The organism is Qipengyuania flava, from assembly GCF_019448255.1.
GTDB classification, from domain to species: Bacteria; Pseudomonadota; Alphaproteobacteria; order Sphingomonadales; family Sphingomonadaceae; genus Qipengyuania; species Qipengyuania flava_A.
Genome location: NZ_CP080410.1, coordinates 1845847 through 1902568, shown reverse-complemented (window position 1 = coordinate 1902568; position 56722 = coordinate 1845847). Strand labels below are relative to the sequence as shown.

General features: G+C 64.3%; 50 protein-coding genes (2 of these 50 running past the window's edge). 27 read left to right on the top strand and 23 right to left on the bottom strand.

Annotated elements, in window-relative coordinates; all coding sequences use genetic code 11:
- Together KUV82_RS09355 and KUV82_RS09350 are read left to right on the top strand one after the other, a co-directional pair.
- Window positions 1-111 carry the 3' portion of a DUF808 domain-containing protein gene (locus KUV82_RS09355; RefSeq protein WP_219954027.1) on the top strand. 840 nt of this gene lie to the left of the window's left edge, so only the last 111 of its 951 coding nucleotides appear in the window; its start codon lies off the left edge, out of view; the stop codon is at window positions 109-111.
- A complete protein-coding gene (locus KUV82_RS09350) occupies window positions 104-742 on the top strand; it encodes a glutathione S-transferase family protein (RefSeq protein WP_219954026.1) in 639 nt (212 codons plus the stop codon). Before KUV82_RS09355 ends, KUV82_RS09350 begins: the two co-directional genes overlap by 8 nt.
- On the opposite strand, the gene KUV82_RS09345 is transcribed toward KUV82_RS09350, so the two are convergent.
- Window positions 739-2166 (bottom strand): glutamate ligase domain-containing protein, encoded by a 1428-nt coding sequence (locus KUV82_RS09345; protein WP_219954025.1) that lies wholly within the window; start codon window positions 2164-2166, stop codon window positions 739-741. The genes KUV82_RS09350 and KUV82_RS09345 overlap by 4 nt on opposite strands.
- Window positions 2167-2220: 54 nt before the next feature.
- On the opposite strand from KUV82_RS09345, the gene KUV82_RS09340 reads away from it, so the two are divergent.
- The 7 genes from KUV82_RS09340 (at window position 2221) to KUV82_RS09310 (ending at window position 8201) form a co-directional block, all read left to right on the top strand.
- Entirely contained in the window at window positions 2221-3045 is an 825-nt protein-coding gene (locus KUV82_RS09340) for an LD-carboxypeptidase (RefSeq protein WP_219954024.1), read from the top strand.
- A gap of 23 nt (window positions 3046-3068) precedes the next feature.
- Window positions 3069-4007 carry an ACP S-malonyltransferase gene (gene fabD / locus KUV82_RS09335; RefSeq protein ID WP_219954023.1) on the top strand — a complete coding sequence of 313 codons (939 nt, stop codon included), beginning with the start codon at window positions 3069-3071 and terminating at the stop codon, window positions 4005-4007.
- Window positions 4007-4759 carry a 3-oxoacyl-[acyl-carrier-protein] reductase gene (gene fabG / locus KUV82_RS09330; RefSeq protein ID WP_219954022.1) on the top strand — a complete coding sequence of 251 codons (753 nt, stop codon included), beginning with the start codon at window positions 4007-4009 and terminating at the stop codon, window positions 4757-4759. Before fabD ends, fabG begins: the two co-directional genes overlap by 1 nt.
- Window positions 4760-4917: 158 nt before the next feature.
- Complete coding sequence (gene dnaN / locus KUV82_RS09325; protein ID WP_219954021.1) at window positions 4918-6042, top strand: DNA polymerase III subunit beta; 1125 nt, start codon at window positions 4918-4920, stop codon at window positions 6040-6042.
- A gap of 4 nt (window positions 6043-6046) precedes the next feature.
- On the top strand, window positions 6047-6679 hold the full coding sequence (locus tag KUV82_RS09320) for a glutathione S-transferase family protein (protein ID WP_219954020.1): 633 nt from the start codon (window positions 6047-6049) through the stop codon (window positions 6677-6679).
- A 1-nt stretch (window position 6680) separates the two neighbouring features.
- Window positions 6681-7046, top strand: coding sequence for a hypothetical protein (locus KUV82_RS09315; protein ID WP_219954019.1), 366 nt, complete (start codon window positions 6681-6683; stop codon window positions 7044-7046).
- A 75-nt stretch (window positions 7047-7121) separates the two neighbouring features.
- Entirely contained in the window at window positions 7122-8201 is a 1080-nt protein-coding gene (locus KUV82_RS09310; protein ID WP_219954018.1) for a DUF2855 family protein, read from the top strand.
- 21 nt (window positions 8202-8222) lie between these two features.
- On the opposite strand, the gene KUV82_RS09305 is transcribed toward KUV82_RS09310, so the two are convergent.
- The 7 genes from KUV82_RS09305 to KUV82_RS09275 form a co-directional block, all read right to left on the bottom strand.
- Window positions 8223-9233, bottom strand: a complete 1011-nt coding sequence (locus KUV82_RS09305; RefSeq protein ID WP_219954017.1) for a zinc-dependent alcohol dehydrogenase family protein — start codon at window positions 9231-9233, stop codon at window positions 8223-8225.
- A complete protein-coding gene (locus KUV82_RS09300) occupies window positions 9230-10063 on the bottom strand; it encodes an SDR family NAD(P)-dependent oxidoreductase (RefSeq protein WP_219954016.1) in 834 nt (277 codons plus the stop codon). Before KUV82_RS09300 ends, KUV82_RS09305 begins: the two co-directional genes overlap by 4 nt.
- Entirely contained in the window at window positions 10060-11811 is a 1752-nt protein-coding gene (locus tag KUV82_RS09295) for an N-acyl-D-amino-acid deacylase family protein (protein WP_219954015.1), read from the bottom strand. The genes KUV82_RS09300 and KUV82_RS09295 overlap by 4 nt, the downstream gene beginning before the upstream one ends.
- Window positions 11812-11874: 63 nt before the next feature.
- Window positions 11875-13362, bottom strand: a complete 1488-nt coding sequence (locus KUV82_RS09290; protein WP_219954014.1) for an MFS transporter — start codon at window positions 13360-13362, stop codon at window positions 11875-11877.
- 32 nt (window positions 13363-13394) lie between these two features.
- A complete protein-coding gene (locus tag KUV82_RS09285; RefSeq protein ID WP_219956278.1) occupies window positions 13395-14219 on the bottom strand; it encodes an alpha/beta fold hydrolase in 825 nt (274 codons plus the stop codon).
- A gap of 65 nt (window positions 14220-14284) precedes the next feature.
- Window positions 14285-15973, bottom strand: coding sequence for a PHA/PHB synthase family protein (locus tag KUV82_RS09280; protein ID WP_219954013.1), 1689 nt, complete (start codon window positions 15971-15973; stop codon window positions 14285-14287).
- 94 nt (window positions 15974-16067) lie between these two features.
- Complete coding sequence (locus KUV82_RS09275) at window positions 16068-17378, bottom strand: FAD-dependent oxidoreductase (RefSeq protein WP_219954012.1); 1311 nt, start codon at window positions 17376-17378, stop codon at window positions 16068-16070.
- Between the two features lie 185 nt (window positions 17379-17563).
- On the opposite strand from KUV82_RS09275, the gene KUV82_RS09270 reads away from it, so the two are divergent.
- The 4 genes from KUV82_RS09270 (at window position 17564) to KUV82_RS09255 (ending at window position 26020) form a co-directional block, all read left to right on the top strand.
- Window positions 17564-19783 carry an EAL domain-containing protein gene (locus KUV82_RS09270; protein WP_219954011.1) on the top strand — a complete coding sequence of 740 codons (2220 nt, stop codon included), beginning with the start codon at window positions 17564-17566 and terminating at the stop codon, window positions 19781-19783.
- Between the two features lie 96 nt (window positions 19784-19879).
- On the top strand, window positions 19880-22090 hold the full coding sequence (locus tag KUV82_RS09265; protein WP_258319706.1) for a putative bifunctional diguanylate cyclase/phosphodiesterase: 2211 nt from the start codon (window positions 19880-19882) through the stop codon (window positions 22088-22090).
- 56 nt (window positions 22091-22146) lie between these two features.
- Window positions 22147-23982 carry a translation elongation factor 4 gene (gene lepA, locus KUV82_RS09260; RefSeq protein ID WP_219954009.1) on the top strand — a complete coding sequence of 612 codons (1836 nt, stop codon included), beginning with the start codon at window positions 22147-22149 and terminating at the stop codon, window positions 23980-23982.
- 277 nt (window positions 23983-24259) lie between these two features.
- Window positions 24260-26020: an HsdM family class I SAM-dependent methyltransferase gene (locus KUV82_RS09255; RefSeq protein ID WP_219954008.1), complete on the top strand. Its 1761-nt coding sequence runs from the start codon at window positions 24260-24262 to the stop codon at window positions 26018-26020.
- On the opposite strand, the gene KUV82_RS09250 is transcribed toward KUV82_RS09255, so the two are convergent.
- A complete protein-coding gene (locus KUV82_RS09250) occupies window positions 26017-26772 on the bottom strand; it encodes a hypothetical protein (protein WP_219954007.1) in 756 nt (251 codons plus the stop codon). The two genes, KUV82_RS09255 and KUV82_RS09250, sit on opposite strands and share 4 nt — an antisense overlap.
- Window positions 26773-26873: 101 nt before the next feature.
- Window positions 26874-27812: a hypothetical protein gene (locus KUV82_RS09245; RefSeq protein ID WP_258319705.1), complete on the bottom strand. Its 939-nt coding sequence runs from the start codon at window positions 27810-27812 to the stop codon at window positions 26874-26876.
- 208 nt (window positions 27813-28020) lie between these two features.
- Between KUV82_RS09245 and KUV82_RS09240 the strand changes: the two genes are divergently transcribed.
- Window positions 28021-30237, top strand: coding sequence for a CHASE2 domain-containing protein (locus KUV82_RS09240; protein WP_219954006.1), 2217 nt, complete (start codon window positions 28021-28023; stop codon window positions 30235-30237).
- Window positions 30238-30246: 9 nt separating this feature from the next.
- On the opposite strand, the gene KUV82_RS09235 is transcribed toward KUV82_RS09240, so the two are convergent.
- From KUV82_RS09235 to KUV82_RS09225, 3 genes are all read right to left on the bottom strand, one after another.
- Window positions 30247-31158 carry a FecR family protein gene (locus KUV82_RS09235; RefSeq protein ID WP_219954005.1) on the bottom strand — a complete coding sequence of 304 codons (912 nt, stop codon included), beginning with the start codon at window positions 31156-31158 and terminating at the stop codon, window positions 30247-30249.
- Window positions 31155-31535, bottom strand: a complete 381-nt coding sequence (locus tag KUV82_RS09230; protein WP_219954004.1) for a hypothetical protein — start codon at window positions 31533-31535, stop codon at window positions 31155-31157. Before KUV82_RS09230 ends, KUV82_RS09235 begins: the two co-directional genes overlap by 4 nt.
- A gap of 99 nt (window positions 31536-31634) precedes the next feature.
- Window positions 31635-32480 carry a hypothetical protein gene (locus KUV82_RS09225; protein WP_219954003.1) on the bottom strand — a complete coding sequence of 282 codons (846 nt, stop codon included), beginning with the start codon at window positions 32478-32480 and terminating at the stop codon, window positions 31635-31637.
- 62 nt (window positions 32481-32542) lie between these two features.
- Here KUV82_RS09225 and KUV82_RS09220 point away from each other — a divergent pair, with 62 nt between their 5' ends.
- Window positions 32543-33976 carry an O-antigen polymerase gene (locus KUV82_RS09220; protein WP_219954002.1) on the top strand — a complete coding sequence of 478 codons (1434 nt, stop codon included), beginning with the start codon at window positions 32543-32545 and terminating at the stop codon, window positions 33974-33976.
- On the opposite strand, the gene KUV82_RS09215 is transcribed toward KUV82_RS09220, so the two are convergent.
- Both KUV82_RS09215 and KUV82_RS09210 read right to left on the bottom strand, forming a co-directional pair.
- On the bottom strand, window positions 33977-35242 hold the full coding sequence (locus tag KUV82_RS09215; protein WP_219954001.1) for a glutamate-5-semialdehyde dehydrogenase: 1266 nt from the start codon (window positions 35240-35242) through the stop codon (window positions 33977-33979). It lies immediately after the preceding gene.
- A gap of 43 nt (window positions 35243-35285) precedes the next feature.
- Complete coding sequence (locus KUV82_RS09210; protein ID WP_258319704.1) at window positions 35286-36035, bottom strand: pyrroline-5-carboxylate reductase family protein; 750 nt, start codon at window positions 36033-36035, stop codon at window positions 35286-35288.
- Between the two features lie 248 nt (window positions 36036-36283).
- Between KUV82_RS09210 and proB the strand changes: the two genes are divergently transcribed.
- A complete protein-coding gene (proB, locus tag KUV82_RS09205; protein WP_219953999.1) occupies window positions 36284-37432 on the top strand; it encodes a glutamate 5-kinase in 1149 nt (382 codons plus the stop codon).
- 21 nt (window positions 37433-37453) lie between these two features.
- Here proB and KUV82_RS09200 read toward each other — a convergent pair whose 3' ends face one another.
- Window positions 37454-37633, bottom strand: coding sequence for a Flp family type IVb pilin (locus tag KUV82_RS09200; RefSeq protein WP_219953998.1), 180 nt, complete (start codon window positions 37631-37633; stop codon window positions 37454-37456).
- A 177-nt stretch (window positions 37634-37810) separates the two neighbouring features.
- On the opposite strand from KUV82_RS09200, the gene KUV82_RS09195 reads away from it, so the two are divergent.
- Together KUV82_RS09195 and KUV82_RS09190 are read left to right on the top strand one after the other, a co-directional pair.
- The gene (locus KUV82_RS09195; protein ID WP_219953997.1) at window positions 37811-38614 is read left to right on the top strand and encodes an outer membrane protein assembly factor BamD; all 804 of its coding nucleotides are present in this window, start codon (window positions 37811-37813) and stop codon (window positions 38612-38614) included.
- A gap of 162 nt (window positions 38615-38776) precedes the next feature.
- Window positions 38777-41017, top strand: coding sequence for a TonB-dependent receptor (locus tag KUV82_RS09190; protein ID WP_219953996.1), 2241 nt, complete (start codon window positions 38777-38779; stop codon window positions 41015-41017).
- Window positions 41018-41077: 60 nt separating this feature from the next.
- On the opposite strand, the gene KUV82_RS09185 is transcribed toward KUV82_RS09190, so the two are convergent.
- Window positions 41078-41380 carry a hypothetical protein gene (locus tag KUV82_RS09185; protein WP_219953995.1) on the bottom strand — a complete coding sequence of 101 codons (303 nt, stop codon included), beginning with the start codon at window positions 41378-41380 and terminating at the stop codon, window positions 41078-41080.
- A gap of 498 nt (window positions 41381-41878) precedes the next feature.
- Between KUV82_RS09185 and KUV82_RS09180 the strand changes: the two genes are divergently transcribed.
- From KUV82_RS09180 to KUV82_RS09170, 3 genes are all read left to right on the top strand, one after another.
- Window positions 41879-42040 carry a hypothetical protein gene (locus KUV82_RS09180; RefSeq protein WP_219953994.1) on the top strand — a complete coding sequence of 54 codons (162 nt, stop codon included), beginning with the start codon at window positions 41879-41881 and terminating at the stop codon, window positions 42038-42040.
- A 90-nt stretch (window positions 42041-42130) separates the two neighbouring features.
- Window positions 42131-43333, top strand: coding sequence for a Na+/H+ antiporter NhaA (gene nhaA, locus KUV82_RS09175; RefSeq protein WP_219953993.1), 1203 nt, complete (start codon window positions 42131-42133; stop codon window positions 43331-43333).
- Window positions 43330-44313, top strand: a complete 984-nt coding sequence (locus KUV82_RS09170; RefSeq protein ID WP_219953992.1) for a calcium/sodium antiporter — start codon at window positions 43330-43332, stop codon at window positions 44311-44313. The genes nhaA and KUV82_RS09170 overlap by 4 nt, the downstream gene beginning before the upstream one ends.
- 4 nt (window positions 44314-44317) lie before the next feature.
- On the opposite strand, the gene KUV82_RS09165 is transcribed toward KUV82_RS09170, so the two are convergent.
- On the bottom strand, window positions 44318-45406 hold the full coding sequence (locus KUV82_RS09165) for a GGDEF domain-containing protein (protein WP_219953991.1): 1089 nt from the start codon (window positions 45404-45406) through the stop codon (window positions 44318-44320).
- Between the two features lie 202 nt (window positions 45407-45608).
- Between KUV82_RS09165 and recN the strand changes: the two genes are divergently transcribed.
- Window positions 45609-47273, top strand: a complete 1665-nt coding sequence (recN, locus tag KUV82_RS09160) for a DNA repair protein RecN (RefSeq protein WP_219953990.1) — start codon at window positions 45609-45611, stop codon at window positions 47271-47273.
- Here recN and KUV82_RS09155 read toward each other — a convergent pair.
- On the bottom strand, window positions 47270-48277 hold the full coding sequence (locus KUV82_RS09155) for an acyl-CoA thioester hydrolase/BAAT C-terminal domain-containing protein (RefSeq protein ID WP_219953989.1): 1008 nt from the start codon (window positions 48275-48277) through the stop codon (window positions 47270-47272). The two genes, recN and KUV82_RS09155, sit on opposite strands and share 4 nt — an antisense overlap.
- A gap of 77 nt (window positions 48278-48354) precedes the next feature.
- Between KUV82_RS09155 and ligA the strand changes: the two genes are divergently transcribed.
- Genes ligA through KUV82_RS09140 form a run of 3 tightly spaced genes read left to right on the top strand, consistent with a single transcriptional unit; the run spans window position 48355 to window position 51471 of the window.
- On the top strand, window positions 48355-50421 hold the full coding sequence (gene ligA, locus KUV82_RS09150) for an NAD-dependent DNA ligase LigA (protein ID WP_219953988.1): 2067 nt from the start codon (window positions 48355-48357) through the stop codon (window positions 50419-50421).
- Between the two features lie 28 nt (window positions 50422-50449).
- Window positions 50450-50983 (top strand): DUF7010 family protein, encoded by a 534-nt coding sequence (locus tag KUV82_RS09145; protein WP_219953987.1) that lies wholly within the window; start codon window positions 50450-50452, stop codon window positions 50981-50983.
- Window positions 50980-51471, top strand: coding sequence for a CinA family protein (locus tag KUV82_RS09140; RefSeq protein WP_219953986.1), 492 nt, complete (start codon window positions 50980-50982; stop codon window positions 51469-51471). The genes KUV82_RS09145 and KUV82_RS09140 overlap by 4 nt, the downstream gene beginning before the upstream one ends.
- On the opposite strand, the gene KUV82_RS09135 is transcribed toward KUV82_RS09140, so the two are convergent.
- Window positions 51472-52143: an SDR family oxidoreductase gene (locus tag KUV82_RS09135; protein WP_219953985.1), complete on the bottom strand. Its 672-nt coding sequence runs from the start codon at window positions 52141-52143 to the stop codon at window positions 51472-51474. It abuts the gene before it with no gap.
- 154 nt (window positions 52144-52297) lie between these two features.
- Here KUV82_RS09135 and KUV82_RS09130 point away from each other — a divergent pair, with 154 nt between their 5' ends.
- Entirely contained in the window at window positions 52298-53770 is a 1473-nt protein-coding gene (locus KUV82_RS09130; RefSeq protein ID WP_219953984.1) for an FAD-binding protein, read from the top strand.
- A 41-nt stretch (window positions 53771-53811) separates the two neighbouring features.
- On the top strand, window positions 53812-54954 hold the full coding sequence (locus KUV82_RS09125; protein WP_219953983.1) for a serine hydrolase: 1143 nt from the start codon (window positions 53812-53814) through the stop codon (window positions 54952-54954).
- On the opposite strand, the gene KUV82_RS14230 is transcribed toward KUV82_RS09125, so the two are convergent.
- The 3 genes in view from KUV82_RS14230 to KUV82_RS09110 are tightly spaced (at most 20 nt apart) and all read right to left on the bottom strand, a layout consistent with a single transcriptional unit that may run on beyond the window.
- Window positions 54888-55466, bottom strand: a complete 579-nt coding sequence (locus KUV82_RS14230) for a DUF2061 domain-containing protein (RefSeq protein WP_258319703.1) — start codon at window positions 55464-55466, stop codon at window positions 54888-54890. The two genes, KUV82_RS09125 and KUV82_RS14230, sit on opposite strands and share 67 nt — an antisense overlap.
- Window positions 55467-55486: 20 nt before the next feature.
- Entirely contained in the window at window positions 55487-56170 is a 684-nt protein-coding gene (locus tag KUV82_RS09115) for a DUF2459 domain-containing protein (RefSeq protein ID WP_258319702.1), read from the bottom strand.
- Window positions 56167-56722, bottom strand: the 3' portion of a protein-coding gene (locus KUV82_RS09110) for a 50S ribosomal protein L11 methyltransferase (RefSeq protein WP_258319701.1). The gene runs 350 nt beyond the window's last position; the window shows 556 of its 906 coding nt (coding positions 351-906); its start codon lies beyond the right edge, outside the window; the stop codon is at window positions 56167-56169. Before KUV82_RS09110 ends, KUV82_RS09115 begins: the two co-directional genes overlap by 4 nt.

The following is a 56722-nucleotide window of genomic DNA, read 5'->3' as shown; positions in this document are numbered from 1 at the left end:
TGGCTGACCTACGCGGCCGTCTCTGCGCTGGTCGGCCTTGCCCTTGGATTTATCCTGGCGATCGTCATCCACAAGGGGCTGAAGATCGGGAACACCCACGGCCATGGCTGATTTGCCGGTCCTCTACACCTGTGCCGGGTCGCGCGGCCTGCGTGCGACCTGGGCGGCCGAGGAGGCGGGCACCGAGATCGACCTGCGACTGCTGCCGTTCCCGCCGCGCTACCAGGCGCCGGAGTACCTGGAGATCAATCCGCTCGGCACCGTGCCGATGCTGGTCGAAGGTGCGGTCAGCATGACCGAAAGCTGCGCAATCGCGCACTATCTGGCGACCAAGGGCAGGGACCCTTCGCTTGTCGTTGCGCCCAATGAGGCGGATTACGCTGCCTATCTCGATTTCACCTACCACGCGGATGCGACGATCACCTTCCCGCAGACGGTCTTCATGCGCTTTGCCCTGTTTGAAAAGGACAAGGGCTGGGCGGAAGCCGGCGAAGCCTATGCCAAGTGGTTCTGGAAGCGCCTGGTGAAGCTGGAACAGCGCCTCGAGGGGCGAGAATTCCTCTGCGCGGATCGCTTTACCGTGGCCGACATCTGCTGCGGCTACGCGTTGATCCTGGCGGGCAAGGTGGGCCTTAATGAGGGCGTGCCGGACACGCTGAAGGCTTACCGCGAGCGTCTGACCCAGCGCGAAGGCTACCGCAAGGCTACCGAGCGCGAGGCGCAGGGCCCCGCAGCGATCTAGGACAGACGGGCCAGCAGGTCCCGCGCAAAGCCGCTCAGCGTGTCATCACGCGCGCCCATGATCACGATCCGGTCGCCGGGCTGGGCAACGTTGACCAGGCGATCGCCCACCGACTTGCGGCTCGGGATGTATTCGGCATGCACGCCGGCGTCCTCGATTAACCGGACAATCCGCTCGCTGCCCTCGCTGCGATCGACGGTGCCGCCGTAGTAGACCGGATCGCACAAGATCACGCGGTCGCCTTCGGTGAGTTCGTCGGCAAAGGTCTGCGCAAGCTCGTCGCCCATCTGGCGAAGCGGGCCGTACCCATGGGGCTGGAAGAAGGCGAGGACACGGCCCGGATGCGCCTTGAGCGTGCGCAGGGTCGCGGCGCATTTCTCCGGGTTGTGTCCGAAATCGTCGATCACCGTAATGGCTGAGACGCTGGTGCCGACAACGTCGAACCGCCTCGCAAGACCTGCGAAGCCCGCCAGCGCTGCGACGGCCTTGTCGACCGGAATGCCCGCGGCCGCCGCGCCCGCAATGGCAGCGAGCGCATTTGAGAGATTGTGTCGGCCCGGAAGGTTGAGCGTCAGCGAATGCTCGCTGCCATCGTGGCGGTCGACGATCATCGCCGCCTGCCGCATCGGGCCTTCCGCAATCGAGCCCGGGACGACACCGATCTGCGCCTTGTCCTGCTCTATCCCGAAGGTGATCACCTCCTTGGCGTTGGGCAGCAGGGCCAGCGCTTCGGCATCGTCGGCGTTGATTACCGAGATGCGGCTGCGCGCGAGGTAGTCGCCGAACAGCTGGCGCAGCTCTTCCATGCTCTTGTGATCGAGGCTGACGTTGAGGAGGATGCCGACCGCCGGGCGGTAGAGCGCGATCGAGCCGTCGCTTTCGTCGACCTCGCTCACATAGAGGCTCTGCCCGCCCACGACCGCACTGGCGTAGGGCCGCTCGGGCGAGACGAAGTTCTTCATCACAGCGCCGTTCATGATGGTCGGCTCGCGGCCGCAGGCGTGGAGGATCCAGCCAAGCATCCCGGTGACCGTCGATTTGCCGCTGGTGCCGGCCACGGCGAGCCCAGCGCCGCTGGTGTTGAACAGGATGGAGTTCAGCTCCGCGCGGCTCAGGCGCAGGCAACCCAGTTCCTTGGCCCGCTGCACTTCGGGCACCGTGTCTTCCACTGCCGCGCTGGCGACGAGGATCTGGTCTGACGAGACCATCCCGCTGCCGTCCTGCGGATGGAGCGTATAGCCCTGCCGTTCGAGCGCGCCGAATTTCTCCGGCGTGCGGCCCTGGTCGTTGCTGCGGTCCGATCCTTCGATCTTGCAGCCGCGCCCCTTCAGGATCTGCGCCAGCGGCAGCATTCCCGATCCGCCGATGCCGCAAAAGAAGAAGGGGCGGGCGAACAATTCGTCTGGAGTGGGCATATCGCTCATGCCGGTGCAGCTATTGAGTTGTGCCGCGCGATACAAGCGCGCTAGCACGCGCATATGGTGAGAATTGCGATCTGTGCCCCCGGAAAACCGCTGAAACGCGAACGGGCGGATGCTGTCGAGGCGCTGGTGGCGGGGCGCAAGGACGTCTCGCTCGCCTTTCATGAACAGTGTTTTGCCGAGGAAGGCCATTTCGCCGGAAGCGACGCGGTGCGGCTCGCCGCGCTGCTCGATTGCGCGAATGACCCTTCGGTCGATGCCGTCTGGTTTGCCATGGGAGGCTACGGATCGAACCGGATCGCAGCGGCCGCAATCGCGCAGATGAACGGGGCCGCGCGGCAAAAGTCCTATCTCGGATATTCGGACACCGGCTTCCTCTTGGGGGCGCTCTACCGCAACGGTATTGGCCGGGTGGCCCACGGCCCGCTCGCCGGCGACATAAGGCGCGAAGGCGGGGCAGGGACGATCGAACGGGCGCTGGGCTGGCTGACCGGGAGCGACGAGGGGCTGGAACCGCATCTCGACGAACGGCCCGCCGCTGCCTTCAACCTCACCACGCTCGCCATGCTGGTGGGGACGGACCTTGCGCCGGACCTTTCAGGCCATGTGGTCATGGTCGAGGAGGTCGCCGAACATCTCTACGCCGTCGACCGGCTGTTCTTTCACGTGACCCAGCACCTTCCGGAGATCGCCGGCTTGCGCCTTGGGCGGATCAGCGAGGTGCCGGAAAACGATCGCCCCTTCGGCAGCGACGAGGTGGCCATCGCGCAGGACTGGTGCCGGCGCAGCGGCATTCCTTACCTCGGGCGCGCCGATATCGGACACGACGCTGCCAACAGGATTGTCCCCTTCGGACTTGAGGCGCGCCGCCCACGCGCCTAGGCGCGCGTCCCAGAGGAGTATTTATGACTGCATTCATCTTTCCCGGTCAGGGCAGCCAAAAGGTCGGCATGGGCGTCGAGCTCGCCGAAGCCAGCGCGCATGCGCGCGAGGTTTTCCAGGAAGTCGACGAGGCGCTGAAGCAGAACCTCTCGGCCCTCATGAAGGATGGCCCGGAAAGCGAGCTCACGATGACCGCCAACGCCCAGCCGGCGATCATGGCCAATTCGGTCGCGACCGCGCGCGTGCTGGAAAAGGAATTCGGGATCGCGCTCGCCGATGCCGCCGATTGCGTCGCGGGCCATTCGCTCGGCGAGTACAGCGCATTGTGTGCCGCAGGGGCCTTCTCGCTCAGCGACACCGCAAGGCTGCTGCGCCTGCGCGGTATTGCCATGCAGGACGCCGTGCCGATTGGCGTCGGTGCCATGGCTGCCCTGCTGGGCGCCGATATCGAGAAAGCCACCGCGCTTGCCGAGGCGGCCGCGGAAGGCGAGGTGTGCGAAGTCGCCAACGACAACGATCCCACGCAGGTGGTCATTTCCGGCCATGCCGCGGCGATCGATCGCGCGATTGGGCTGGCAAAGGAACACGGCATCAAGCGCGGCATCAAGCTGCCCGTGTCGGCACCCTTCCATTGTTCGCTGATGGAGCCGGCGGCGCTCCGCATGAAGGACGCGCTGGCGGAAACGCCGCCGCAGGCCTTCACCGTACCGCTCTTCGCCAATGTCACCGCCGCGCGCGTCACCGATCCGGCAGAAGAGCAGCGCCTGCTCGTCGAACAGGTCACCGGCCGCGTGCGCTGGCGCGAAAGCGTGCTGGCCATGCACGAGGCGGGCGTGGAGCGCTTCGTCGAACTGGGCGGCAAGGTGGTCGGCCCGATGGTCGGCCGGATCGCCAAGGACGCTGCGACGGTTAGCCTCGTGACCATGGAAGACCTCGAGAATTTCGCCAAGGAGAACGCGTGATGTTCAACCTCGAAGGAAAGACCGCTCTCGTCACCGGCGCCAGCGGCGGTATCGGTTCGTCGATCGCCTATGCGCTGGCCAAGCAGGGCGCACGGATCGCGCTGTCGGGCTCGAATGCGGCCAAGCTGCGCGCGTTTCGTGAACAGCTGAACGACGAATTCGGCCACGACCATGTCGAGATCACCTGCGACCTGTCCAACCCGACGCAGGTCGAGGAACTGATCCCGGCGACCGTCGACACGCTCGGCAGCATGAACATCCTCGTCAACAACGCCGGCATCACGCGCGACAACCTCGCCATGCGGATGAAGGACGAGGAATGGGACGATGTGATCCGCATCAATCTGGAAGCCAGCTTCCGCCTGATGCGCGCAAGCGCCCGCCCTATGATGAAGGCCAAGGGCGGCCGGATCATCTCGATCACCAGCGTTGTCGGTCACACCGGCAATCCCGGGCAGATGAACTATGTCGCGGCCAAGGCAGGCCTTACCGGCATGAGCAAGAGCCTCGCGCAGGAGCTCGCAAGCCGCAACATCACCGTAAACTGCGTAGCGCCGGGCTTCATCCGCACCGCGATGACCGACGCGCTGACCGATGACCAGAAGGCCGCCATCAACGGGCGGATCCCGATGGGACGCATGGGTGAGGGCGACGAAATCGGCGCCGCTGTCACTTATCTTGCGAGCGATGAAGCCGCCTATGTCACGGGTCAGACGCTGCATGTGAACGGCGGCATGGCGATGATGGGGTGAGAATTGGGGAAAACCTCCTAGTTTTCCCCAAGAGATAAGTGGGGCCGGCGCTCCAGTCTTGCCCCCGATGCAACCCCCGCTAGGGTAACTATCCGTATTCCGGCGCTGGTGGGGCGATTCCGGCCTGCCAGGCGCCCAAAAGGGACGAAAGTAGGACCATGAAGGCCACCATCGAACGCGCGACGCTGCTGCGTTGTCTCAGCCACGTCCAGTCGGTCGTAGAGCGCCGCAACACCATTCCCATACTCTCGAACGTGCTGATCGAGGCCGAGGGCGACAATTCGCTCAAGGTGATGGCGACCGACCTCGATTTGCAGGTCGTCGAGCATATGGATGCGAGCGTCGACTCGGCCGGGTCGATCACCGTCTCGGCCCACCTGCTGTTCGATATTGCGCGCAAGCTTCCCGAAGGTTCGCAGGTCAGCCTCGAGGCAGCTGAAAACCGCATGGCCATCAAGGCCGGCCGTAGCCGCTTCTCGCTGCCGACGCTGCCGCGTGACGACTTCCCGGTGATCGTCGAAGGCGATCTTCCGACCAGCTTCGAACTGCCCGCCAAGACGCTGGCCGAGCTGATCGACCGCACCCGTTTTGCGATCTCGACCGAAGAAACGCGCTACTACCTCAACGGCATCTTCTTCCACGTCTCGGACGACAGCGAACCGGTGCTGAAGGCCGCGGCGACCGATGGCCATCGCCTCGCACGCTTCACGCTGCCGCGTCCCGATGGTGCCGAAGGCATGCCGGACGTGATCGTCCCGCGCAAAGCCGTGGCCGAGCTTCGCAAGCTGCTCGAGGAAGCGATGGACGGCAATGTCCAGATCGACCTGTCGGCCAGCAAGGTGCGCTTCACCCTCGGCGGTGAGGGCGGCGTGGTGCTCACCAGCAAGCTGATCGACGGTACCTTCCCGGACTATTCGCGCGTGATCCCCACGGGCAATGACAAGCTCCTGAAGCTCGACCCGAAGAGTTTCCACGAGGGCGTCGACCGCGTGGCAACGATTGCTACCGAAAAGACCCGCGCGGTGAAGATGGGGCTCGATACCAACAAGGTGACGCTGACCGTCACCTCGCCCGACAACGGATCGGCAAACGAAGAGCTGCCGGCGGAATACTCATCGGACGGTTTCGAGATCGGCTTCAACGCCGCCTACCTCAAGGACATCCTTGGGCAGATCGACGCCGATACGGTGGAAATCCACCTGGCCGATGCCGGCGCGCCGACGCTGATCCGCAAGGACGAGAATTCGCCCGCGCTCTACGTCCTCATGCCGATGCGCGTGTGATCCGGTGACCGCAGAAGCGGTCATCCACGGTACGGTAGTTTCGACCTACACGCGGATCGTCCAGATCGTGTGCGAGGAGGCGGGGTTGCTGCATCGCACCGTCGCGACCCCAGCCCATGCGCCCGGCAATCGGCACCCGTTTGGCAAGGTGCCGGTGGTCGATCTCGACGGTCTCGAACTGTTCGAGAGCGTCAGCGTGGTCCAGTACATCGACAACGCGCACAACGCTGGCGGTTTGCAGCCTGCCGACCCGGCGCGCCGGGCGGTCATGGACCGCTGGATAGCGATCGGAAACAACTACCTCTTCCCGCTCTTCGAACGCGGGCTGGTAATGCCGTGGGTGATGCACCGCGTTTCGGGCTTTCCGCTGGACCGCAAGACCATCGACGATGCGCTGCCGAGCGTGTCGCGCGCGCTGGCGTTCTGCGAGGCGGAGCTGCAACAAAGCGGGGGATGGGACACATCGCAATTCGATCTTGCCGATGTGTTCCTTTACCCCATCCTCAGAAGTGTCGAATTAACGCCGCAAGGCGAAGCCGGTATCGGACAATGTCCGGCGCTGGCCGAATGGCTGGAGGCGCTCCATCAGCGGCCCAGCATCGTGGCCACCCGGTGGCCCGGGGAAAGGGAGACTTGAAATGAATGCGATCACATCACTGCGGGCGGCAGCCGCAACTCTGGCTGCAACCACGCTGGTGGCGGCGCCCGCGAAAGCGGCCGAGCCGACCGAGAACCTCGATTGCATCGTGTTCCTGTCTGTCGCGCTCGGGACCGTGGAGGAAGCGGAACCGCGCATTGGTATCGCCTCCGCGCTTGGGTGGTTTATCGGCCAGTACGAGCAGCAGACGGGCAAGCCGCTCGGCGACGAGCTGGGCGAGCGTGCCCGTTCCATGTCGACGAAGGACCTGGAGGGCATTTCAGGCAAGTGCCTTCCGCGCATGGAGGCCTATGGCAAGCGGCTGAGCACACTGGGTGAGAGGATGACGGACTCCTCCAGCCAATAGGAGGGCTCGTCCGCGACCCTCTCGCCAGTCCAGCGCCATGCCGCTAGCGTGCCCCCACATTTAGGGAGATTCGCGATGCAGCAGGTACATGTCGACAAGCAGGAACTCAGCCAGGCGGCCCTGGTCGATGGCGAAACGGGCCCGCTTGCCGATGGCGCGGTGCGCCTCGCGATCGAAAGCTTCTCGGTGACCGCCAACAACATCACCTATGCGGTGGTGGGCGACGGCTTTGGCTACTGGAATTTCTTCCCTGCGCCGGAGGGCAAGGGCATCGTGCCGATGTGGGGCCACGCGCGTGTGATCGAGAGCAACCACCCGGACTTTTCCGAGGGCGAGCGGGTCTATGGCTACCTACCGATGGGCACCCATCTTGATGTGGTCCCCGGCAATGTCTCTAAGAGCGGCTTTGTCGATACGGCGGCGCATCGCCAGCCGATGAGCCCGATCTACAACCAGTACTCGCGCCTCGCCGCCGATCCGGAACACGATCCGGCCCGCGAAGGCGAGCGCATGATCTTCGGCCCGCTGTTTAAGACAGGTTTCCTGATCGAATACTTCATGCGCGGGGAAAACTGGTTCGGCGCCGGCCAGGTGATCATGACCAGCGCATCGTCCAAGACGGCGATGGGTCTGGCCGCGGTCGCCAAGCAGCGCTCGCCCGAGGTGAAGCGCATTGGCCTTACCTCGGCGGGCAATGTCGACTTCGTGAAAGGCACCGGACTTTATGACGAAGTGGTCGCCTATGACGCGGTCGGTTCGCTCGACGTCGTCCCCACCGTGACGGTCGACTTTGCAGGCAACGCCGGACTCCTTGCCAGCCTGCACAAACACTTCGCGGACGACCTCAAGTATTCCTGCCTTGTTGGCGCGACCCATGTCGAGGAGCGCGGTGCAGGCATGGGCGGCGGAGACGGACTGCCGGGCCCGACGCCGACCCTTTTCTTCGCGCCCGACCACGCGGTCGCGCTGTTCAAGGAGCTTGGCCCGGAAGGGGCGGGCAAGCAATTGGCGGAAAGCTGGCACTACTTCCTCGATGCCGTGGGCGATACGATCACCATTGAGCGGCACCAGGGCATCGACGCAGCGCGGACGACCTATCTCGACATGCTGGCAGGCAAGCTTGACCCGGCAGTGGGTATCGTCGTCGAGCCCTAGGCCGCGCGCCGCGCTGCGGCGTCAGATCTCGACGCAGATCTTGCCGAAGTGCTTGTTCGCTTCCTGATGGCGGAACGCATCGGCGAGGTCTGCCAGCGCGAACGTATCGCTGATTTCGGGAACGATACCGTTGGCTTCGATCGCCGCGATCATGTCCTGCTGCATCGCGCGGCTGCCGACGGTTAGCCCCTGGACGGTCAGGTTCTTGGAGAAGAGAAGGGCGGTCTGGACCGGGCCTGCAAAGCCCGCGAGGACGCCGATCAGCGCCACATGCCCGCCAACACGCGTTGCCAGCATTGACTGGTCCAGCGTTCCCGCACCGCCGATCTCTACGACACAATCGACCCCGCGGCCGCCCGTGATCTCGAGCGCTTTGGGGCCCCAGGCCTGCACCTCCTTGTAGTTGATCAGGTGGTCGGCGCCGAGCGCCTTCACCCGCTCCAGCTTCTCGTCCGAGGAGCTCGTCGCGATCACGGTCGCGCCGGCGGCCTTGGCCATCTGCAGCGCGAAAATCGAAACGCCGCCCGTGCCCTGCACCAGCACAGTGTCGCCGGGCTTCAGCGTATAGTCGACAAACAGCGCCCGCCAGGCGGTCAGACCGGCACAGGTGAGTGTTGCTGCCTGGGCGTGCGAGTAGCCCTTGGGTGCGCGGGTGAACCAGTTCGTAGGAGCGGTAATCGCCTCGCGCGCGTAACCATCGATCCCGTCACCGGGCACGCGGGTGAAAGCGGTCACCGGCGGTGCGCCGTCGATCCAGTCGGGAAAGAAGGTGCTGACCACATGGTCGCCTACAGCGAACTCGGTTACTCCCTCGCCGATTGCCGTGACCTCGCCGGCGCCATCCGACATCGGGATCCGGCCCTCGGCGGTCGGGATCATTCCTTTGACGACAGCATAATCGTGATAGTTGAGCGAACTTGCCTTGAGTGCGACGGAGATCTCGCCGGGGCCGGGTGCCGGCGCGTCCTCGATGTCGGCCAGAGCCAGAGCCTCAAGAGTGGAGGGCGTGGCCCCCGTGCGAATGGCCTTCATCCTTTGTCTCCTTCTTGGATCGCGTAGCGCTTGAAGCCTGCGTTCTGCTTTTCATGCCGCTGTGTCATTTTGGGCTGCGTGTCGGCTTCGGTGGCGACGATGCACCAGCCGCCGCCAGCCGCCAGGGTCTCGTCTATGCCCTGCGCGAGGACCTCGGGGCCTGGTTGGGCGCGCCAATGGTCACCCACCTTGTCGGGGGTCTGGCGCTGGCCGCCGAAGCGCTCGGGGCGGGCCTGCGCCGCGTTCCAGATGTCGGTGTTGAGTATGCCGGGGCACAGGATCGTGACCCCGATCCCGTCCTCGGCTAGTTCGGCCGACAACGCCTCTCCGACCGCGGCCGTCATCTGCTTGGTGGTTGCATAGAGCGTGAAGGGGCCGCTCACCGGCGTAACCGAAGCCGAGCTCGCGGTCACCGCGACATGCGCCGGTTTACCGGCCTCGCGCATGGCAGGCACGAACGCCCGGGCGGTATTCATGGGTCCGTAGACGTTCACGCCCATCAGCCAGTCAATGGTGCGGTCTTTCGCGCCAACCACCGTGTCCGCGCTGCCGACGCCCGCGTTGATCCACAAAAGCGAGGGAACGACCCCCTGCGCGATCAGCTTATCCGCGACCTTCGCCATTTCATCCCGGTCGGAAACGTCGCAGCCGCGCCCGCGGCTGTCCTCACCGCACAGCCGTGCCGTCTGCTCGGCTTCGTAGGCATCGATGTCGAGCGCGCATATGCGCATTCCCTTGGCTGCAAAATGCTGGGCAAGGAAGCGTCCTATGCCGCGCCCGGCTCCGGTGATGACGGCCCATTCGCCCTTGGCGGGCGTGTATGGGCTCATTCAGCAGCCTCCAGCATCTCTACGCGCTGCGGGCCTCGGATGAGGCCGCCCGGTGTCTCGCCGGTCCACTCGCCCTCGCGAAAAGTGACTGTGCCGTTCTTGATCGTGGCGACATAGCCTTCTGCTTTCTGCAGCAGGCGCTTGCCGCCTGCAGGCAGGTCGAACGCGAGCCACGGCTTGCCCAGCTTCAGGCGCTCCATGTCGATGATGTTGAGATCGGCGAGGTAGCCCGGTGCAAGCACGCCGCGATCCTCGAGGCCGTAGAGCCGCGCGGTGTCGCTGCACTGGCGCTTGATCGCGTTCTCGAGCGTGATGGTGCCGCGCGAACGGTCGCGCACCCAGTGCTGCAGCATGAAGGTAGGCGAGGCCGCGTCGCAGATCGTGCCGCAATGCGCGCCGCCGTCGGACAACGAATTGACCGTGTCGTCCGACTGCTGGAGGTCCATCAGGAAATCGAGGTTGCCATCGGCGTAATTGAGGATTGGCAGATAGATGAAGCCCTTGCCATCATCGCTGCACATCAGGTCGTAGGCGTATTCGTCGCCCGTCTTGCCTGCCGCCTTGGCGCGTTCGAGGATGCTTTCCTGAGCGGTCGGCTCGTAGTTGAAGTCGGGGTCCATCTCGAACTGCATGTTCCAGCCGCCGCAGACCACCATGATGAGGCCCATGATGTCCGGGTTCACCTCGGAGAAGTCATGCTCCTCCGCGAGCAGTTTCGCCTTGAACTCGGGATCGAAGAGCTTGGCTTTCTGCTCTTCCCAGGACAGCTCCTCGATTTCCTTCCAGCTCGGCTTCAGGCGGAAGGGATGAACGGTGCCCTGCCACGCCATGACGATGCCGTTCCCGCGCAGGGCGATCTGGGCGACGATGTTGGCGCCATTGTCGTTCTCGGCGCGCATGCTCTCGATCTGCTCTTCGAGCGGCAGTTCCTTCGCGATCGATTGCAGCGCGGCGAAGGTGACGGGAAGGCCGGTCTCGCGGCTCATCTTGCCCATCCAGCCGAATTCGTCCCATTCGCGCATCATGTCGCTGGCCATCTCGAACACGCCGTGGCCAGCGCGGCCCATGGCGCGGCCGATCTCGACCAGCTCTTCGGCCGTTGCAGTGGTGCCGGGAACGACCTCGCCGTCGATATCGCGGTGGAGCACGGTGCGCGAGGTGGAGAAGCCCAGCGCTCCGGCGCGCACGCCTTCTTCGACGATTGTGCTCATCTCGGCGATATCATCCTCGGTGGGGACGGCGCCGGGGCGCTCGCGATCACCCAGCACATAGGCGCGCACCGATCCGTGAGGGACATGCGTGCCGACATCGACCGTGCGCGGCAGTTTCTCCAACGCATCGAGATATTCGGGGAAGGTTTCCCAGTCCCAGCTCATGCCTTCGGCGAGCGCGGTGCCGGGGATGTCCTCGACCCCTTCCATGAGGCCGATCAGCCATTCGTGTTTGTCGGGCTTGGCAGGCGCGAAGCCGACGCCGCAATTGCCCATGACCACGGTGGTCACCCCATGCCAGCTGGAAGGCGCCATTTCCTGGTCCCACGTGGCCTGCCCGTCGTAATGCGTGTGGATGTCAACGAAGCCGGGGGTGACCAGGTGGCCACCCGCGTCGATTTCCTCTGCAGCGTCGCCGCTTACTTCGCCGACCTGGGCGATCAGCCCGTCCTTGATGGCGATGTCGCCGGTGAAGCGGTCCTGGCCGGTCCCATCCACGATGGTGCCGTTACGAATGATCAGGTCGAATGCGGGCATGGTTGTGTGCTCCTCTCTCCGCAGAAGAAGGTTCCACATTGCAACCGATGAGTCCAGCGGTGTTTAGGTAGCGCGTTCCGGCATTCGGACGGTCAGCAGCGCGCCAAGGCCGATAAGGAACAGCAGATTGATCGAGACCATGCCAATGCGCTGGTCGCCCGACCACAGGGTGAACTGCTCGACCAGCAGCGGGCCCATCCACACGGTGATGGTGCCGGCAATCGCGTAGAGCCCGAAGAATTCGCCGCTACGCCCCGGCGGGGCGAGGGTCACGAGCATCGTGCGGCCCGAGGAGATGCTGGCCGTCGCCGCGATCGCGACGACGCTGATCAGGCCGAGATAGGCGAGGTCCGAAAGCGTCTGGAAGACGGGGCCGTCCCACATTTCGCGGTTCTCGACGAGGCCGAGGAACAGGCTTTCCTGCGTTATGCTGAGCTGCACCAGACCGGTCAGGATCATGGCGAGGATTTCGACGATCAGGGCGCGCTTCACCCCGATCTTGCCTTCCAGCCAGCCGCCGAAGATGCCGCCGGCAAAGGCGCAGGCGCTGGCGAAGATCGCGTAGCAAAGCATTTCGAGGAAGTTCCACCCGAGGAACAGGGCGACATAGACCGCGCCAAGTGCGAGCAGGGCGGCCATGCCGTCGGCGTAGAACATGCGCGCGACGAGAAACTTCATCAGCTGCCGGTATTGCGCCGCCGCCTTGATCGTGCGCCACACGCTCGCCGCGCCTTCGCGAAACGCCTTGGTCCAGCTTGCCCCCGGAACGCCGGGGTCGCGGGCATTGAGGAAGAAGGGAATAGAGAACAGGGCAAGCCACACGGCGCAGATCGGCCCCGCCAGACGGGCGTGTTCGAACTTGGTGAGATCGACGCCGAACTGCGGCTCGGCAAAGGGCCAGCTGACGGTTGCCGGGAGCACGAACAGCACGGCTATGGCGAGGAAGATCAGCGTTGCCGCACCGTTGCCGAGGCCGAGCCCGAGGCCGGAAATCATCGCCAGCTTCTTGGGTTCGCCCGAAACGCTCAGCATCGCGTTATGGGTGACTTCCGAATAGGTATAGCTGACATAGGCGATCACAAGCAGCGCCATGATCGCCGGCACCGGCAGGCCTTCGCCGCCGGGCATGGCGAACCACAGCATGGCCGAGCAAATGGTGATCGAGCCGAGGAACAGCGCGAGGATTGGTTTTAGGCGCCCGCCACGATCGAGGGCTGCGCCTAGCAAGGGGGCTGTCAGAGCGGCAATAAACCCGGCCCATTTGGTTACCGAGGCGATGGTCGCCTGGCCCTGCGCGTTGGCGGCAGCCCGCGCCTCATCTTCGGGCAGCCCGTCGAGCTGGCCGCTTGCCAGAAGGTCGGCCCCGATGATGTCGCGCGCGAAATAGGGCGCGAAGATGTAGATGACGATCAGGATGTAATAGGGGTTGCGAGCCCATTCGAAGACCGCCCAAGCAAAGCCGGTCTTGTTCAGTGCGCCGCCGGTACCCGTCGATTGCCTGACAGGCTGGTTGGCGAGCGGATTGCCAGCAAGGGCAGGATCGGTGGCCATCGTCTCTCCCTCCCGATCCCGTTACCGACCGCTCAAGCGGCCCGGTCGAGCTCCGCCTCGGTTGCCGGAGCATCGAGGAAACCGCGCAGCTTCTCGACGCTCTCGTCGGCATGAGTGAGCAGGAACAGGTGTCCGCCGCCTGCGATCACTTCCAGCCGTGCGTTCGGAATCGCGGAAGCGAGGATACGGCCGTTGATCAGCGGCACGATCTGGTCGTCGTCGCCCATCATCACCAGCACTTCCTTGCTCATGAAGGGAAGGGCGGGAAGGCTGGTCCAGCCGAGCATGGCGATCAGCTGGTAGAAATAGCCGCGCGGGGAGGGCGGCTTCAGGCGGCCGATGTGGCTGTCCTTCTGATGCGCCTGCCCATCGGGATCGACCCCGCCATAGAGCGTCTGGAAATGCTCGTTCATGAACTTGGGGTCGATGTAACGGCGCGGGTTGGCCATCTTGGTGAGCGCTGCCGGATTGCCCGGGACCATCAGCATGCCTGCCGTGGTCGCGACCAGCACCAGACGGCGGGTGCGCTTGGGATATTGCAGCGCGAAATGCTGCGCCATCGCGCCGCCCCAGCTTACGCCCATCACATCGACTTCGCCAATGCCGAGCTGGTCGAGCACCAGGCTCGCGCTCCAGCTCATGGTGAAGGGGTTGTAGGGCAGCACCGGGTCGGGGCTCTCGCCCGTGCCGGGCATGTCGAACATGACAAAAGGGCGCTCGGTGAGCATTTCCGCCAGCGGGGCGACTGCCTCGATATTGGCGCCGATGCCGTTGAAAAACAGGATCGGCGGGTGGTCCGAAGGCTCGTCCAGTCGCCAGTGAGCGACGCGCAATGTCCGACCGCCCGCCTCCATCATCTGGATGGTTGCGGTCATCGGTTCGTCTTTGGATGCGGTCACTCAGGTGTCCTTTGTAAGGCTGCTTAGCACGGTTCCATAACGTAGAGACCCGGGGCCGGGTCCAGCGGCGTGTAGTCCTTGTTCCCCAGCTTTGCAGGCGCTTTCTTCTTGCCGCCCGCGCGCGCCTGGACCCATTCCATCCAGTACGGCCACCAGCTCCCGGCGACCTCTTCGGTGCCTTTCAGCCATTCATCCGCCGTATCGGGCAGCTTCTTCTTGCTGTCCTTCTGTATGAAATACTTCGCCTTGGGATTACCCGGCGGGTTGAGGATGGCCTGCATGTGACCCGACTGACTCAGCACGTAGGTCACGTCCTTCGAGCCGAAGAGCTTGGTCGAACGATAGGTCGCTTTCCACGGCGTGATGTGATCGGTCACGCCGCCGAGGATGAAGAGATCGCTCGTCACCTTCGACAGGTCGATCTTGTGGTCGACCATTTCGACTTCGCCCTTCTTGGTAAAGGCGAGCGTCTCGAACACGGTAAGGAAGTCGCCCATCAGCGCCGCCGACAGGTTCGTGGCGTCCGCATTCCAGAACAGCACGTCGAACGCCGGCGGATCCTGACCGAGCAGGTAGTTGTTGATGACGTAGTTCCAGATGAGGTCGTTCGGCCGTAGCCAGGCAAACCCGCGGGCAAGATCATCGCCCTTGATCACGCCTTTCTTGGCGGCGCGGCGCTTCGCAAGTTCGAGGCCGTTCTCGCTGACGAGCGAGCCGGCTTCGATATCGTTCTGCTTGGGATGCAGCACGCAGACCATCAGCGTCAGCGCGCCGAGGAGATCGTCCTCGTCCGAAGCCATCTTGCTCGCCAGCATCGAGGCCGTCTGCCCGCCCGAGCAGCCCGCCGAAACATTGACCTTCTTCGAGCCGGTAATCTTGCTGACCGCCTCCATCGCCTCGCGGCAGGAATTGACATAATCGGCCATGTCCCAATGGCCCTGTTCCTTCGATGGGTTCTTCCAGCTGATGACGAAGGTCTGGATGCCGTTGTCGAGCTGGTATTTCACCACCGACTTCTCCGGCGAGAGGTCGTTGATGTACATCTTGTTGATCTGCGGCGGGATGGTGAGCTGCGGGATCTCGTACACTTCGTCCGTCGTGGGGGCGTAGTGCACCAGCTCCATCATCTCGGTGCGCAGGACGACCGAGCCCTTCGAAGTCGCGATGTTTTCGCCAAGCTTGAACGGCTTCTTGTCGACCTGGCTGACCATGCCCTTGTTGTGGACCATGTCGTCATAGGCGTTCTTGAGGCCCTTGATCAGGCTCAGGCCGCCGCTGGTTATGGCCATTTTCTGCGCGCTGGGATTGCCGACCAACGTGTTGGTCGGAGCGAGGCCGTCGATGATGATGTTGGAAATGAAGCGCGCGCGGTCCTTCTCGAGCTCGTCGAGTTCCAGGTCTTCGAGCCAGTGCGCCGCGCCTTTCTGGACGGCGAGATAATACTGCATTCCGGCGCGCATGAAGGGATTGTACTGCCAGGCCGGATCCTGGAATCGCTTGTCCTTGGGGTGGGGGGCAAGGTCGCTCTTGCCCGTCATGATCTTGATCATGTCTTCGCCCACCGCCTGGCCGTGTTTCATAAGGCGTTGCGGGTCGGAAGCGGTTTCACGCAGCATGACGGCGACAGCGCCGAAAATGTCTTCGCGGGTCAGCCCGACAAGGGGGCCGAGTGCGCTGGTGTGCTGGGCGGCTTCGTCTTCGAGTTTGGCCATCGTCGCTAAGGTCTCCGATAGTGTCCAGTTTCGATCAGGGGCGATCCCGGATGAACGTTCATGCGGCCCTCCCGATCCTATTGCAAGCGCCGCCTTATTTGCCGAGCGCGGCGATCATGGCTTCGACATCCACGAACTTCTCGCGCGGCGCTCCATCGCGTGCGGCGGCAATCTCGGCCTCTTCGATTTTCTGCCAGTCGCGGAAGGTCACAACATTGAGATCGCGTGACTGGGCGAGCGCATCGAAGCCCTCGCGGCCTTCCTTGCGGGCGCCCGCACCGATATCCTGTTCGACGACATCGATGACGTTGTAACCGTCCGGCCGGTTGGTGCCGATCGTCCCGCTGGGCCCGCGCTTGGCCCAGCCTACGCAATAAAGACCAGGCAGGATACGCCCTTCGTCGTTGGCGAAACGTCCTGCGCGCTCATCGAAAGGTACGCCCTCGATCGGCGAGGTCTGGTAGCCGATGCAGCTTATGAGAAGGTCGGCGGGTACGCGGTAGGTTTCCCCTGTGCTGACAGCCCGTCCGGCTTCGACGGTGGTGCGTTCGACTACGACCGCCGAGATGGCGCCATCGGTGCTCTCGATTGCTTTGGGGCTGGCGAAGAAATCGAATTCCAGTGCCACCGGTTTCTCGCCGTGGAGGTGCTCGGGAATGGCGGCGAAGTCGCGCAGCAAGGTGACCGACTTGCGCAGGCCCGGCTCGAGAATGGCGTCGTCATCGACAGGCGGAAGGTCGGCCGCATCGACATGCGGGCTCGCTCTTTCGAGATGCATGAGTTCACCCAGCTCCTTGGGCGTCATCATGATCTGGTGCGGGCCGCGGCGACCCAGGATCGTCACGGTTTCGATCCGGCTGGCGCGCAGGGCATCAAGGGCGTGCGCAACGATATCCGAGCCTTCGAACTCGGCCTGCGTCTTGGAAAGGATACGGGCGACGTCGAGCGCGACATTGCCCATGCCGATGACTACCGCGTGGCGCCCGTCAAGAGCGGGGTCGAGCGCGGCGAATTCGGGGTGGCCATTGTACCAGCCGACGAAAGCGGCGCTTCCGATGACGTTCTTCGCATCGGCACCATCGATCCGCAGCTCCCGGTCTTTAGGTGCGCCGGTTGCGAGAATGACCGCGTCGTAAAGTTCGCGCAGCTCTTCGATGGAAATGTCCGGCCCGACCTCGACATTGCCGACGAAGCGCACCGTGTCCCCGATCGCGGTCTTTTCATAACGGCGAGAGACGGCCTTGATCGATTGGTGATCGGGCGCAACGCCGGTGCGGATCAGGCCGAAGGGTACGGGCAGCTTGTCGAATACATCGATGCGCGCCTCGTCGCCCCATTTCTTCACCGCCGCTTCCGCAGTGTAGTAGCCCGCCGGGCCGGAGCCCACGATCGCGATTTGCCGCATGTCTCTCTCCCACAAGACAAATCACACATGCACGCAGGTCGGCCAAGTGGCAAGTTGCCGGAAGCCCGCTGTCCGCCTTGGTGCACATGGTTATGCGTTTGGAAAGGATTTGTCCCTATTGGAGGGGACAGCCGAAAGGCAAAGGGACGCAACCACTAGGATATTTCACCGGGAGCTCGACTGACATGGCAGGCCTCTTCTCGCGTTCGGCGAGAGCCAGAGATGATGAGGACATAGCGCCTGAAAATGCGCCGCTGTGCCCGATCGCCGCGTCTGATGTCGCCCGCCGCGTCGAACTGCTCGACAGCTTCGAAGCCGCCGGTCTTGGCTGGTTCTGGGCCACCGACGCGCAGGGTCGCCTGATCTACCTCTCCGAAACCGCTGCCGAGAAGCTGGGCTGGACCGACGGCGAGGCTATCGGCAAGCCGCTGGGCGAGCTGTTTACTCCGGAAAAGGACGAGGACCCCGACAAGGCCGAGCGCCCGCTCGCCTTTCTGCTGAGCGCCCGCAACTCAATTAGCCAGCTCAACGTACGCCTCGCCGTCGAAGGCCAGGAAGTGTGGTGGGAGATTGCCGGCAAGCCGCAGTTCGACGAAAAAGAGCGGTTCACCGGCTATCGCGGCAGCGCAAAAGACATCACGGTCAGCCGCGAGAGCCAGAAGGATGCGGAGCGCCTCGCGCAATACGATTCGCTCACCGGTCTCGCCAATCGTCACCGCATGACGAAGCGGCTGACCGCGACGCTCAAGGCCTATCGCAACTCCAAGCGTGCCTGCGCGCTGCTGATGCTCGACCTCGACCGCTTCAAGCAGGTCAACGATACACTCGGCCACCCCGCGGGTGACGAGCTGCTCAAGCAGGTCGCCGCGCGCCTTGGCCGGATTGTCGGCACCAAGGGTGAAATCGGCCGCCTTGGGGGCGACGAATTCCAGGTCATGTTGCCGGATATCGACGACCGCGGCGCCCTTGGCGACCTGAGCCAGCGCCTCATCCAGATGATCTCGCAGCCGTACTCGATCAACGGCGCGCGGGCGATCATCGGGACTTCGGTTGGCATCGCCATTGCCCCTTATGACGGTCTCGACACCGAAGAGCTGGTCAAGGCTGCCGACCTTGCGCTCTATGCCGCGAAGGGTGGCGGGCGCGGCCAGTATCGCTTCTATTCGAGCGACCTCAAGGATGGCGCCAAGCACCGCCGCCAGGTGGAAGAAGACCTGCGCGACGCGCTCGAAAACAACCAGCTGTCGATGCATTACCAGCCGCTGGTCTGCGCCAAGACCCACACGGTGAAGTGCTGCGAGGCGCTCATGCGCTGGGAGCATCCCGAGCGCGGAACGATATCGCCCGCCGTCTTCATTCCGGTGGCCGAGGAAATCGGCATTATCAAGAAGATGGGCGAATGGGCGCTCAACGAAGTTTGCCGCCAGGCCATGGAATGGCCGGTCGAGCTGCGTGTCGCCGTCAATGTCTCGGCGGTGCAATTTGCCCATGACGACTTCCCGCAGGTCGTGAAGAATGCGCTGACGAACAGCGGCCTCTCTCCTGAACGTCTCGAGCTTGAAATTACCGAAAGCGTGTTCCTCGGCGACACGGGACGCGCCCAGCGCATTTTCAAGGAACTCAAGGATCTGAACATCCGCCTGGCGCTGGATGATTTCGGCACCGGCTACAGTTCGCTGAGCTATTTGCGCACCGCGCCGTTCGACAAGATCAAGATCGACCAGAGCTTCGTGCGCGGGGCGACCGAGGACGGCAACAACAACGCCGCTATCCTTAGCGCTATCGTTAGCCTGGCCGGCGCTCTCAACATGGAAACCGTGGCTGAAGGCGTCGAGGCCAAGGATGAGCTCGACCTGGTCACCCAGCGCGGCGCAACGCTCATTCAGGGTTACATTTTCTCCCGTCCGATGCCGAACGAGGATTTCCTCGAACGACTGGCGGACGGGAAGCTCAAGTACGACCCCAAGGGTCCGGCGAAATATCGCGCCGATCGCAAGACCGTCTTCCGCCGCATCGGCCTGATCCACGAGGACAGCCGCTATAAGGTGGTGATGCGCAACCTGTCGAAGACCGGTGCCATGATCGAAGGCCTGCTCGATGTGCCGCTTGGCACGCAGGTCGTTCTCGACCTTGGCGGAGGCCAGCTTGCAGTTGCGACGGTTCGTCGCTCCAAAGGCGCTACGCAGGGGGTCGAGTTCGAGCAGCCGTTGATCAGCGACGGCGCCGACGGGCTGTGCACCCGCCACCGCGTCTCGCCCTACCAGATCGAAGCCGCTGGCCGGCCACTCGCCGCCCTGCCGCACGATCCCTATTCGCTCATCATGGCCGAGCGGATGGGCGCTGCCTCACAGAAGAAGTTTGTCGAGATCGAGGTCGGTTCACCGGCCCCTGGCACAAGCTACTGATCTTTACCGTACGCGTTAGGGCAAAACTAACCATTCGGGCCTAGTCCGGGTGAACTGGTTACAACCGTTTCGCGAGGCGGCACGACGATGGGGGCCATGCCCTTTTCAGATTTCTTCAAGGGAAAGAAGGACGAGCTTGAGAGCCAGTCCGATGCCCCAACGCGCGTTTCGCTCTCGGCCCTTGAGTCGGGCGACAAGCTCGCCATCGTGGATGAGATCGAACGCAGCGGAGCGATCGGTTTCTGGGCGACCGACACAAACGGCCGTGTCGTATACCTCAGCCCCGCCATCCTCGACAGTCTGGGAAAACCGTTTGATCGCGTGGTGGGCCAACCGCTGCAGCAATTGCTGGTTCCTGTCGAAGGCGAGGGCGATGGCCGTTCGCTGGGTCTCAAGCTGAACACTCGCAAGAGCTTTGCCAATCTCACGGTCCAGTCGGAGGACGAAGGGCACGATGTCGTGCTAAAGCTGACGGGCCGTCCGCTGCATGACGAAGATGCCAACTTCCTCGGCTTTCGGGGCAGCGCGGTCGATGTGACCGAGGAGTTCCGCAGCGAACAAGAGGCCAACCGCCTGGCCAAGTTCGATTCGCTTACAGGCCTCGCCAACCGCCACCGTATGGAGCAGCGGATCGATTCCACGCTGCACACTTTCCGGAATGCCAAGCGCAGCGCTGCGCTGATGATGCTCGATCTCGACAAGTTCAAGCAGGTCAACGACACGCTCGGCCATGCGGCTGGCGACCAGCTGCTGCAACAGGTGGCGGAGCGCCTGCGCGGTGTGATCGGTGGGCGCGGCGAAATCGGCCGCCTTGGGGGTGATGAATTCCAGGTCCTCGTCCCCGATATGGACGATCGCGGAGAGCTCGGCGAGATCGCGAAGAAGATCATCCAGATGCTCTCGCAGCCCTATTCGGTCGAGGAAGGGCGCGCGATCATCGGCTGTTCGGTTGGGATCGCGGTGGCGCCCTATGACGGGATCGAGCGAGAAGAGCTCACCCGTGCTGCCGACCTGGCGCTTTATGCCTCGAAGAACGGCGGGCGCGGCCAGTTCCGTTTCTATGCTGCCGATCTTGAGCACGAAGCGAACCTGCGCAAGCGCATGGAAGACGACCTTGCCGAAGCGATCGAGGCGGGTCACTTCACGCTCGAATACCAGCCGGTCGTGTGCCTCAAGGACAATCGGGTTGTCGCACTCGAAGCCCAGTATTGCTGGGCGGACGAGGATCGTGGCCGCGTCGCGCCCGAAACCTTCCTGCCGGTCGCGGAGGGCAGCCGCCTGATTGTGCCGATCGGCGAATGGGCGATCCGCAAGGCCTGCGAAGAAGCGCTCGGATGGCCCGAGAGCCTGCGCGTTTCGCTCCACGTCAGTCCGGTGCAGTTCGAGGCCAACGGCTTCGTCGAATGCATCGAACAGGCGCTCGAGGAAACGAGACTCGATCCCGCACGGCTCGAGCTACGCCTTCCCGAAAGCGTGCTGCTGGGCGATGCCTCCAAGGTCGACAAGGCGCTGGCCACGCTGTTCAAGCTTGGCGTCCGCCTGACGCTGGACCAGTTCGGGTCGGGCCTCTCCTCGCTTGCCTATCTGCGCCGGGCACCGCTGAGCGCGTTGCGCATCGGGGCGGATTTCTTCGAGCCGGTGATGGGCAACGACCTCGGCGACATGGAACTTGTCCGCGCCGTCATCGCGCTGTCGGGCGCCATGGGGATGGAAACCGTTGCCTCGGGCGTCCACGCACTCGACCTGATGCAAGAGTTGAAGCGCCTCGGCGTCGACCAGGTCAGCGGCTTCGTCTACTCCGAAGCGCTCACCAACGAGCAGGTGCACGAGGAACTCGCCAAGGGCGAATGGACCCTGGCGCCGACCGACACCGGAACGCAGCGCGCCACACGCCGCACGGTGTTCCGCAAGATCGGCCTCATCCACGAAGATCACTATTACGACGTCACCTTGCGCAACCTCTCGCGCTCCGGGGCCATGATCCAGGGGCTGGAGGATGTCCCGGTCGGTACCATGTTCGTGCTCGATTTCGGGCAGGGGCAGCTTGCCGTGTGCAGCGTTCGCCGCACCATGGACGACACCCAGGGTGTCGAGTTCGAGCAGGAGCTAGTCGACGACGGAGCAGGGGGCCTGTGCACCCGCCACCGCGTCAGCCCCTACGAGCTGGCCGCAGCCGGTGCGCCCCTTACGGCACTGCCGCCGGGCAAATATTCGATGGCACCGGACAGCGCGGCGAGCGGCAGCTTCGCCCAGTTCAAACTGTCGGGCAACGCACCGAGCCAAACAGGCGCCAAGGAAGCGGCCTGAGGCCTGTCGCTTTGCCTGCTGACAGGGCGTTTCAGCGCGGCTAAAGGCGCTGGGCAATGACTGACCTTTCCAAGATCCGCAATTTCTCCATCATCGCCCACATCGACCATGGCAAGTCCACGCTGGCCGACCGGCTGATCCAGTTCACTGGCGGCCTCACCGATCGCGAGATGTCCGAGCAAGTCCTTGATAACATGGACATTGAGAAGGAGCGCGGCATCACCATCAAGGCGCAGACCGTGCGCCTCAACTACACCGCCAAGGATGGCGAGACCTATGAGCTCAACCTCATGGATACGCCCGGCCACGTCGACTTCGCCTATGAGGTCTCCCGCAGCCTCGCCGCCTGCGAGGGCGCGCTGCTGGTGGTCGACGCCGCGCAGGGCGTAGAGGCCCAGACCCTCGCCAACGTCTACCAGTCGATCGAACACGACCACGAAATCGTCCCCGTCATCAACAAGATCGACCTCCCCGCCGCCGAACCCGAACGCGTGGCTGAGGAAATCGAGGAAATCGTCGGCATCGAGGCCACCGGCCCCTGGGAAGAAGGCGGCGCCGTCCTCACCAGCGCAAAATCCGGCATCGGCATCGAGGACACGCTCGAGGCGCTCGTCAAGCGCATCCCGCCCCCCACGGGCGACCGCAGCGCGCCGCTGAAGGCCATGCTCGTCGACTCCTGGTACGACCCCTACCTCGGCGTCGTCATCCTCGTGCGCGTGATCGACGGGGTCATCACCAAGGGCCAGCAGGTCAAGTTCATGCAAGGGGGCACGCAGCACCTGATCGACCGCGTCGGCTGCTTCACCCCCAAGCGCACCGATCTGCCCGAGCTCGGCCCCGGCGAAATCGGCTTCATCACCGCGCAGATCAAGGAAGTCGAACAGGCCCGCGTCGGCGACACCATCACCACGGTGAAGGCCGGGGCGAGCGAAGCGCTGCCGGGCTACAAGGAAGTCCAGCCCGTGGTCTTCTGCGGCCTCTTCCCGGTCGACGCCGCCGATTTCGAGAAACTGCGCGAAAGCATCGGCAAGCTGCGCCTCAACGATGCGAGCTTCAGCTACGAGATGGAAAGCAGCGCCGCGCTGGGCTTCGGCTTCCGCGCCGGCTTCCTCGGCCTCTTGCACCTGGAGATCATCCAGGAACGCCTCAGCCGCGAATACGACCTCGACCTCATCACCACGGCCCCGTCCGTGGTCTACCGCGTCCACCTCGCCCACACCAAGACCGAGGACGCCAAGGTCATCGACATCCACAACCCCGCCGACTGGCCCGACGTCAACCGGATCGAGGCGGTGGAGGAACCGTGGATCAAGGCGGTGATCTACACGCCCGACGAATACCTCGGCGCCATCCTCAAGCTGTGCCAGGACCGCCGCGGCATCCAGACCGACCTCACCTATGTCGGCGGCCGCGCGCAGGTGAGCTACGAGCTGCCGCTGAACGAGGTGGTGTTCGACTTCTACGACCGCCTCAAATCGATCAGCCGCGGCTACGCCAGCTTCGATTACGAGCAGATCGGCCTTCGCGAAGGCGACCTCGTGAAGATGAACATCCTCGTCAACAACGAGCCGGTCGACGCGCTCTCGCTGATCGTCCACCGCTCGGTCGCCGAAGAGCGCGGCCGCGGCATGTGCGAGCGCCTGAAGGACCTCATCCCGCGCCACCTGTTCAAGATCCCGATCCAGGCCGCGATCGGCGGCAAGATCATCGCCCGCGAAACCATCGCCGCCCTGCGCAAGGACGTCACCGCCAAATGCTACGGAGGCGACATCACGCGCAAGAAAAAGCTGTTGGAAAAGCAGAAGAAGGGCAAGGCCCGGATGCGCGAGTACGGGAACGTGAGCATTCCGCAGGAGGCGTTTATCGCGGCGCTGCGGATGGGGGAGGAGTAGCCCTCATCCTTGCGATGCGCGAGCGCCCGTAGGGCGGCCTGTCCCCGCGGAAGCGGGGAGTAATGTGAGCATCCCGCAACGCGCGTTTATCGCAGCGCCTCTAATGTGGGTGAATTGAAATGAGTCGAACCCGAAAGGGTCACTTACAGGTAGGTGGGGAAAGAGTCTCGGAACAGATTGCGAACGTCGATTGATCCGATATGGATGAGATTAGGCTAGACCGGTTGAATTCTTTGCTACGATTCAGCTGGTTCAAGAGGGTTGAAAAGAGAAGCAAATGTCTGTGAGTGCCAGTTCTGACCGATCTAAACCCTCTGAGAGTGCGAATCCAGTTTCTAAATTGGATCTGATCACTTCGCTTGGCCGATTCCAATCTGTTTCAGCTGAGAAGCTGAGAGGTGGCTTCTACACCCCCGGAATTGTTACAGAATGGCTTTGTCATTGGGCGATCTCTTCTTCTGGTGATCAAGTGCTCGAGCCAAGCTGTGGCGATGGTCAATTTCTAGTATCTGCAGTTAGACGTCTAATTGAATTGGGTGCGTCCCCGCTAGATCTCGAGCGGCAAATTACAGGGGTCGAAGTAAATCCAGAAGAAGCACAGAAGGCTATGGCTAGGATACTCGTCGATGGAGTGAGCCAGCCCCAGAATGTGGTGCGAACGACAGATTTTTTTGCTTGGCATGCCAAGAGTCCAGAAAACAAATCCTTTGATGCCGTTGTCGGCAATCCTCCTTTCATAAGATACCAAAATTTCCCTCCCAAGTCACGCGACAGAGCAATGTCGCTGCTCGGGAATGCTGGTTTAAAACCAAATAAGTTGACAAATATATGGGTGCCGTTTGTCGTCGCGTGTATCGATTTGTTGAAGCCGGGAGGCCGGCTTGCGATGGTCATTCCAGCGGAGTTGCTTCAGGTAACATATGCCGGGCAATTGCGCCGTTACCTCACCGAAGCCTTTGAGAAGACAACTATTATTTCCTGTAACGAGTTGTTCTTTAAGGATGCCGAACAAGAGGTTTTGCTTCTATTAGCTTCTGGTCGAAGGAAACACATTTCCGCAGACGTTGAGGGTAAAGTTGGGCTCGTACAAAAGAAGACCTTAGAAAGCATTGTTGGTTCAGATTCTTCCAGCCTCATAAAGACTGTCGAATTTAAGTCAGTGTGTAACGATAGTGAGAAATGGTTGAAATACTTTCTCTCTAATTCAGACATTGAGTTCATGCGCGAACTTCGCCAGTCTAGCGTTGCAACATCGATGGCTCAATTCGGTTCTGTCGAGGTGGGGGTTGTTACAGGCAAAAATCGGTGGTTCGTCGTTGATGAAGCTACGGTTCAGGAATTTGACCTAGAGGAGTATGTTCGTCCGGCAATTGGTCGATCGGTACATCTGCAAGGTGCGATTCTGGATAGCCCCGATTGGGCGGCGCTTTCAGAGTCTGGTGCGAAGGTGCATCTCCTCGACTTTTCCCTTCGGCCAGATGGGAAGATAAATGAAGGGCTTCGCCGTTATATAACGATGGCTGAACAGAAACATTGGCATCAAGGATACAAATGCCGAATTAGGGAGCCTTGGTATCAAGTCCCCAGCTTATGGGTGCCGGACGGTTTCGTGTTTCGACAGATTTATGATTTTCCCAAGATGTCACTTAATCGGTCTAGGGCGATACCGACTGATACAATTCATCGGCTTAGGGTCGATGGGTGTGAGCCCGCCGATTTAATTGCTTCGGCGTACACGTATTTGACTGGAGCGTCTGCCGAAATCGAGGGTCGCTCGTATGGTGGTGGCGTGTTGGAGTTGGAGCCATCGGAAGCACGTAGATTACTCGTGCCTTCAAAGTTGCAACTGGCCCTGCCAGTTGAACAAATAGATCAATCTCTCAAGCAAAAGAAACTTGATGCGGTTTTGGAAGAAAATTCTCACCTTGTTCTGCGGGAAGGTCTGGGTCTCTCAACCGGTGAAATTAGGAAATTGAAGGCTATTTGGACTCAATTGAGGGAGAGAAGAAATACTCGAAGAGGCGTATCCTCCAATTAGTCGTTGTGAGGCGGCAAGCTCCGATATCGGTCGGAATACGCGGCATATATACGTTCGTGCATATTCTCTATTCTTAGTCTCGTATCGCTAGGAGGAAAGTTCGGGTCGATCTGACCAGAACTTGGATCCCAAATCACTAGGGATATAGCCTCTGCTAGATGGTGTTGATCAAGTTCGTTTTCGCGCGAACCTAGTCTATCTAGCGTCCGTATAATTGCAGTTTCTTGATTCTTTTTCAGAGCTGGACGAGGAAGAGCTATGATGAAAGCAACAACACAATAAGGGAATCTTGTGTGAACCGTAGACGCCTCCGTGGCCAAGTCGTTGACCATATTTTGCCAATTTTTGCCTATGCTCTTTTCGTCATTTAAAGTTTTGCTATCATAGACGATTCTAGGACCATCTGGGCGATAAGCGGCATCGTAGTTCTGAGGCCGTATACCGCCAACAACTCTGGTGGTCCCTACCTCAACAACATCAGGTGCTGGTGGTAAAAGTGAATTGGAGAATGGTTTAGCCGTTTTATTGCCTAGCATATTCGCTAGAGCGAGACCAAAAGCTTCATCGAATATATAACCGAAATCCATTCCTTGTTTTTTGTCGAAACGATTTGCCTTCTTTACGGAAGGCTGACCGTTTTGCTTGGCAGAGGCTTTAGTGATCGAACCAGTAGTGCCAAGCCATAAACTTCCCCAGTTTTTCAAGCTATTTTGTGGAAGTACGATTTGAGGCATTGGCGATAGCTTGCCCATATTTGGTTCCGTCTTGTCGCAAAGGATGAGGAGGGTTTGCCTGATCTGCTATGCCAACACGGATACTTTAAGCAAGAGCTACTGGTTCACTTGCTCCAAGCTCACTCCCACCCCTCATCCTTGAGCGTCCGCCAGCGCGGGTTCTCCTCCTCGCCCTCCGGCTCCGTATCGCTGCCGCCCTTGCGCCAGCCGGGCGGGGGGAGGGTTGGCGCGGGGGGCTGGGTTGCGGCGAGGCGCTTGGCGGGGTCGATGTAGTCGGGGTGCTCCGGGTCGTCCCAGCGGGAGTAGCCTTGCGCCTCGTCCTCCGCCTCCAGCCTGCGGAATTCGTCATAGGCCGCGCGGGTGCGGGGGCTCATGGCGCTCATGGACCGGTCGTGCATCTTCTGCAGCTTCTCGTTGAGCGCGGTGATCACGGCCTCTTCCTCCTCCGGCGTCTGCCAGGCGGCGCGGCGCTGTTCCTCCTCCCATTCCTTGCGCCACTGTTTCTTCAGCCGCTCGGCCTCCATCTTGCCGACCGCGTTGAGGCCCTTTGCGCGCCCTTCCGCAAAGCGTTCGGGCGCGCGGTTCCTGAGCATGAACATCAGCAGGCGGTCGTTGTGGACCGTGCGCGTGCCGACGAGCTTGCCGTAGGAATAGACGGGCACCTCGACGCCGTTCAAGGCGCGGTCCATGGCGGTGTCCTCGATGCGCCGCATGCCGAGATCGACCGCGGCCTCCCACGCAGCGGCGAACTCCTCCGCGCCCGGCTGGCGGCGCAGATGGTAGGCACCGTGGGTGGAGCGTCGGACCGCGCGGCAGGCGGCGGTGACGCTGCCGGTATCAGCCAGCGCCTCGATAAAGGCCCGCTGGACCTGCGGCTTCCACCCGTTCGAACGGTCCTTCTGGCGGGGGACCGGGGTGAAGGCGGGGAGGGGAGTCCTTGTTTGCGCACCCGCATCCGCGGGCGCGATTTCCTCGCTCATGCGATCTTCGATCGCGTCGCTGCGGGCGGCCGGTCGGCCTTGCCTCGCTTCGCTCGGATGCTTGTTCTTCTGGTCCATCACAGAGCCTGAAGCAGAAAAGCACGAAGTAGGAAAATCGCTCACCAATCCGAGGCGCAGCCGAGGCAAGCGCGACTGCGCGCCCGAGCTCATGCGAGGAAGCCAAGGCGGACGGATGTCCGCCGCCCGGCGTTTGAGGGCGCAAGCAAACACCCACACTTGCGCGGGTAGGAAAGTGCAATAGGATTGGCGCCGGGGAGGTCCATCGATGTTCGAACGCCTGCGCGCCCTGCGCGATGCGCCCGCGATTGCCGCGGGGCTGGTGGCGCTTGCGCTGGTGCTGGTGGTGCAGCTCGCCCAGCCGGGCTCGCCCGGACGCGTGGGGCTGGCGGTGTTCGACGCCTACCAGCGCGCCGCCCCGCGCGAGGTGGCGGGCGATGAACAGGTGGCGGTGGTCGATATCGACGAGGCCTCGATCGAGCGGCTCGGCCAGTGGCCCTGGCCGCGCACCGAGATGGTCACGCTGACCGAGCGGCTGGCGGCAGCGGGCGCGGCGGCGGTGGTCTTCGACATCGTCTTTTCCGAACACGACCGCACCTCGCCAACGCAATTGTCCGAGACGCTGGACCTGGGCGACCGGCTTGCCGGCCTGCCCGACCATGACGATTTGCTCGCCGAGAGCTTCACCCGCGCGCCGGTGGTGACCGCCTACTTCCTCGACCGGGGGGGCCACGGCGGCGACATCGAACCCAAGGCCAGCTTCACCCTCCACGGCTCGCTGCCAACGCGGGGTGTGAGGAGCTATGGCGGCGCGATCCAGCCGCTGCCGGTGCTAGAGGCGGCGGCGCAGGGCAATGGCTTCGTCAGCCTCGAGAGCGATGCCGACGGGATCGTGCGCCGCGCGCCGCTGGTGGCGATCCATCGCGGTGTGTTGGTGCCTTCGCTCGGGCTCGAGGCGGTCCGCGTGGCGTCCGATGGGGGCTCGCCCAACCTCCTCGCCAGCGACGGGAGCGGGGAGACGCAAGGCGCAGGCGGCGCGGCGGTCGCGGTGCGGATGGCGGGGCGCGAGATCCCGGTCAATGACGCAGGCGAGATGTGGGTGCATTTCCCTGCTGGCGAGCGCGCAGTCCTGCCCGCCTGGCAGGTCATCGAAGGCGCCTACGAGGACAGCGCGCTGGCCGAGGCGGTGGGCGGGCGGATCGTCTTCATTGGCGGCAGCGCGGCGGGCCTGCAGGACCTGGTCTCAACCCCGGTTGCGGAAAGAACGGCCGGCGTGACCGTGCACGCGGCGGCCGCCGAACAAATGCTCGCCGGCGATTTCCTCGAGCGGCCCGACTGGGCCTTCGGGCTCGAGGTCGTGCTCGTCCTGCTGCTAGGCGGCGGCCTTGCGCTCATTCTCCCGCGCCTCGGGGCGGCGCTCGGCGCGGTCGCGGCGCTTGTCGGGATAGCCATCGTCGCGGGGGGTAGCTGGGTGGCCTTCACCGAGGCAAATTACCTGCTCGACCCGACCTGGCCGGTACTGGCCCTGCTGGCGGTCTATGCCGTGCAAACGGTGGCCGTATTCTACCGCGAGGAACGCCAGCGCGCCCATATCCACGCCGCCTTCGACAAGTACCTCTCGCCGGAAATGGTCCGCCGTATCGCGTCCGACCCCGACCAGCTCGAGCTTGGGGGGGAGGAACGCGACATGAGCGTGCTGATGTGCGACATCCGCGGCTTCAGCCGCATGTCGGAGCGCTACGCCCCGCGCGAGGTCATCGACTTCCTGATCGAGTTCCTCACCCCGATGAGCGATATCCTGCTCAAGCGGCAGGCCACGCTCGACAAGTATATCGGCGATGCCATCCTCGCCTTCTGGAACGCGCCGCTCGACGATCCCGACCATCACCGCAACGCCGCGCGCGCGGCGCTCGAAATGGTCGAGATGACCAGGGAGCTCAACCGAACCATGCCCGGGCGCGACGGCGTGATCTGGCCGGGCGAGGTGGGCATCGGGATCGGGCTGAATTCTGGCCTCTGCTGCGTCGGCAACATGGGTTCGCGCCAGCGCCTGTCCTATTCGCTCATCGGCGATACGGTGAACATGGCCTCGCGCATGGAGGGCCTGACCAAGCAATACGGCGTGCCGATCGTGGCCGGCAGCGCTCTGGCGGCGGAGCTGGACGGCTTTGCCCTGCTTGAGCTCGACCGGGTGCGCGTGGTCGGGCGCGATGCTCCCGAAACGATCCATGCGCTGCTGGGCGACGAGGCACTGGCGCAGGACGAGGCGTTCATACAGTTGGCGGCCGCACACGCCGCCATGCTTGAGGCATACCGAAGCCTCGACTGGGACGCGGCGGAGCAAGCCCTCTCGCAGGCGGAAGAAAGCTACGCGGCGCTTGGCATTCCCAAGCTGCGCGAGTTGATGCTCGAACGCGTTGCCGCGCTGCGCAGCGCGCCGCCGCCATCCGGCTGGGACGGGGTTTACCAGGCAACGAGCAAATAAGCGGGCGGCCTATTGCGGGTCGTAAGGCCGGTCGTTGTCACTCTGCGTCCGGTTGTCGGGATAGTCATCCTGCGTGCGGCCGTCCGGATTGTCGCTTCCGCGGCTACCGCCGAGCAGCGAGCCAACGGCAATCGCGCCGACTACGGGCAGAAGCGCGCGGAGCAACCCGCCGCCATTGCCGCCGTCAGCCGCGCGGGCGACTTCGGGCTGGAGCTGGCCCTGTACCTCGGAAAGGCCGGGGCTCGACAGGAAGAAGGGCCCGATCGGCGGCGCACCGTTGCGCGGGATGTAGGCGGCAAGGCCCGGCTGGTCGAGCACGACGGTCTCGCCGGCAGCGGTCACTTCGGCCCGGCCGAGCGTAAGACCGCCCGCCGTCCCTGCACCGGGGCCGCGCAGGACCACCAGCGTCGCCTCGTCCTTGTCGCTGTCGACATTGCCGATGAAATCCTCGTCCTCGGCGATGTCCTCGGCTTCTTCGCCGACGAGCATGTCGAGCGCCGTCCCGCGAATACCGATACGGCCCGAAGGCGTCTGGATCTCGCCGCTGTTTTCGCCTTCTTCGCTGCCGGAGAAGAAGCGCAGCGCGCCCTTAACGAAGGTGGCGAAGAAGCTGCGGCCCTCGTTGGGGTCGTAGACAAAGCGGTCGATGCGCACGCGCGAATTGGCTCCGATGCCAAAGGTCGAGCGGTCGAGCAGCAGGATCTGCAACTGCGACTTCTTGCGCGTGTCGATCAGATCGCCCCAGGCAATACGCTGCTTGCGCTTGATCTTCACCGGCTTGGTAATCTGCTGGTTGCTCATCCGCACATCGCCGACAACGGTGGAGGCGTTGCCGATGGCGGTGCGCTGCTGGGCGGAGAGGGGCGTCGCCAGCATGCTGGTGGCAACGAGCGCGGCGACGATGGGCTTGAGGGCGCTCATGGCTGGACCTCCCCGCCGGCTTCACAGGCCGCGCGCGCATCCTGCAAGGTCTGCCGTCCGAATTCCTTTTCCTTGAGCTTGCCGATCTCGACCATCCCGCCGCGAATGTCGTCGATCCGGCACAGGTACAGCGCGTGCAGCAGTCGCCCTTCCGCCGATTTCGGATTGACCGCGAGCATGCGCTCGAGCGTCGCCAGGGCCTGGAGGTAAGCGCCCTGCGCGGCGAGCGTCTGGGCCGAGATGATGCCGGATCGTTCGTCCTGCGCGGCATCGGACAGGGCATCGAGATCTTCGAGCGTCTGCGCGCCCAGCGGCGCGGCGCCCGCGCATAGAGCCAGCCCTGCGCCAAGCGGCAGGATTTTCCTGGAAATTCTCATCAATCGACCTCCCCCCGGGGTGATGGTTCCCCCGGCTCGCGCCCAGTCTATCGCAAGCCTTCTCAAAAGACTAATCCGCTCCGGTGCGGGCAGCGATCGCTACTCGCTCAGCGCCGCTTCGATGCGCGCTTGCAGGATGGCGGCAAGGGCCTCGATACCGCTGGGCGAGGGGTGGCTGGGGTCGCGAAGTCCTCCCGCGCCCAGGTCGCGCGGCGCGTCGACGCAGGTCCATTGGCCATACTGGCGGTAGGCTTCGGGTACGAAGCCGCAATCGGTCCCGGTTTCCGGCTCGGCTGCGTAGGCGACCGTGAGCACAGGAACCTCGGCGCTCTCGTTGAACGCGGCCCAATCGGCAAGCGTATCGCGTTCGGCAACGGGAAAGGGCGGGGAGACCGAGGCCCACTTCGCGCCGAGAAACCGTCCGGCGATGACGAGGAGGCGCGGGTAGGCATTGCTGCGCGGGTGCCAGATCGGGTTCCGCCACTGGGACGGCGCGCCGAAATCCTCGCTCGTCAGCACAAAGACGATGGTGTCGGCGTTGCGGGCAAGCTGGGGCCTTTCGCGCAGGAACGCGAGCTCGTTCTGTAGCGCCCAGCTCTTGGTCGCGGCGGGCCAGACCGCCCACCCGGTTCGTGCGGCGAGCGTGTCTGCGAGCTGGGACGATTGCGGCACCGCAACCGTTCCCTGGACGATGCTGTCGCCCACAAGCAGGATATCGCGCGCGCTGCCGGGCTCGAATTCCTTCGCAGTGGGCATGCCCAGAGCGTTTACGTGCCAGTCGTTTGAAAGCAGGAACTGGCCCTTCTGGTCGGGGACAAGTTCGTAACCGGTCGTGGCGTTGGCCCGATGGAGGGGTATCTGGTACACCCACCGGGCAAATAATTCGCCGGCCAGGAGGCCGCAGGTGAGGGCAAGAACGATGATCGCAAGACGTTTCGGGATCATCTGCAAATTGCGCCTGTGTATCGGGTTGCCGCACCTTCCCAACGGCAAGGTGCACTGATTCCATGCCGCTTTACGACATAGTTCTCGGTGGATCGACCTTTGCGTTTCTCGCCCTGTTGGCGATCTACCTGCGGCATCCCGCCGCCTCGATCTTCAACCCGGCGACGGTCTATCTGGCCTTTCACGGGCTGGTTTTCGTCATCCGCCCGCTTTTCGCGCGAGTTTATGACTTCCGCAGCATCTACGCCTCGATAGGGTTCACCCCGTCGCTGGACACCAAGGTCACCACATTGCTTGCCGCCAACCTCGGGCTGTTCGTGATGGTCGGCCTGTGCATGGTCCTGTGCCCACCGCTGGAGTTCCGGCAGAGCACGGCAGAGCGACAGGGCCGCGCCAGCATGATGGTGCGCTATCTGCCGGCCTTCGCGGTCCTCTCGGGTCTTTGCCTATGGGCGCTGATCTGGCTGTGGGGCTTCAAGTCCACCGGATTGGCCATCAATGAAATGGATACGCGAACCGGCGGCCAGGGTCTTGTTGCGGCGAGCGGGTACTTTATATCGCTGACCGGTTTCCTGGTCTCGCTCGGCGCGCTGTTCGCCTATCTCAACCGCTTTCGCTGGTGGAGCTTCATTCCCTTCGCTCTCTTTGCCGTTCTGCGCCTTGGGATAGGCGGTCGCGGTGAAGTGGTTGTTGCCTGTTTCGTGCTGGCGCTGCTGTTCTTGGTCGATCGCCGCTCGCGCTGGCCCAACCTGTGGATCGTGGCCGGCCTGGTGCCCTTGTACCTCGCCTTCTCGGCGGTCGTAGCCGATCGCGGTGCGGGCGTGCGCGAAGCGCTGACGGGCGAGGCGCAGCCCGAAATCGTCTATTATTCGGAAGCCGATCTCGCGCCGCTGGAGCATATGGATTTCGGCAATCTGGAATTCTTCGAATACGTCGTGCACGTCGTCCCGGAGAGGTCGGGGACCTACGACTACTTCCTGCACAATCTGCAAATCCTGACCGAGCCGATCCCAAGAGGCTTGTGGAAAGACAAGCCCTATGGCGCGCCCATAAAGCCCGTCGACCTCTACAATTATGGCAAGCCGATCGGGATGACGATGTCGCTTCCCGGGGTGGGCTGGTTCAGCCTGGGCTATGTCGGCGTCGTTCTCTGGTCGGCCTTTTTTGCGCTGATCTATTGCGCGGCCTATCGGGCCTTCGCTTCAAGCCGCCAGACAGTGCTCGCGACCGTTACTTACGCTCTGTTCCTTGGGACGAGCATAATCGCGTTCCGTGACGGGATGATCATCACGATCCTCAAGCAGGGGCTTTTCTTCGCTATTCCCGTGGTGGCGCTTTGGCTCAGTGAGCGGTTGCTGAGGCCCCGCTCGGGGCCAGAGAGCCTGCCGCTGCCGGCCCGCGCGATGCCGGGGCAAGGGATGACTGCCCCGGCCGCGCCCACACCTGCCGAGCGACGCGCGGCGCTTGCGCGGCAGGTCCCGACGCCGGAGGGCTAGTTACGGCCGGGTCTGGCCGTCGCCGTGGACGAGGTACTTGAAGCTGCACAGCTGCTCGAGCCCGACGGGCCCGCGCGCGTGCATCTTGCCGGTCGCAATGCCGATTTCCGCGCCCATGCCGAACTCGCCGCCATCGGCGAACTGGGTGGAGGCGTTGTGCATGACGATGGCGCTGTCGATCGCGGTCATGAACGCCCGGGCGGCGTCTGCGTCCTCGGTCATGATCGCATCGGTGTGGTGGCTGGAATGCTCGTCCACCCAGGCGATGCCTTCTTCGAGCCCGTCGACCACCTTCACGCTGGCGATGGGGTCGAGGTATTCGGTGCTCCAGTCGTCTTCGCTCGCCTGCTTCAGGCGCGCATCGATCGCGACCGCTTCGGCATCGCCGCGCAGTTCGCAGTCGCCCGCCATCGCATCGGCGAATTTGGGAATGAAGGCCTCGGCAATCGCGCGGTCGACGACCACGCTTTCGGTTGCCCCGCACACGCCGGTGCGGCGCAGCTTGGCGTTGCGGATGACGGCCACGGCCTTGTCGACATCGGCCGCCGCGTGGACATAGCTGTGGCAATTGCCGTCGAGGTGGAGGAGCGTGGGCACGCTCGCCTGGTCGCGTACCAGCTCGACCAGGCCGCGCCCGCCGCGCGGGATCACGAGGTCGACGAATTCATCGGCCTTGAGCAGGGCGGCGACCGCATTGCGGTCAGTGGTCTGGACGGTCTGCACCGCGTCTTCGGGCAGGCCTGCGGCCTTGAGGCCTGCGCGCATGCAGGCGACGATGACGCGGGTCGAATGGCGGCTCTCGCTGCCTCCGCGCAGGATTACGGCGTTGCCGGACTTGAGGCACAGCGCGCTGGCGTCCGCGCCCACGTTGGGGCGGCTTTCGTAAATCATGCCGATCACGCCGATGGGCACGGCGACCCGTTCGATGCTGAGGCCGTTGGGACGCTCGAACGTCGCGAGCGTGCGGCCGACGGGATCGGGAAGCTCGGCGATCTCCTCCAGCGCTCCGGCCATGGCTTCGACACGGTCTTCCGTGAGAGCCAGGCGATCGATGAAACTGTCGGGCTTGGTGCCGCGCACGCTTTCGACATCGGCAGCGTTCGTTTCCAGCAGCTCGCCGGTACGCGCGCGCAGGGCAGAGGCCGCTTCGTGCAGCGCGGTGTTCTTGGCATCGGTCGAGGCGGCAAGCAGGCCGCGGGCAGCCTTGCGGGCGCGCTGGCCGAGCTCGTGGATATGGATCTGGGGGTCGAGGGTCTGGTCGGTCATGTAATCTCTCGTATTCGTATGGCGGGGCAGGGCGCGCGTGGGATCAGCGCAGCTCGACTGCCCTCTCATATGCGGCCTGCAATGTATCATGCAGGCGGGTGGAAAGGCCACCGTCGCCGTTGAGGGCGTCGAGGCCGGCGGCGGTGGTGCCGCCCTTGCTGGTGACGGAATTGCGGAGCGTCTCGAGATCATCGGCACCCGGAGCGCTCGCCATGGCGATCGCGCCGCCGATGGTTTCGAGCACCATGGTGCGCGCTTCCTCTTCCTCGAAACCCTGCGCCATCGCCGCTTCGGCGTAGGCGCGGGCGATCTCGAAGACGTAGCCCGGGCCCGATCCGGCAACGGCGGTAACGCGGTCGAGCTTCTCTTCGCTGTCGACCAGCACGGCGGTGCCGGCGCGGCCCATGAATCCTTCCGCGTGGGCGCGGTGCGCATCGGTCGCATGTGGCCCGGGGCACACACCGCTCACGCCGCGGCCGATGGCAGCGGGGAGGTTGGGCATGGTGCGCACGACGGGCGCGTCCCCGATGAGCTGCGAGAGGCGCGTCGCGGAATAACCTGCCGCAATCGACAGGACATAGCCGTCGGGCGCGAGATGTTCGGCATAGTCGGCCATGACCGTGTCGATCAGCTGCGGCTTCACCGCCGCGACGATGCAATCGAAGCTCTGGCCGGTGATCGCGGCGCGGTCTTTCACCAGCGTCACGCCATCGGGAACGTCGCTGCCAGCCGGGTCAACGACGGTAATCGCTTCGGGCCCCTTGACCCATTGCGACAATAAAGCGGAACCCATCTTTCCGCATCCAACAATACAGATAGTCTTTATGATGACTAAAATCCGTTTCCGAGCCATTTGGCTCAACTAAAAACTTATTCCTACTTTCCTATAGTACCGTTGATAGCCGATTACTGTACTTCATTATTTGTGAATTCAGCGCTCGTCTTTCGTTAACGATATTATCAAGATTTGCTGTTGTGCAGTGCACCATGGTTATCTATATTAATTTCCAGATATTTCAAGGCTAAGCAATTTTAGAGCATATGACCCAGAAGCGAAACATCGTCGTCAAGATCGGTTCGGCCCTCCTCGCCAACCAGCAACTCCTCACGCCCCGCTACGGTTTCCTGCAGCGGCTGATGGAAGATATCGCACAGCTGCGCGCGGAGGGCACGAATGTAATTCTTTGCTCCTCCGGCTCCGTGGCTTTGGGCCTGCGCCTCATCGGCGAAACGCCCGAAAGCGCCGGCGTGTCGGACAAGCAGGCCGCCGCTGCCTGCGGGATGCCCCTGCTGCTCAACGCCTATAAGCAGGTCGGGCACGAATTCGGTTTCGAGATCGCGCAGATCCTGCTGACGCTGGGGGATTTCGAGGACCACCGGCGCTTCCTCAACACGCGCAACACGGTCCATCGCCTGCTGGAGGCGGACGTGGTTCCCATCGTCAACGAGAACGACACGATCACGACCGAGGAAATCCGCGTCGGCGACAACGACCGGCTGGCGGCCAAGGTCGCCCAGATGGTGGGCGCAGACGACCTGGTGATCCTGACCGGCGTCGATGGCCTCTACGATCGCAATCCCGACGATCCGGACGCGCAATTCGTGCCCGAGGTCGAGGATGTGAGCCTCTACATGGACGCCACAAAGGGCAAGAGCACGCTGGGCACCGGCGGCATGGGCACCAAGCTGCAGGCCGCAAACATGGCGCAGGAAGCGGGCGTCACCACCTGGATTGCGCAGGGCGAGGTTGATCGCCCCGTCTCCCACGTGCTGGACGGAACCCGCCGCGCTACCCGTATCATCCCGCATCCAAACCCCCTGTCAGGCTGGGACAGCTGGATTGCCAACCGCCTGCAGATGGCCGGCAGCGTTGTCGTGACCGAGGCGTTCGAGGATTCGCTCGACGGCAAGCAGCCCATCCGCCGCGAGCACATTGCGTCCATGGCGGGCGATTTCACCCGCGGCGACGTACTGCACATCTATGACAGCAAGGGCGTCGAACGCGCCCGCGGCCTCAGCGACTTCACCTCGGAGGAACTGCGCGTGCTGATCAACAATCCCGATACGCCGGCCGAGCAATTGCTGGGCTATCGCACCAAGGGCGAGATCATCCGCGGCGCGAACCTCGTGCTGCTGGAAACCCGCCACCTGTTGTGGGATGCGCCCGAAGAGATCGTCTGCGCGGCCTGAACAATGCGCGGGCAGGGCGGTTTAGACGTTCGCGTTGCCCGCGCTCATGGTTGTCGAGACCGTGTTCATCGTGGTCGAGAGCTCGTTGCCGAGCGCCTGGAGCGAGACGATGGCCGCAATGGCGATGAGGGCCACGATCAGGCCGTATTCGATCGCGGTCGCACCACGCTCGTCTTTCCAGATATGTGCCAGGCGTTTCATCGGCCCCTCGCGTCAACATTCCCCAATTCGGGAAGCTCCATCTGGCACGCTCCGTCTTAGCGCGCCCTGCATGGACGCGGTTACCCGAAATTAACCATGGCGGGCCGGCAGGCACGGGGGACAGACCGTCGAACTTCACTTGGCGTTCATCGGGCGGCTGGTTATAGGCTGCTTCCCATGACGACCCAGAACCGTTCCACGAGCAAACTTCTTCTCGGCGCCGCGCTTGCGGGTGCGACCCTCCTGACCGCTGGCTGCGCGGGGCGCAGCGATGGTCCGCGGGACACCGCCTATGTCGCGCGCGACGTGGAAACGCTTTACTGGGAAGCCAAGCGTCGCCTCGATCGCGGGCAGGCCCCGCTTGCTGCGGCGCTGTTCGACGAGGTCGAGCGCCAGCACCCCTATTCGCCCTGGGCCCGCCGCGCACAGCTGATGAGCGCGTTCAGCTATTACGTCGCGCAGGATTACAATAAGGCGATCCAGTCGTCGCAGCGTTTCCTGCAGATCCACCCGGGTAACAAGGACGCGCCTTACGCCTTCTACCTGATCGCGCTCAGCTATTACGAGCAGATCAGCGATGTGCAGCGCGACCAGAAGATCACCGACCAGGCGCTGACCGCGCTGAACGAGATCAATCGCCGTTTCCCGAACAGCGATTACGCCACCGATGCGCGGCTCAAGATCGACCTCGTGCGCGATCACCTTGCGGGCAAGGAAATGGAAATCGGGCGTCATTACGAACGTTCGGGCAAGTGGATCGCAGCGCAGATCCGCTTCCAGAACGTGGTCGACAATTACCAGACCACCAGCCACGCACCCGAAGCCCTGTACCGCCTGACCGAGACAAGCCTGGCGCTCGGCATTCCCGAAGAAGCGGTGAAATACGCGGCCGTTCTCGGCGCCAATTACCCCGGTTCGGAATGGTACGACAAGGCGTACGAGCTGGTGCAGGACCACGCGGCGGGCGTAACACCGAGCTGATTTCGGTAGCACCTGCAGGAACTTGCAGGCTTTTTCTCTAAGTTGCCTTAAGTCTAGCCGTGTGGCGCCTGAGATGCCGCGCGTATCTCGACGTGGGACGCTGCCCGTGAAAACACGCCCGGGGGGATGATTCCGAGGCGCTTAGGGCGCAGTCTCCGGTGTGTGCGACGACTCATCCCTCTCGCGGCGCTCCTCGGTGTGCTGGCCGCGCCCCTGGCGGCGGGCGATACCTCCCGGGCGCCATCGACCGAGGGGAACCCCGATGCGCGCAGCGGGGAACCCATCGTCGTCATCGGACAGGACATGCGCGGAAGTGTCGATTTCGACGGACCGCCGCTCGTCGAATTCGACCAGGCGCAAATCGCCGCGTTTGCCGCCGCCGATATTGCCGAGCTCCTCAGGCTGCTCGATGGCGAGGCGCGCAGTGGCAGCAACGGACCGCTGGTGCTCGTCAATGGCAAGCGGGTGGCGAGCCTGTCGAGCATCGACACCTTTCCGGCCGAGGCGCTGCGCCGGATCGAAATCCTGCCCGAAGAGGTAGCCCAACGCTACGGCTTCGCAGGCGATCGCAAAGTCCTCAACCTCATCCTTCGCGAGAGTTTCGGGGCCCTGACCACGGAAGGGTGGCTGGGTGCGTCAATCGAGGGGGGCAGGGGCACCTACCGCGCCGATCTCGGCTATTCGAGCATCGCCGGCTCGCAGCGCTGGAACATCTCGGGCCGGTACACGCGCCGCGATTCGCTGACCGAGGCGCAGCGCGACCTGCCGGGCCGGGAGGCGGCGTTCCGCACGCTGCTGCCCGCCAGCGAGCGTGTCCGGCTCAATCTGACCTGGGCGACCGAGACCGAAGGCGGGACCGCATTCGATCTCACCACCACGCTGGTGCAGCGCGACAGCGCCGCGCGCTCGGGCAGGGTCGGTCCGCCATCGAACCCGCGCGCGCTCGAACGCTCCGCGCGAAGCCGCTCTGTCAGCCTTGCCGGCAGCGCCAGCGGCGTGATCGGATCGTGGACCTGGTTCGCGCGCGCCGGCATCGACCATTTCGATGATCGCTCGCGTTTCGAGCGCGTTTCTGGCGGGCGCGTGGTGGGCGAGCGGTCGCGCGACGAGACGACGCTTGCCGAAGCGGAGATCACGCTCAGCGGCGATGTGGTCGAACTGCCCGCGGGCGGCCTCTACGCCGATGTCGGGCTGACGGCTTCGTATGAGCGCACCGCTGGCAGCAGCAGCCTTGCGGCGGGGCGCCTGGCCGAATCCCGCCGGACCTTCGGCGGCGAGCTGGGCCTTTCGATCCCGCTGCTGGGCGGTGCGGTTGATCCGGGCCTTGGCGCGCTTTCCGGCGAGCTGCGCTACGGCCTGTCCGATCCGTCGGATTATGCGCCGGTGGACATCCTCTCGGCCGGTTTCACCTGGCGGCCGGCCCAGACGCTGCGGCTGCGCGCCCTGTGGTCGCGCGAGGAAAGCGCGCCAGGCGTCTCCGACCTCGCCGCGCCGCTGACGGTGACGCCCAACGTGCGTGTCTATGATTTCCTCACCGGGCAGACGGTCGACGCGGACCGGCTCGACGGCGGCAATCCCGCACTGCTGCCTTCGGTCGCGCGCCGCTTCACCGCGTCGCTTTCGATATCGCCCCTGTTCGTGCCTGACCTGCGTTTCGAAGCGAGTTACCGCCGGTCTCGCGGGCGCAACGCGAGCGGGAACGTGTCGCTTGCAAGCGAGGAATTCGCGGCCGCCTATCCGGCCCGTTTCGTGCGGGATGCCAATGGGCAATTGCTGCTGATCGATGCGCGGCCGGTGAACTTCTTCCGCAGGGACAGGGATGGCCTTTCCTGGTCGCTCAATTTCTCGCGCACCTATCGCCCGCCCTCGAGCGGAGACGAGGACATCGATGCCGTGACCGGCAAGTTTCGCCGCGGGCGCGGGGGTGGGGCGCTGCTGCTCGGCCTCTCGCACACCATAGCTCTGACGGACCGCTTGCAGGCGTTCCGAACATCGCCGGTGATCGACTATCTCGGTGGCAGCGCGGGCGCCAATCCGCGCCACCGCCTCTCTGGCGACGCGACCTGGCGGCGCGGCGGCATCGGCGGCACGCTGGAGGCGCAGTGGGAGAGTGCAGTCACGGTGCGCGATGCTGTGCAAAGCGACGGGACGCGCGGACCGCTGCGATACCCTTCGCTCGCCAAGTTCAACCTCAAGGCCTTCGTTGACCTTGGCGAGCGCCTTCCGCCCGAGCCCCGCTATCGCTGGGCCGAGGGGCTGCGGGTGAGCCTCGAGGTCGACAATCTCTTCAACACGCGGCGAAGGGTGCGCGATGCCAGCGGAGGCACGCCTCGGGCGTTGTTGCCTGCCTATCTCGATCCCGAGGGCAGGGCGGTTCGCCTGCGCATCCGCAAGCTGTTCTGACGGCCACGAAAAAGGCCCGCGCGGATCGCTCCGCGCGGGCCTCTGCTGGTCGGGCTATCCTCAGCGCAGATAGACGCGATAGGGACCGTCGTCTTCGGAGCGGCACTCGAAACGATCGAGCATGTCGCGCTGGAAGTCCGAGGCCTTCTGGTCCTGGCGGAAGGGAACGCGCTCTTCCGGATTCTTGCGCTGGCGATTGATTTCGGCGCTCAGCGCTGACTGGCACTGGCCGCGGTTCTTGAATCCGTCCGGATTGTTCTGGTTCACCTGACCACCCGGACCATTGCCTTGCGGGTGGCTCGCCATCGCGGCACCGGGAATCACCAGGGCTGCCGCAACCGCGGCACAAATCAGCTTTTTCATGATGTCTCTCTCCATCTGAACATCGGGTCCTGTCAGGCAGGACCGTTTGGGTCGATGCGACCGCAGGCCGGGTCTTACCCGTAGCCATCCCTGTTCATGAGCGCCCGAGTTGCGGCCTGGTCTCTCCCCGCCAGGCTTCGCAATCATGAAGCGTTAACCATCTAGCACGCTGATTTTCCGGAGTCGAACACAGGGCCCAAACTGTTGCAAAGTGACACGCTTTGTGGCGGCCGGTGGTCCGGCGACTCGCCCCCTCGGGGACCGCATCCGAAAATTTTTTCGGTATTGCTTGAAACCGGATCGATCCTGTCGCATTTAGTCAATGCGGACCGGGCCCCTCTGGCGCCTGCCTGAACTGGCAAGCGTGATGTCGGACCGTATCGGATTAGCCGATGCGCTGGCGGGCCCTTTCCCCCTCCCCAAAGCCAGCCTGACAGCCGCATCGGCTATCCGATCACCCAAACGCCTCTCGCAAGGAGACCTAGGATGACGGCCCGAATGTTTCGACTGACCCAGATCCACCAGCGGATCGACGAGCGCTTGCGCCTCGAACGGCGCAAGCGGCGCCCCGATGCGGGCGAACTCTTCCGCCTTGCGCGCCTCAAGCAGCGCGCCAAGCGTGCGCTCGCGCGGCTGTCGCCCGCACCTGCGCTCGCCTGACGCTGCCTATCGCCTCCCCCCGGCTGCGGAAGGCCTGTCCCGACCCCCGCCTTCCGCAGCCCCCCTTTTCGAACCGTTCCGGAGCCCATCATGGTCAAGGCCATTGCGCCCATGCTGCGCGACTTCCTGCAGAAGGAAAGCGCCGGCGGCATCACGCTGATTGTAGCCGCCATTCTCGCCCTTATCGTCGCCAACAGCCCGCTGCTTGACCAGTACAACGCCCTCCTGGGCGTGCCGGTCGTGGCGGGCATTGGCGGTTTCGTGATCGACAAGCCGCTGCTGCTGTGGATCAACGATGGCCTGATGGCGGTGTTCTTCTTCCTCGTCGGCCTTGAGGTGAAGCGCGAGGTGCTGGAAGGCCAGTTGTCGAGCTGGGACAAGGCCTCCCTCCCGCTGGTCGCGGCCGTGGGCGGTATGGCGATCCCGGCGATCGTCTATCTCTCGATAAACGCCGGCGAGCCCGCCAACGCGGCGGGCTGGGCCATTCCGGCCGCTACCGACATTGCCTTTGCGTTGGGCATCCTGATGCTGCTCGGCCCGCGCGTGCCGGTCGCGCTCAAGGCGTTGCTGCTGGCCATTGCGGTGATCGACGACATCGGCGCGATTGCCATCATCGCGGTCTTTTACACCGGCAACATCGACCTCGGCATGCTGGGGGCGGGCGCGATCGTGCTTGTCCTGCTCGGCCTGACCGGTCGCCTCAGGATCGCATCGTCGATCCCCTATGTCCTGCTCTCGATCCTGATGTGGGCCTTCATCCTCAAGTCAGGCGTCCACGCGACGCTGGCCGGTGTCGCAGCGGCCATGTGCGTGCCGCTGACTGCGCGCGGTGCCTCGCGTCCGCTCGAGCGCATGGAGCATGCGCTGCATCCTTGGGTGGCATTCCTCGTCATCCCGATCTTCGGCTTCGCCAACGCCGGCGTGACGTTGATCGGCCTGTCGCCCTCCGCCGTTCTCGACCCGCTGCCGCTCGGCATCGCGCTGGGCCTGCTGATCGGCAAGCAGGTCGGCATCTTCGGCTTTGCCTGGGTCGCGGTGAAAACCGGGCTCGCCAAGCTGCCTGAGGACGTCAACTGGCGGCAGATCCATGCGCTCAGCCTGCTCGCTGCTATCGGCTTCACCATGAGCCTGTTCATCGGCAACCTTGCCTTCGCCGACCCGGCGCAGGTGGATGCGGTGAAGCTGGGCGTACTGTCGGGTTCAACCATCGCGGCACTTGCCGGTTACGTCCTGCTGCGGATGGCGCTACCGGACCCTGCCACGCCGACGGAAACCAATAAGGAAACTGCATGACCCTCACTGTGCTGCTCGTGGTCGCCGGGCTCGTCGCCCTGCTGGCCGGAGGAGAAGTGCTCGTTCGCGGTGCCGTCGGCCTTGCCGAGCGCGCCGGAGTGACCCCGCTCGTCATTGGCCTCGTGATCGTGGGCTTCGGCACCTCGACGCCCGAGTTGGTGACGAGCGTGGAGGCGGCGCTTGCCGGCTCGCCCGAGATCGCATGGGGCAACGTGGTTGGATCGAACATCGCCAACACGCTGCTGGTGCTGGGCGCGGCGGCCCTGTTCACGCCGATCATCGTGGGCCGCGGGGCCGTGCTGCGCGACACCGGCGTCGCGACGCTCGCCGCGCTGCTCTTTGCAGGTCTGGCCGTGGCCGCACTCGGCACGATCTGGATCGGCGCGGCCATGCTCCTCGCGCTGTTTGTCTACCTCGGCTATTGCTACTTCGAGGAACGCAACCGCGCGCCCAAAGCCCAGCACAACGCGGCCTACGACCGGTCCGAAGCGCTCGAGATGAGCGATGCGGGCCTGCACCCGCCGCGCAACGGTTGGGGCAAGCCCATCCTGCTGACGCTGGCGGGTTTCGCCCTGTTGATCGTGGGCGGGCAGATGTTGGTTTCGGGCGCGATCGACCTCGCGCGGCTGTTCGGCGTGAGCGAGACGCTGATCGGCCTCACCATCGTCGCCATCGGCACCTCCATGCCCGAACTGGTCACCTCGCTGGTCGCTGCGCGCAAGGGCGAACCGGAGGTCGCCTATGGCAATGTGGTGGGATCGAACATCTACAACATCCTCGGCATTGGCGGGGTCACGATGATGTTTGCGCCAGGCGGCATTCCGCAGTCGCTCCTGCCGTTCGATATCGGCGTGATGACCGCGGCGATGATCGGGGTGTTCGTGCTTGTCTATGCGGTTGGCAAGGTCGGCCGTGCAGCCGGTGCGGTGCTGCTAGCCGGTTACGCGGTCTTCATGACCATGGCGGTGCTGCAGGGCTGAAGCCTCAGGCCGAGCGCGACAGGGGCAGCGCTGCGGGCCGTTCGTCTTCCAGGTCGAAGGCGAAGGTCTCCACCCGGTTGCGGCCATCGTTCTTGGCCCGGTAGAGCGCGCGGTCGGCCTTGCCGTAGAGCGCGGTCCAGTCCTCGGTTTCGTGGATGAAGGCATCGGCGACCCCGATGCTGGCCGTGATCTGCGCGCCATGCGGCATGTAGGCCCCGCGGATTTCGCCCAGCAACTGCAGCGCAAGGGCAGGATCCAGCGCCTCGCAGCTCGCCAGCAGGGCGAATTCCTCTCCGCCAAGCCGCGCGGCGCAAATGTCGCCGCGTGCGTGGATCGACAGGATCTGGGCGAAGGCCCGTAGCACCTCGTCGCCCATATCGTGTCCGAAACGATCGTTGATCGCCTTGAAGCGGTCGATATCGACCACCATCAGGCGCACATGCTCTCCGCGCTCCGCCAGCGCCGTGAAGCGCTCCATCAGCGCGCGGCGGTTCGCAAGACCGGTGAGCGGGTCGCGCCGTGCCTGTTGCACGGCCGCTGCCTGCGCCTCGACCATCTCCAAGAGCAGCGACTGGTGCCGGTTGATCAGGAAAATCTGGAACGCCACGGCGATCATCTGGCAGCCGGCCAGGATCAGGTTCATCGGCTCGCCGGTGCTGGCAAGCGCCACCGCGATGGGAAGCATGGTGATGAGCAGTGTTGTCACGGCCACGCGGCGCACCGCTGTCAGGCAATACCCCAGCGTGAGCGCGCCGAGCGACATGATCGCGGGGAAGTAGAGCTTGTCCTGCGGAGCCGCCGCGGCCCAGCTCCACACGCACCACAAGCTGCCCATGATGGCGGTGGCGAGGCACAGACGCCAGATCGAGCCGATCGCCTGCTGCGCTTGCCTTGTTCCGTCCACGAAGTCGAAGCGGTGGCGCAGGACGACAATTCCCGTGATGCACAGGATGAAGATCACACCCGGCAGGCCGAAGGATACGACGAGCGGAGCGTTGGTGTTGGTCGCCAGAAGGACGAGCGGCAGGCTCGCCAGGAAGCCGGTGAACATGATGAGCGCCTGCCCGCGCATATGGCGCGCGGTAAGCAGCACGAAGGGTTCGCGCAGATGCGCGGGAATCTCAGGGCCAAGGAGCCCGGTTAAGCGAAGTCGCCCAAGCACGGGATATCCCCTATGCATCAAAAGCTAAATCAGTGTTTACGCGCGGGGCGAAAGTGCGGTGTTTTCACGCTTGTCGATTGCGGGTGTCAGCCCTGCTGACTCGGCGCTCCGCATTGGCTAGGAGCATGGGGCAATGCTGACCCGGCTTTCCATCCGCAACATCGTGCTGATCGAGGCGCTTGACCTAGCCTTCGGGCGGGGGCTCGGCGTGCTGACGGGCGAGACAGGGGCGGGCAAGTCGATCCTGCTCGACGCGCTGGGGCTGGTTCTCGGCAACCGCGCCGACAGCGGGCTGGTGCGCAGCGGGGAAGACAAGGCAAGCGCCATCGCGACGTTCGAATTCAATGCCTTGCCGCAAGGTCTTGCCGAACTGCTCGAAGATGCCGATATCGAGATCGAGGAAGGCGAACCGCTGATCGTGCGCCGCCAGCTCAAGGCCGATGGCAAGAGCAAGGCCTTCGTCAACGACCAGTCGGTCAGCGTCGGCCTGCTACGCTCGATGGCCGCCTTCCTGGTCGAGCTCCACGGCCAGCACGACGATCGCGGGCTGGTCAATCCGCGCGGCCACCGCGCTCTGCTCGACCGATTTGCCGATGCCGACACCGATCGGGTTTCCGGGGCCTGGACCAAATGGCGCGGGGCGGAAGCGGCGCTGGCCGAAGCGCGCGAAGCGGTCGAAACCGCCAAGGCGGACCAGGACCTGCTGCTCGCGCATCTTGCCGAACTCACCGCCTTGGAACCGCAAGCGGGCGAGGAAGCGCGCCTCGCCGAAACGCGCGCCGGCATGCAGAAGGGCGAGAAGCTTTCGGGCGATCTCGAGGAGCTGCGCCACTTGTGGGAAGGCTCGGATTCGCCGCTGGCGCATTTGCGGGTCGCGGCGCGGCGGCTCGACCGGATTGCGCCCGAGCACCCGCTGCTGACCGAAGCGCTCGCCGCGCTCGACCGCGCGGTGATCGAAGCGGGCGAGGCCGAAGAGAAGCTGGAAGCCGCTGCCGAAGCGCTGGTCCATGATCCTGCCGCGCTCGACGCTGCCGAAACGCGCCTGTTCGAACTGCGCGCGCTCGCCCGCAAGCACCGCTGCGAAGTGGACGAGCTGCCCGAAAAGATGCGCGAGATGCGCGCCGCGCTCGAAAGCATCGAGGGCGGGGAAGCCCAGCTTGACGCGCTGGAGGCGGCCGCGAAGGACGCTGGCAACCGCTACCGCGCCGAGGCCGAGGCGCTTCATGCCAATCGCGTGGCCGCCGCGCTGCGGCTGGACGAAGCAGTGGCGCGCGAGCTTGCCCCGCTCAAGCTCGATGCCGCGCGCTTCAAGACCGCCGTGACCGAGCTGCCCGAAGACAAATGGGGCGCGGCCGGCATGGACAGCGTGGAATTCCTCATCGCCACCAACCCCGGCGCCGATTTTGCCCCGCTGGCCAAAATCGCCAGCGGCGGCGAGCTGTCACGCTTCATCCTCGCGCTCAAGGTAGCGCTGGCCGAACAGGGTGGGGCGGCGACAGTGATCTTCGACGAGATCGACCGCGGGGTCGGCGGCGCGGTGGCCAGCGCCATCGGCGAACGCCTCGCGCGGCTGTCGGCGGACGGGCAATTGCTCGCCGTGACCCACAGCCCGCAAGTCGCCGCGCGCGGCCGCACCCACTACATGATCGCCAAGTCGAGCGACGGCACGGTCACCAAGACCAGCGTAGCCCTGCTCAACGAAGACGGCCGCAAGGAAGAAATCGCCCGTATGCTGTCGGGCGCGGAAGTGACGCCGGAAGCAAGGGCGCAGGCAGACCGGTTGCTGGAGGGGGCCTAGTCCCCGTTGCGGGCTGAAGCCTGTTCCAGAAACGCCAGGATCTTCGGCCATTGGTCCGCGCGCGCCGCCATGTCAGACTCCAAAGTGCCGCCCATCCTGCCCAATAGGCGGGTATCGCCCTCGGCGAGGTCGCTTGCGGCACCGAAGCCCCAGTGGCCCGCCTTTTCATAGGCGAGCAATTCTACATCGATCTTGCCCGCAGCTTGGGCCCGTTCGCGAAGGTTGCGGCCCATGGCGCAGCCCGGCCAGAGATTGTCCTTCTCGCCGCAGATCAGCAGCACCGGCCCGCCGATTTTCTCGATGGCTAGCATCGATTCCGCATTGCCATCGGCCGCGGCGCGGCTGCCTTCGAACATGTCGAGCATCGTCGCGCCGGTGAACCATTCGTGCCAGGCGAGCATCTCGTAGCGCGCGTAGGGCACCGGCTCGCCGCCTGCGCTCCAGGAGGATTTGAGGTCCGACATGTCGATCTGGTCGAAGGAGAAGCCCTGCCACACGACGTCGCTCGGCATGGCGGCGATCACGGCGACAATCCGGGGATCGCGGCTGGCGAGCAACAGCGCGCCCTCGGCGCCCTTGGAGTGCCCGATGGCGGCAATGGGCCCATCGGCAATGGCGGGATTGGCTTCCAGCCAGTCGAGCGCGGCGTCGAAAATCTCCAGCGGCACCATGTTGAAGGCGCGGTTCGCCTCGCCGGTCGCGGTGTAGCCGGGGTAGAGCACCGAATAGCCTTCCGCCGCCAACTGCCTTGCAAAGACGTTGCGCGATTCCTTCAGCCCGCCTTCCGAGCCGCCGAGCAGCAGGATAGCCGGGCGGGGGCCATCGCCTTCACCGGGGAAGAAATTGGCCGGCGTGTCGCCCAGCATCACGCGCTCGCCGGAAGCCCCGGCTTCGGCGACCACGATCGGGCGCGGTTCGCGGGTGAACCACATAAAGGCACCCACGCCGACGATCGCCAGCACGATGACCAGGCACCCGATCCCCACTTTGCTGCGTGTACGCATTCCCGCTCCCCTGTTCCCGCTCGCCGGTATGTGCAAAGGCTTGTGAGGACGAGCAAGGACGAAGCAACGATTCTTCGATGAACAGCGTGACCAATCTCACCGAAGCAGACGCCGCTAACGAATTGATGCGGCTGGCAAAAGCGATCGCGCATCACGACCGGCTCTACCACGCCGAGGACGCGCCGGAGATCAGCGATCCCGAATACGATGCGCTGGTGCGCCGCAACGCCGAACTGGAAGCGGCTTTCCCGCATCTCGTGCGCGAGGATTCGCCGAGCCGGAAGGTCGGGCACACGGCGTCTTCTTCGCCGCTCTCCAAGGTGACGCACGAGGTTCGCATGATGAGCCTCGACAACGCCTTCAACGCCGAAGAGGTCGAGGAATGGATCGCGCGCGTGCGGCGCTTCCTCTCTCTGTCAGAAAGCGATCCGGTCGCGTTCACGGCGGAAGACAAGATCGACGGGCTGTCCTGCTCCTTGCGCTACGAAAACGGCACGCTGGTGCGCGCCGCCACGCGCGGGGACGGACAGGTGGGCGAGGATGTGACTGCCAATGTCGCGCACATCTCCGATATTCCGCAGCAGCTGCCAGAGGGCGCGCCCGAGGTCTTCGAGATCCGCGGCGAGGTCTACATGGGCCGGGCGGATTTCGCGGCGCTCAACGCGCGGCAGGAAGAGGAGGGCGGCAAGCTCTTCGCCAATCCGCGCAACGCGGCCGCCGGCTCGCTGCGCCAGAAGGATGCGAGCGTGACCGCGCAGCGTCCGCTCAAGTTCTGGGCGCATGGCTGGGGGGCAGCGTCGGAGGTGCCGGGCGAGACGCAGGAGCAGGTGGTGCGCACGCTGGAGAGCTGGGGTGTCCCGGTCTCGCCGCTGTTCGCGCGCTTCGAAAGCGCGGCCGAGATTGTCGCGCACTACGACAAGATCGCTGCCCAGCGGCCCGATCTGCCCTATGAAATCGATGGCGTGGTCTACAAGGTCGACCGGCTCGACTTCCAGCTGCGCCTCGGCTTCGTCGCCAAGGCCCCGCGCTGGGCGCTGGCGCACAAGTTCCCTGCCGAGCGGGCCGAGACGACGCTTGAGAGCATCGACATCCAGGTCGGGCGGACGGGCAAGCTGACGCCCGTGGGCCGCCTTGCCCCGGTGCTGGTGGGCGGGGTGACGGTAACCAATGTCACGCTCCACAACCGCGACGAGATCGCGCGGCTCGGCGTGCGTCCGGGCGACCGCGTGGTCGTGCAGCGCGCGGGCGATGTTATTCCACAGCTTGTGGACAACCTCACCCGCGAGGTCGAGCGCGAGCCTTTCGTCTTCCCCGAACGCTGCCCGGAGTGCGACAGCGAGGCCGTGGCGGAGGAAGGCGAGGTCGATGTGCGCTGCACAGGCGGTCTCATATGTCCGGCGCAACGCACGGAAAGATTGAAGCATTTCGTCAGTCGCGGCGCGCTCGACATCGACGGGCTGGGCGAGAAAACCATCGACCAGTTCTTTGCCCTCGGCTGGCTCGAAAGCCCTGCCGATATCTTCCGCCTGAAGGACCGCCGCGAGGCCATCCTTGCGCTCGACGGGTGGAAGGAGCGGTCTGTGGATAACCTGTTGGCTTCTGTGGAAGCGCGGCGCGAGCCCGACGCGGCTCGCCTGCTGTTCGGGCTCGGTATCCGCCATGTCGGCGCCGTCACCGCGCGCGACCTGATGAAGCATTTCCACGAATTGCCCGCGCTGCGCGAAGCGGCCGAGCAGGCCAGGGCGGGCGACGAGGACGCCGCCGCCGCGCTCACCTCCATCGACGGCATCGGCAGCGCCGTGGTCGAGGCGCTGGGCGACTTCTTCCACGAAGACCACAACACCGCCGTGTGGGAGGATCTCCTCACGCAGGTCTCGCCCCCGCGCTACGTGGTCGAGACGAAGGAAAGCCCGGTCAGCGGCAAGACGGTGGTCTTCACCGGCAAGCTCGAAACCATGAGCCGCGACGAGGCCAAAGCACAGGCCGAAAGGCTCGGTGCCAAGGCCAGCGGCTCGGTCAGCGCGAAAACCGACCTGCTGGTCGCGGGGCCGGGCGCTGGCAGCAAGCTCAAGAAGGCCGCCGAGCTGGGTATCGAGGTGATCGACGAGGCGGGCTGGGCAGAAATCGTCAAGGGGGCGGGATAGCCGCACACTCGAGGGAGACTACCGAACTATGCTGATTGTCGATGCGCAGGCCGACCTGCGCCGTGCCTACACCGATGGCGGGCCGGGCGTGCTGATTTCGGGCCTCGTTTGGCTCGCGGCATGGTTCGCCGAGAGCAGCAGCGGCACCGCCACCGGTTTTGCCGTGCTCTTCTTCGGCGGCATGCTGATCTATCCGCTCGCGCTGCTGGTGAACCGCGCGCTGCTGCGCCGCGCCGGCGAGCAGAAGGACAATCCCGGCGGACCGCTGGTGATGGAATCGACCATCGCGATGATCGCGGGTCTCTTTGCTGCCTACCTGTTCCTCGACCACGCTCCCGAACTGGTCATGCCGCTCGCCGCGATCATGGTGGGGACCCATTACTTCGCTTTCCGGACGGCCTATGGTGAGAAGGCCTTCTGGATACTTGCCGCAGCGGTCACGCTGGTCGGGTTCGCCGCCATCTACCACTTCCTGCCGCTGCCCGGATCGGTCACGCTGCAGGTTGCGGTGATCGAGATCGCCTTTGGCCTCGGTCTGACCGTGCGGGGTCTGAAAGCATGATCGCGGAAACCCACGAGCAGGCGGTACGGATTGCGGCGCTGCTGCGCGAGCGTGGCGAGAAGATTGCCGTCGCCGATGGCGCGACCGGCGGGATGATCGCCGCCTCGCTGCTGACCGTGCCTGGCGCGCTCGATTTCTTTGTCGGGGGCGGGGTGGTCTATTCCTTCCGTGCTCGCGACGTGCTCTTCGACCTCCCGCGTGAGGCTTACAAGGGCATGCGCGGGGCAAGCGAGGATTACGCGAGGCTTCAGGCGCGCGCGATCCGCGACAATTTCGGCGCGGAATGGGGTATCGCCGAAAGCGGATCGGTCGGCGGCTCGACCCATCCGAGCGGCGCGCCGGCGGGGCGAAGCTGCGCGGCCATCGTCGGCCCGGACGGCTTCGAATTCGTCCGGGTGACCGAAACCGGCAGCGACGAGCGGATCGCCAATATGGAAGCCTTCACCCGCGCGGCCCTGCAAACGCTGGAGGATGCGCTTAGCCGCTGATCAGTCGTTCGGCATGATGTGAATTTCGCGCACCGCCGCGGTGTCGGGCTGGCTGATCGCGAACAGCACGCCGTTCGCAACATCCTCGGGCTGGATCTTGTCGGGCTTGGGTTCGTCGAAGAAAGGTGTGTCGACCATGCCCGGCGTGATCACCGTGCACCGGCCACCCCATTCGCGCATTTCTTCGGCGAGGTTGCCCGCCAGCCCCTGCACGAACCATTTGGTCGCGCCATAGACCGAGCCCTTCAGGTGGTCGCGGCCGGCCTTGGACCCCGTGACGACGAAATGCCCCTTCGTCTTGCGCAGATGTGGCAGGGAGGCGTGCGCGGTGGTCAGCACGGCGAGGACGTTGAGGTGGATCATGGCGTGCCATTCCTGCGGATCGCCGTTTTCCACGCCGGGACTGGAGACCCCGGTCCCTGCGTTGGCGAAGACCGCATCGAGGCCCCCGAAATGGTCGGCGGCGGTATCGATCGCCTGCTTGAGCTCGTCACGATCGGTGACATCGCAGGGCAGGGATAGTGCCTGTTCGCCGATCTCGCCCTTCAGCGCGTCGAGCTTGTCTTTCGACCGCGCGAGCAGCGCGACGCTCCAGCCTGCCGCGGCCGCAGCGCGGGCGGTCGCGGCGCCGATGCCGCTGGAGGCGCCGGTGATGAGCAGGGTCTTTGCCATGAGTGTTCCTTCCAATGTCTCTTCGGGGAAAGAGCGCACGCGCCACCGCCCGGTTCCGACACGGTGCTTGCGGACAATGTCGTTTCTGTCCTCGCCACGCTCCTGCGCCCGCGATAGTCTCGCCACTTCAAGGGGATGATACGGGGGTATCGGGATGATCCGCACAATCCGAAACGCCGTGGTGCGCCGCGCGGACGAGAAGGCGATCGGCCAGGAAGGCAAGCGCTGGGTCCGCTCGTGGATCAACGTCTTTCGCAGCAAGGTCGATGCACGCGTTCCGGCGGACGAAGCCACGCTCGCCCAGCTCGTGACTGAAGGCGAGTACTGCTGCGTCGGCAAGTCCCATTCCTACAACGGGGTCCAGGTCGTCCCCAGCGCCACCGCAATGATGATGCGCGAAGGCGGGCTCGACACGCTGGAATACGATCCGGCCACCGAGACGGTGCGCGTGGGCGCCTCGGTCTCGGTGCGCGAACTCAAGACCTATCTGTGCGACAAGCATCACCGCGGGCTGCACAATTCGGGCAATTACATGGAGCAATCGGTGGTCGGCGCGCTGGCGACCGGGACCCATGGTTTCGGGCCGCGCGGCGTGATGGCCGACAGCATTGTGGAGCTCAGCTTTCTCGACGGGGCAGGGCAGCGGCGGACGCTCGCGAAGGGCGATCCCGATTTCGACTATGTCGCGCTGTCCTTCGGCACGATCGCGCCGATCGTAGAGCTGGTGCTCGAGACCAAGCCGCTCGAACCCTATGTTTCGGTCAGCTCGATGAGCCGGCTGTCCAAGCTCGACGAGCTGAAGGCGGGCGCGCTGGCAGCGAACTGGGCGGTGCTCCCCTATTCGGACCGCGAGGATCCGGTGATCATGCTCCACGCGCTGGCCGAATGCGACCAGGCGACCGAGCTCGAGGCTCACCCCAAGGCGAAAGGCGGCAGCGGCCACTTCGCCAAGTGGTTCCTGCGCCACTATTACAATTTCGACCGGTTCCTGCCGAAGTTCCGCCGCCCGATGCAGCGCTTCATCGGCTGGCTCGACCTGAAGCAGAGCGAGAGGGTCATCACGGATCCCAAGGACCTCGACTATCTCTACGATCCCAAGCCCGGACTGAAGGAAAAGCGCGCTCCAAGCATCACGCGCGGCCTCTTCTCCACGACCTACACTGGCTACAATCTCGCTTTCTTCGTGCCGCTCGACAAGGCGCAGGCGGTGGTGAAGTTCCTGATCCGCGAGGCGGACGATCTGCGCGACCTCGGCTTCTTCCTCAAGGGCGTGATTTCGGTGCGCGAACTGCCCGGCACGGCCGGTCCGGTGTTCGCCGCCAACGCGTGGGAGCCGATGGCTGCGATCGACCTCTTCGCCGACCCGCGCGACTACGCATGGCTCGAACGGTTGCAGCGGCTAGTGATGCAATACGAACCCAAGACGCGGCCCCATTTCGGCAAGAGCGCGCTGGGGCCGGATTATTGCGAAGCGCTGGGCCCCTCGCACATCGGCACGTTGATGAGCATTCACGCCAAGCATTACCCGCGCGGCCAGCTGCTCTTCTCCGAACGGGTCCGCTCGATGCTCGGCGTGGGCCGCCCCGTCGCAGGCGAAGCAGCTGCGGATTCGGGACTAGTCTCCTGAAAAATGTGGGGAACCTGCGCGCGCTCGCCCGTTGATCGGGTGTGACCGCTAGTTTCCGCTTCCTGCTCTTCGGCGTCCCGCTCCTGCTGCTGGCGCTGCTTGTCGTGTGGCTGCCAGCGCTGGAGCGGCGCAGCGGCGATCCCCTGGTCGAGCAGGCCGAAACGGCTATCGAAGATCAGGTGCTCAGCCCTGCGCAGGTAGCGCTCGACCGTGAGCTCAGCCGCATCGGCGGCACCTTTCCCGGCCACACGGGCATTGCCGTGCGCGACATTGCCGCGGGCGAAACGCTCCATTTCAACGGGCTCGAGATGTTCCCGCAGCAGAGCGTGAGCAAGCTGTGGGTCGCCATGACCGCGCTGGAGGAGGCCGATGAAGAGCGCCTTGATCTGGCGGAGCGGGTGGAGATCCGCTTCGACGATCTGACCGTCTTTTACCAGCCGATCCGCAACACGGTGCGGCGGCAGGGCTATTTCGTATCCGACTACGCCGATCTGATCGACCGCGCCATCACGCAGAGCGACAATACCGCCAACGACCGGATCCTGCGGCGTGTCGGCGGGCCGGAGGCGGTGCAGGACTTCCTTGACCAGAACGGCCTGTCGAGCATCCGCTTCGGCACCGACGAGCGGACCAAGCAGAGCGCGATCGCAGGGCTCGAATGGCGGCAGGCCTTTTCCATCGGACCGGCCTTCTTCGAGGCGCGCGACCGGGTGCCCGAGGCGCGCCGGCGCGAGGCCTTCGAAAGCTACCTTGCCGATCCGGTCGATGGCGCGCCTCCCGTAGCTATTGCCGAGGCGCTGGGGCGGCTTGCGCGCGGTGACCTGCTGTCGCCCGGCGCCACCGCGACGCTGCTATCCACGCTCGAGCGCACCAAGAGCGGGCCCAACCGCCTGAAGGCCGGCGCGCCCGAGGGCTGGGTGGTGCGCCACAAGACCGGCACCGGACAATTCTACGATGGTGAGCAATCGGGATATAACGATGTGGGCCTGATCACCTCGCCCGAGGGACGGACCTACGCCGTCGTGGTAATGATCGCCCGGACGCGCGCGCCGACGCCCGACCGGATGGCAATGATGCAGGAGGTGGTACGCGCGGCCGTGCGCTACGATGCGGTGCGCTACGCCGATCGGGCTTCGGCGGGCTCGCCTGAAACAGGAGCCGGTTCGCGCGCCACGATGCCGTAGCCGATATTGGCCCAGACCCGCTCGTGGAAGAAGTAGAGGATCAGCTTGGTCACCACTTCCAGGCCCCCGATTGAGGCGGCCGTGGCGATATTGCCGGTGAATATCCACGCGAGCAGCATAGTGTCGAGCGAGGCGAGGATACGCCAGGTCGCGGTCTTGGTGGTACTGCGCGAATAGCTTTCCTTGCGGCGTTGCCCGCTGAGAGACGTTCCCCAGCGGTTCCATTCCCAGAAACGCTCGTGGAAGTAGTAGAGGATCATCTTGGTGACGACCTCGGCAAAGGCGATCAGGCTGGCCGTGCCAAGCGCTTCGGACGGGCTGTGTTCAAGCCCGAAGACCGGGCCGAGATAGGTGATCAGCAGGAACGAGATCAGCAGCGTGTCGAGCGAGCCGACAATGCGCCACGAGATTGCCTTCGCCAGCGATCGGCGACGGGTTACCAGCGGATGGTCCGCCGATGCAGGGGCACTCGAATCGGGCCCATCGATCGGCTGCTCGGAAGCGTCGCGCATGGCGGCGCTTTTAGGCTCTGCTACAGGGGCTTGTCGAGCGAATGGTTAGGTATCCATTGCATGACACCGCCCGCCAGCGGGGTCCAGGATCCGACCCGAACACCGGCAGCGGCCAGCGTGTCGCTCGTCCACTGGTTGCAGGTGTTGAACAGGTGGTAGGTGCCCGGCGCGTCATAGAAGACATCCTGGCTGTAATAGCCGGGGTAGCGGCCGCGCTCAGCGAGTGGCAGGACCTGCGTTTCGATGGCCGCCACCAGCCGTGCGTATTCGTCCTCACTCAGCCTCAGCGGGCGCAAGTGATCCTGCGGGGCAGGGCGGACATAATGCGCGATGTGGAGCAGGCTGTCCCCGCTGACCACGGCGCCCGCAATGGTCGAGAGGGTGATGTCGCTCCAGGTCGGCGTGTTGAGAAAAACCTCGCGCTCGCCCCAGCTGACCGAGACATGGGTATAGGGGCGGCCGGGCGCGGCCAGATCGCTCGCCGGGAAGTCGGCGCGCCAGTCCTTTTGCTCGGTGACCAGCGGCATGACGATGGCCGTATGCACACCGTTGGTTTCGATGAGGATCTCAACCCCGTCCTCCGGTGCTACCCAATCCGAATTGCGCGGAATGGCGCTGCCGATCCAGGCGGACAGAAGGAAGAGCGTGATCAGCGTCGCCGGGATCGCCAACGCCCAGGCAAGCGCCTTGCCTGCGCGTTTCACCGCACCCGGCTCTTGCGCAGCCACAGGATCGACCAGTCGCCGTTCACCAGCCGCCGCGCAAGGCGGAAACCGCGCGCACGGTAGGCCGCACGCACCCGCGGCTCCTGCGTTTCGAGGAGGCCGGCGAGCATCAGGTTTCCGCCCGGCGGGATCGCCTCGGCAAAGGACGGCGCAAGCTCAACCAGCGGCCCGGCAAGGATGTTGGCGATGAACAGGTCATACGGGCCGCGCAGCTTCAGCAGCGCATCGTCCATGCCATCGGCAATGACCATGGTGAGCGCACCCGGACCGTCGCCTTCGGCAACCCCGTTGGTCGCCATGTTGTCGCGCACGACGCCGGCGCAGACCGGGTCGATGTCCGAGGCCGTTGCCTTGGCCCCGGGCCACAGGTGCATGGCGGCAAAGGCGAGCAGGCCGGTGCCGGTGCCGACATCGATATGGTTGCGCGCAACCACGCCTTCCTGCTTCATCCGGTCGAGCATGGCGAGGCAGCCGGCGGTTGTTTCGTGCTGGCCGGTGCCGAAGGCCTGGCTTGCGGGAATGACGAAATCG

Excerpts from the sequence above, each read along its gene's own strand:
- KUV82_RS09195 (WP_219953997.1), top strand. The coding sequence starts at position 37,811 with ATGACGACCCAGAACCGTTCCACGAGCAAACTTCTTCTCGGCGCCGCG.
- recN (WP_219953990.1), top strand. The coding sequence starts at position 45,609 with ATGCTGACCCGGCTTTCCATCCGCAACATCGTGCTGATCGAGGCGCTT.
- KUV82_RS09155 (WP_219953989.1), bottom strand. The coding sequence starts at position 48,277 with ATGCGTACACGCAGCAAAGTGGGGATCGGGTGCCTGGTCATCGTGCTG.
- KUV82_RS09135 (WP_219953985.1), bottom strand. The coding sequence starts at position 52,143 with ATGGCAAAGACCCTGCTCATCACCGGCGCCTCCAGCGGCATCGGCGCC.
- nhaA (WP_219953993.1), top strand. The coding sequence starts at position 42,131 with ATGGTCAAGGCCATTGCGCCCATGCTGCGCGACTTCCTGCAGAAGGAA.
- KUV82_RS09250 (WP_219954007.1), bottom strand. The coding sequence starts at position 26,772 with ATGGGCAAGCTATCGCCAATGCCTCAAATCGTACTTCCACAAAATAGC.
- lepA (WP_219954009.1), top strand. The coding sequence starts at position 22,147 with ATGACTGACCTTTCCAAGATCCGCAATTTCTCCATCATCGCCCACATC.
- KUV82_RS09275 (WP_219954012.1), bottom strand. The coding sequence starts at position 17,378 with ATGCGGCAAATCGCGATCGTGGGCTCCGGCCCGGCGGGCTACTACACT.
- proB (WP_219953999.1), top strand. The coding sequence starts at position 36,284 with ATGACCCAGAAGCGAAACATCGTCGTCAAGATCGGTTCGGCCCTCCTC.
- KUV82_RS09270 (WP_219954011.1), top strand. The coding sequence starts at position 17,564 with ATGGCAGGCCTCTTCTCGCGTTCGGCGAGAGCCAGAGATGATGAGGAC.
- KUV82_RS09285 (WP_219956278.1), bottom strand. The coding sequence starts at position 14,219 with ATGATGGAGGCGGGCGGTCGGACATTGCGCGTCGCTCACTGGCGACTG.
- KUV82_RS09315 (WP_219954019.1), top strand. The coding sequence starts at position 6,681 with ATGAATGCGATCACATCACTGCGGGCGGCAGCCGCAACTCTGGCTGCA.
- KUV82_RS09350 (WP_219954026.1), top strand. The coding sequence starts at position 104 with ATGGCTGATTTGCCGGTCCTCTACACCTGTGCCGGGTCGCGCGGCCTG.
- KUV82_RS09295 (WP_219954015.1), bottom strand. The coding sequence starts at position 11,811 with ATGCCCGCATTCGACCTGATCATTCGTAACGGCACCATCGTGGATGGG.
- ligA (WP_219953988.1), top strand. The coding sequence starts at position 48,355 with ATGAACAGCGTGACCAATCTCACCGAAGCAGACGCCGCTAACGAATTG.
- KUV82_RS14230 (WP_258319703.1), bottom strand. The coding sequence starts at position 55,466 with ATGCGCGACGCTTCCGAGCAGCCGATCGATGGGCCCGATTCGAGTGCC.
- KUV82_RS09310 (WP_219954018.1), top strand. The coding sequence starts at position 7,122 with ATGCAGCAGGTACATGTCGACAAGCAGGAACTCAGCCAGGCGGCCCTG.
- KUV82_RS09240 (WP_219954006.1), top strand. The coding sequence starts at position 28,021 with ATGTTCGAACGCCTGCGCGCCCTGCGCGATGCGCCCGCGATTGCCGCG.
- KUV82_RS09345 (WP_219954025.1), bottom strand. The coding sequence starts at position 2,166 with ATGAGCGATATGCCCACTCCAGACGAATTGTTCGCCCGCCCCTTCTTC.
- fabG (WP_219954022.1), top strand. The coding sequence starts at position 4,007 with ATGTTCAACCTCGAAGGAAAGACCGCTCTCGTCACCGGCGCCAGCGGC.
- KUV82_RS09170 (WP_219953992.1), top strand. The coding sequence starts at position 43,330 with ATGACCCTCACTGTGCTGCTCGTGGTCGCCGGGCTCGTCGCCCTGCTG.
- KUV82_RS09290 (WP_219954014.1), bottom strand. The coding sequence starts at position 13,362 with ATGGCCACCGATCCTGCCCTTGCTGGCAATCCGCTCGCCAACCAGCCT.
- KUV82_RS09215 (WP_219954001.1), bottom strand. The coding sequence starts at position 35,242 with ATGACCGACCAGACCCTCGACCCCCAGATCCATATCCACGAGCTCGGC.
- KUV82_RS09235 (WP_219954005.1), bottom strand. The coding sequence starts at position 31,158 with ATGAGCGCCCTCAAGCCCATCGTCGCCGCGCTCGTTGCCACCAGCATG.
- KUV82_RS09180 (WP_219953994.1), top strand. The coding sequence starts at position 41,879 with ATGTTTCGACTGACCCAGATCCACCAGCGGATCGACGAGCGCTTGCGC.
- fabD (WP_219954023.1), top strand. The coding sequence starts at position 3,069 with ATGACTGCATTCATCTTTCCCGGTCAGGGCAGCCAAAAGGTCGGCATG.
- KUV82_RS09230 (WP_219954004.1), bottom strand. The coding sequence starts at position 31,535 with ATGAGAATTTCCAGGAAAATCCTGCCGCTTGGCGCAGGGCTGGCTCTA.
- KUV82_RS09245 (WP_258319705.1), bottom strand. The coding sequence starts at position 27,812 with ATGGACCAGAAGAACAAGCATCCGAGCGAAGCGAGGCAAGGCCGACCG.
- KUV82_RS09140 (WP_219953986.1), top strand. The coding sequence starts at position 50,980 with ATGATCGCGGAAACCCACGAGCAGGCGGTACGGATTGCGGCGCTGCTG.
- dnaN (WP_219954021.1), top strand. The coding sequence starts at position 4,918 with ATGAAGGCCACCATCGAACGCGCGACGCTGCTGCGTTGTCTCAGCCAC.
- KUV82_RS09300 (WP_219954016.1), bottom strand. The coding sequence starts at position 10,063 with ATGAGCCCATACACGCCCGCCAAGGGCGAATGGGCCGTCATCACCGGA.
- KUV82_RS09340 (WP_219954024.1), top strand. The coding sequence starts at position 2,221 with ATGGTGAGAATTGCGATCTGTGCCCCCGGAAAACCGCTGAAACGCGAA.
- KUV82_RS09130 (WP_219953984.1), top strand. The coding sequence starts at position 52,298 with ATGATCCGCACAATCCGAAACGCCGTGGTGCGCCGCGCGGACGAGAAG.
- KUV82_RS09265 (WP_258319706.1), top strand. The coding sequence starts at position 19,880 with ATGCCCTTTTCAGATTTCTTCAAGGGAAAGAAGGACGAGCTTGAGAGC.
- KUV82_RS09210 (WP_258319704.1), bottom strand. The coding sequence starts at position 36,035 with ATGGGTTCCGCTTTATTGTCGCAATGGGTCAAGGGGCCCGAAGCGATT.
- KUV82_RS09185 (WP_219953995.1), bottom strand. The coding sequence starts at position 41,380 with ATGAAAAAGCTGATTTGTGCCGCGGTTGCGGCAGCCCTGGTGATTCCC.
- KUV82_RS09305 (WP_219954017.1), bottom strand. The coding sequence starts at position 9,233 with ATGAAGGCCATTCGCACGGGGGCCACGCCCTCCACTCTTGAGGCTCTG.
- KUV82_RS09225 (WP_219954003.1), bottom strand. The coding sequence starts at position 32,480 with ATGATCCCGAAACGTCTTGCGATCATCGTTCTTGCCCTCACCTGCGGC.
- KUV82_RS09145 (WP_219953987.1), top strand. The coding sequence starts at position 50,450 with ATGCTGATTGTCGATGCGCAGGCCGACCTGCGCCGTGCCTACACCGAT.
- KUV82_RS09200 (WP_219953998.1), bottom strand. The coding sequence starts at position 37,633 with ATGAAACGCCTGGCACATATCTGGAAAGACGAGCGTGGTGCGACCGCG.
- KUV82_RS09280 (WP_219954013.1), bottom strand. The coding sequence starts at position 15,973 with ATGGCCAAACTCGAAGACGAAGCCGCCCAGCACACCAGCGCACTCGGC.
- KUV82_RS09255 (WP_219954008.1), top strand. The coding sequence starts at position 24,260 with ATGTCTGTGAGTGCCAGTTCTGACCGATCTAAACCCTCTGAGAGTGCG.
- KUV82_RS09220 (WP_219954002.1), top strand. The coding sequence starts at position 32,543 with ATGCCGCTTTACGACATAGTTCTCGGTGGATCGACCTTTGCGTTTCTC.